This is a genomic window from Paracidovorax cattleyae, assembly GCF_900104515.1.
In the GTDB taxonomy this organism is placed as follows: Bacteria; Pseudomonadota; Gammaproteobacteria; order Burkholderiales; family Burkholderiaceae_C; genus Paracidovorax; species Paracidovorax cattleyae.
In genome coordinates this window covers 57,672-113,233 of the sequence record NZ_FNJL01000018.1, presented here as the reverse complement: position 1 = coordinate 113,233, position 55,562 = coordinate 57,672, and the positions used below count along the sequence as shown (strand labels likewise).

General features: G+C 70.3%; 38 protein-coding genes (1 of these 38 only partly in view). 6 read left to right on the top strand and 32 right to left on the bottom strand.

Annotated elements, in window-relative coordinates; all coding sequences use genetic code 11:
- A partial coding sequence (locus BLR05_RS15700; RefSeq protein WP_167361276.1) for an Ig-like domain repeat protein occupies positions 1–21,317 on the bottom strand: 21,317 nt, incomplete at its 3' end.
- Between the two features lie 274 nt (positions 21,318–21,591).
- On the opposite strand from BLR05_RS15700, the gene BLR05_RS15695 reads away from it, so the two are divergent.
- A complete protein-coding gene (locus tag BLR05_RS15695; RefSeq protein ID WP_167361275.1) occupies positions 21,592–22,182 on the top strand; it encodes a tetratricopeptide repeat protein in 591 nt (196 codons plus the stop codon).
- On the top strand, positions 22,179–22,565 hold the full coding sequence (locus BLR05_RS15690; protein WP_092835835.1) for a hypothetical protein: 387 nt from the start codon (positions 22,179–22,181) through the stop codon (positions 22,563–22,565). Before BLR05_RS15695 ends, BLR05_RS15690 begins: the two co-directional genes overlap by 4 nt.
- Positions 22,566–22,572: 7 nt before the next feature.
- On the opposite strand, the gene BLR05_RS15685 is transcribed toward BLR05_RS15690, so the two are convergent.
- The 26 genes from BLR05_RS15685 to BLR05_RS15560 all read right to left on the bottom strand — a co-directional run bounded on the left by BLR05_RS15685 (position 22,573) and on the right by BLR05_RS15560 (position 45,081).
- Positions 22,573–23,769 (bottom strand): tetratricopeptide repeat protein, encoded by a 1,197-nt coding sequence (locus BLR05_RS15685; protein WP_092835833.1) that lies wholly within the window; start codon positions 23,767–23,769, stop codon positions 22,573–22,575.
- Positions 23,770–23,832: 63 nt separating this feature from the next.
- Entirely contained in the window at positions 23,833–24,666 is an 834-nt protein-coding gene (locus BLR05_RS15680; RefSeq protein WP_092835831.1) for a sigma-70 family RNA polymerase sigma factor, read from the bottom strand.
- Between the two features lie 13 nt (positions 24,667–24,679).
- On the bottom strand, positions 24,680–25,411 hold the full coding sequence (gene fliP, locus BLR05_RS15675; RefSeq protein ID WP_092835829.1) for a flagellar type III secretion system pore protein FliP: 732 nt from the start codon (positions 25,409–25,411) through the stop codon (positions 24,680–24,682).
- A gap of 41 nt (positions 25,412–25,452) precedes the next feature.
- A complete protein-coding gene (locus tag BLR05_RS15670) occupies positions 25,453–25,860 on the bottom strand; it encodes a flagellar biosynthetic protein FliO (RefSeq protein WP_092835827.1) in 408 nt (135 codons plus the stop codon).
- A 4-nt stretch (positions 25,861–25,864) separates the two neighbouring features.
- Entirely contained in the window at positions 25,865–26,254 is a 390-nt protein-coding gene (locus tag BLR05_RS15665) for a FliM/FliN family flagellar motor switch protein (protein WP_092835825.1), read from the bottom strand.
- A gap of 28 nt (positions 26,255–26,282) precedes the next feature.
- Positions 26,283–27,107 carry a FliM/FliN family flagellar motor switch protein gene (locus BLR05_RS15660; protein ID WP_092835823.1) on the bottom strand — a complete coding sequence of 275 codons (825 nt, stop codon included), beginning with the start codon at positions 27,105–27,107 and terminating at the stop codon, positions 26,283–26,285.
- A gap of 3 nt (positions 27,108–27,110) precedes the next feature.
- Positions 27,111–28,286, bottom strand: coding sequence for a flagellar hook protein FlgE (locus tag BLR05_RS15655; protein WP_092835821.1), 1,176 nt, complete (start codon positions 28,284–28,286; stop codon positions 27,111–27,113).
- 35 nt (positions 28,287–28,321) lie between these two features.
- Positions 28,322–28,720: a flagellar hook assembly protein FlgD gene (locus tag BLR05_RS15650; protein WP_092835819.1), complete on the bottom strand. Its 399-nt coding sequence runs from the start codon at positions 28,718–28,720 to the stop codon at positions 28,322–28,324.
- Positions 28,717–29,856 (bottom strand): hypothetical protein, encoded by a 1,140-nt coding sequence (locus BLR05_RS15645; RefSeq protein WP_092835817.1) that lies wholly within the window; start codon positions 29,854–29,856, stop codon positions 28,717–28,719. Before BLR05_RS15645 ends, BLR05_RS15650 begins: the two co-directional genes overlap by 4 nt.
- Positions 29,853–30,368, bottom strand: a complete 516-nt coding sequence (locus tag BLR05_RS15640) for a hypothetical protein (protein WP_092835815.1) — start codon at positions 30,366–30,368, stop codon at positions 29,853–29,855. The genes BLR05_RS15645 and BLR05_RS15640 overlap by 4 nt, the downstream gene beginning before the upstream one ends.
- Positions 30,365–31,852, bottom strand: coding sequence for a FliI/YscN family ATPase (locus tag BLR05_RS15635; protein WP_244160113.1), 1,488 nt, complete (start codon positions 31,850–31,852; stop codon positions 30,365–30,367). The genes BLR05_RS15640 and BLR05_RS15635 overlap by 4 nt, the downstream gene beginning before the upstream one ends.
- Entirely contained in the window at positions 31,849–32,835 is a 987-nt protein-coding gene (locus BLR05_RS15630) for a FliH/SctL family protein (protein ID WP_092835813.1), read from the bottom strand. The genes BLR05_RS15635 and BLR05_RS15630 overlap by 4 nt, the downstream gene beginning before the upstream one ends.
- Positions 32,832–33,494: a hypothetical protein gene (locus BLR05_RS15625; RefSeq protein ID WP_092835811.1), complete on the bottom strand. Its 663-nt coding sequence runs from the start codon at positions 33,492–33,494 to the stop codon at positions 32,832–32,834. The genes BLR05_RS15630 and BLR05_RS15625 overlap by 4 nt, the downstream gene beginning before the upstream one ends.
- On the bottom strand, positions 33,491–35,020 hold the full coding sequence (fliF, locus tag BLR05_RS15620) for a flagellar basal-body MS-ring/collar protein FliF (RefSeq protein WP_092835809.1): 1,530 nt from the start codon (positions 35,018–35,020) through the stop codon (positions 33,491–33,493). Before fliF ends, BLR05_RS15625 begins: the two co-directional genes overlap by 4 nt.
- A 52-nt stretch (positions 35,021–35,072) precedes the next feature.
- Positions 35,073–35,411 (bottom strand): flagellar hook-basal body complex protein FliE, encoded by a 339-nt coding sequence (gene fliE / locus BLR05_RS15615; protein WP_092835807.1) that lies wholly within the window; start codon positions 35,409–35,411, stop codon positions 35,073–35,075.
- Positions 35,408–35,824 carry a flagellar basal body rod protein FlgC gene (flgC, locus tag BLR05_RS15610; protein ID WP_092835805.1) on the bottom strand — a complete coding sequence of 139 codons (417 nt, stop codon included), beginning with the start codon at positions 35,822–35,824 and terminating at the stop codon, positions 35,408–35,410. Before flgC ends, fliE begins: the two co-directional genes overlap by 4 nt.
- 35 nt (positions 35,825–35,859) lie before the next feature.
- Complete coding sequence (gene flgB / locus BLR05_RS15605) at positions 35,860–36,252, bottom strand: flagellar basal body rod protein FlgB (protein ID WP_092835803.1); 393 nt, start codon at positions 36,250–36,252, stop codon at positions 35,860–35,862.
- Between the two features lie 19 nt (positions 36,253–36,271).
- Positions 36,272–37,411 carry a flagellar basal body P-ring protein FlgI gene (locus BLR05_RS15600; RefSeq protein WP_092835801.1) on the bottom strand — a complete coding sequence of 380 codons (1,140 nt, stop codon included), beginning with the start codon at positions 37,409–37,411 and terminating at the stop codon, positions 36,272–36,274.
- Between the two features lies 1 nt (position 37,412).
- Positions 37,413–38,027 carry a flagellar basal body L-ring protein FlgH gene (locus BLR05_RS15595; RefSeq protein ID WP_092835799.1) on the bottom strand — a complete coding sequence of 205 codons (615 nt, stop codon included), beginning with the start codon at positions 38,025–38,027 and terminating at the stop codon, positions 37,413–37,415.
- Positions 38,024–39,088, bottom strand: coding sequence for a flagellar basal body P-ring formation chaperone FlgA (flgA, locus tag BLR05_RS27510; RefSeq protein WP_092835797.1), 1,065 nt, complete (start codon positions 39,086–39,088; stop codon positions 38,024–38,026). The genes BLR05_RS15595 and flgA overlap by 4 nt, the downstream gene beginning before the upstream one ends.
- Positions 39,085–39,879, bottom strand: a complete 795-nt coding sequence (flgG, locus tag BLR05_RS15585) for a flagellar basal-body rod protein FlgG (RefSeq protein WP_092835795.1) — start codon at positions 39,877–39,879, stop codon at positions 39,085–39,087. The genes flgA and flgG overlap by 4 nt, the downstream gene beginning before the upstream one ends.
- A 69-nt stretch (positions 39,880–39,948) precedes the next feature.
- Positions 39,949–40,725 carry a flagellar hook-basal body protein gene (locus BLR05_RS15580; protein WP_092835793.1) on the bottom strand — a complete coding sequence of 259 codons (777 nt, stop codon included), beginning with the start codon at positions 40,723–40,725 and terminating at the stop codon, positions 39,949–39,951.
- Between the two features lie 42 nt (positions 40,726–40,767).
- Entirely contained in the window at positions 40,768–42,873 is a 2,106-nt protein-coding gene (gene flhA / locus BLR05_RS15575; RefSeq protein WP_092835791.1) for a flagellar biosynthesis protein FlhA, read from the bottom strand.
- On the bottom strand, positions 42,870–43,961 hold the full coding sequence (locus BLR05_RS15570; protein ID WP_092835789.1) for an EscU/YscU/HrcU family type III secretion system export apparatus switch protein: 1,092 nt from the start codon (positions 43,959–43,961) through the stop codon (positions 42,870–42,872). Before BLR05_RS15570 ends, flhA begins: the two co-directional genes overlap by 4 nt.
- Positions 43,962–43,970: 9 nt before the next feature.
- Positions 43,971–44,807, bottom strand: coding sequence for a flagellar biosynthetic protein FliR (gene fliR, locus BLR05_RS15565; protein ID WP_092835787.1), 837 nt, complete (start codon positions 44,805–44,807; stop codon positions 43,971–43,973).
- A gap of 7 nt (positions 44,808–44,814) precedes the next feature.
- Positions 44,815–45,081, bottom strand: coding sequence for a flagellar biosynthetic protein FliQ (locus BLR05_RS15560; RefSeq protein ID WP_092835785.1), 267 nt, complete (start codon positions 45,079–45,081; stop codon positions 44,815–44,817).
- Between the two features lie 257 nt (positions 45,082–45,338).
- Here BLR05_RS15560 and BLR05_RS15555 point away from each other — a divergent pair, with 257 nt between their 5' ends.
- From BLR05_RS15555 to ligD, 3 genes are all read left to right on the top strand, one after another.
- Complete coding sequence (locus tag BLR05_RS15555) at positions 45,339–45,902, top strand: hypothetical protein (RefSeq protein ID WP_092835783.1); 564 nt, start codon at positions 45,339–45,341, stop codon at positions 45,900–45,902.
- Positions 45,903–46,078: 176 nt separating this feature from the next.
- Positions 46,079–47,188: a non-homologous end joining protein Ku gene (gene ku / locus BLR05_RS15550; RefSeq protein WP_092835781.1), complete on the top strand. Its 1,110-nt coding sequence runs from the start codon at positions 46,079–46,081 to the stop codon at positions 47,186–47,188.
- Positions 47,189–47,199: 11 nt separating this feature from the next.
- Positions 47,200–49,983: a DNA ligase D gene (gene ligD / locus BLR05_RS15545; protein ID WP_092835779.1), complete on the top strand. Its 2,784-nt coding sequence runs from the start codon at positions 47,200–47,202 to the stop codon at positions 49,981–49,983.
- Between the two features lie 15 nt (positions 49,984–49,998).
- Here the strand turns inward: ligD and bioB are convergent, their stop codons facing one another.
- The 4 genes from bioB to BLR05_RS15525 all read right to left on the bottom strand — a co-directional run bounded on the left by bioB (position 49,999) and on the right by BLR05_RS15525 (position 54,275).
- Positions 49,999–51,063: a biotin synthase BioB gene (gene bioB / locus BLR05_RS15540; RefSeq protein WP_092835777.1), complete on the bottom strand. Its 1,065-nt coding sequence runs from the start codon at positions 51,061–51,063 to the stop codon at positions 49,999–50,001.
- A gap of 297 nt (positions 51,064–51,360) precedes the next feature.
- Entirely contained in the window at positions 51,361–52,005 is a 645-nt protein-coding gene (locus BLR05_RS15535; RefSeq protein WP_092835775.1) for an aspartate/glutamate racemase family protein, read from the bottom strand.
- 8 nt (positions 52,006–52,013) lie between these two features.
- On the bottom strand, positions 52,014–52,910 hold the full coding sequence (locus BLR05_RS15530) for an amino acid ABC transporter substrate-binding protein (protein WP_092835773.1): 897 nt from the start codon (positions 52,908–52,910) through the stop codon (positions 52,014–52,016).
- 39 nt (positions 52,911–52,949) lie between these two features.
- Positions 52,950–54,275, bottom strand: a complete 1,326-nt coding sequence (locus tag BLR05_RS15525; RefSeq protein WP_092835771.1) for an aspartate aminotransferase family protein — start codon at positions 54,273–54,275, stop codon at positions 52,950–52,952.
- A 144-nt stretch (positions 54,276–54,419) separates the two neighbouring features.
- Here BLR05_RS15525 and BLR05_RS15520 point away from each other — a divergent pair, with 144 nt between their 5' ends.
- Complete coding sequence (locus tag BLR05_RS15520) at positions 54,420–55,298, top strand: MurR/RpiR family transcriptional regulator (protein ID WP_092835769.1); 879 nt, start codon at positions 54,420–54,422, stop codon at positions 55,296–55,298.
- A 79-nt stretch (positions 55,299–55,377) separates the two neighbouring features.
- On the opposite strand, the gene BLR05_RS15515 is transcribed toward BLR05_RS15520, so the two are convergent.
- A protein-coding gene (locus tag BLR05_RS15515) for a VOC family protein (RefSeq protein WP_092835767.1) crosses the window boundary here: on the bottom strand, positions 55,378–55,562 show its 3' end. The gene runs 286 nt beyond the window's last position; only the last 185 of its 471 coding nucleotides appear in the window; its start codon lies beyond the right edge, outside the window; it ends in the stop codon at positions 55,378–55,380.

Sequence of the window (55,562 nt, the reverse complement as noted above, 5' to 3'; positions counted from 1 at the left end):
GCGTCGCCGTAGCGCGCCAGCACTTCGCCGTTGGCGACCAGCTGGCGCTGCACGTGCCCCGGCGTCAGCGGGCTCCCCGTCACCCCGCCCTGGTAGCCCGAGGCCGGGTTGGCGATGCTGCTCTGGACCTCGGTCTTCTCGTTGAAGCCGCCCTGGCTCACGAACACCGCCGTGCCGTTGGCGTCGTTCACGAACGTGCGGTCGTAGCGTGCGTCGTTGCTCGTGGCCTGCGTCGCCTGGTTCGTCAGCGCCGCCGCCAGGCTCCCGTCCGGGGCCTGCGCCGCGCTGCCCGTCGCCTTCGGCTGGCGGATGCCCACCACGAAGCCGCTGGCGTCGCGCTGCGTGATCGTGCCGACCACGTCACCGCCGCGGCGCGTGAGGGCCGCGCTCTGCTGCCAGCTGCCGTTCAGGTACGTGTACTGGTAGGTCGTGGTCGTGGCGTCTCCGTCCCCGTACTGGCGCACACCCTTCAAGTTGCCCGCCGCGTCGTATCCCAGGCCCGTCACGCCGTCGGCGTCGTGGTACGCCACGTTCGTTGTCTGCGCGACCTTCTGGTTGTCTCCCGTCCTCGAGCTGCGCATCACCGTGTGCACGTCCTGCAGCTTGCCCGTGGCGTCGTACTGGCTGTAGCGGTATTCATAGCTGCCGCCTTCCGGGCCGACCAGCGTGCGCGCCGCTACCTGCCGGCCCGCACCGTCGTACCTGATGTGGTCCATCATGTCGGCCGCACCCGCACCGGTGTAACTCTCGATGCGATGCAGGTCGTCGTAGATGTAGTCGTAGGTCTTGCGGATCGTGCCATTGGCGTCGTTGGGTATCGCGGGCCCGTCGAACACCTGCTCCCTGACGCGGTTGCCCGCCAGGTCATAGCCGTACTTGTGGGTCTCGATGGCGCCATTGACGGAGGACGTCTGCCGGCTCCAGGTCTGCCGGTTCATCGCGTCGTACTGGAAGTCCGTGGTGTCGGTGTGCACCACCTGCCGCTCCTGCAGCCCGCCCTGTTCCGTGGTCGTGCGGATCGTGTTGATCACGTGCGTCTTCACCTGCCAACGATTGCCCGCCAGGTCATAGGTGATGCGCACGTCCGATCGCCCGTCGAACACCGCCCGCAGCCGGTGCTGCGCGTCATACACCAAGTGGTTGTCCTGGTACACCACGTCGTCCAGCAGCCCGGAGGTGAGCAGCGTCTTCTGCGACATTTTCTCGGCCACCCGGTTGCCGCCGAGGTCGTATTCGTAGCGGGTGGTCTGGCCGAGGTAGTTGTCTCGGATTTCGATGAGCTGGCCCGCGCCGTCGTAGCGGTAGTCGGTGTTCTTTTTCTTGCTGGTGGCCGCCGCCCCGCCGACGCCCGGCTCCACGCGGGTGTTGTCCTCGTGCACGAGCTGGCCCGCGAGGTTGTAGGTGTAGTTGAAGTCCACCGGCGTGCCGCCGCCCGACTGCGCGTCCGTGCGGCCGATCAGGTGGCCGAAGAGGTCGTAGTTCCACGCCTGGGTCATGCCCATGGCGTCCGTCTGGCCCACCTTGCGGCCCTGCGCGTCGTAGCGGTAGCGCATGGTGTAGGCCAGCGGAGCGGTGGCTCCGCCTGCGCCCTTGACCGTCTCCTGGCCGCTCAGCACCACGTTGCCCATGCGGTCGTAGCGGTAGCGCGTGGACTCGTCGTTGCCGTTGGTCACCCGCATCTTGCGGCCGGCTTCGTCGTACTCCACCGTCTCCAGCACCGTCATGTTGGCGCTCTTGACGCCGGACTCGTTACCGGACACGACACCATTGCCCTTGTCGTCATCGGCGGCGTACAGGTTCCCCGCCACCGCGCCGTTCATGCTGCCATCGACCCAATAGCGGGAGATGGCCTGTTCGAGCGAGGTCTGCTTGAGCCGCGACATTTGGTCGTAGGCGTAGTTCGTCTTCACGATGCGCCCGGCGCTCATCGTCTCGGCCGAGCTCGCCTTGTCGCCGAAGGCGTTGTAGGTGTAGTCCATGCGCCCGCCGTCGGCGCGCCGCTCCTGCACCACGTTGCCCGCCAGGTCACGCACCTGCGCATTCAGGTTGCCCAGCGCATCGCGCACGCCCACCTGCCGGCCCACCGCGTCGTAATAGACCTTCGTCGTGGCCCACGATTGCGCGAAGTTCACGTCCTCGTGCAGGCGCGACTGCTCGATCACCTGGTTGTTCGCGTCGTAGCGCATCGTGGCCGTGCGCACCAGCGTGCCCGCGCCCAGGCCCTGGGTTTCATCGATGGTGGAGACGTTGTTCCAGCGGTCGTAGCCGCGGACGATGACGGGACGGCTGCTGAGGCCGCCCTGCTGGGTATTTTGCGCGCGCAGTTCGGGCACGTACAGCGTGGGTTTGGACTGGACCGTGACGCCCCCGCGCACGCCCGTGGAGGGCACGGTGATCGTCACGGTGCCCTGCTCGATGTAGGGGTCTCGGTACATCCCCGCGGGATGTTCGACGACGATCTTCACCTGGTAGGTGGTGCCCGGCACGAGTCCGTCGAGCACGAAGCCCTGCAGCGCCGCGCCACCCGCGAACTGCGAGCGGCCGTCACCCTGCCGGAACAGGTAGGGCGCCGGGTTGCCCCCCGGGATGCCGGGATTGGCGCTCACCGTGACCCGAGCGCCCGTCTCGGGCTGAGGCCATTGCAGCACGGCATAGTTGGTGCCGTCGATGACGGCGTTGCCCATGCCCAGGGATTGCATCTTCGCCGTGGCGGCCATCGGCGCGCTCAGCATGAAGCTGGAGATCGCCTCGTATTCCAGGTCCGTCGTGAGGAAGTCGCCCAGGCTGTGGCTGCCGGTGGCGTTGCCGTTGTACACGGCATAGAGCGGTTTGGTGCCCTCCACCGGCGCCATCATGATGTAGCCGTCGTTCTGGTAGGCGTTCTGGTACCAACGGGTCTGGTTCCAGGAGAATCCGGATTGCTGGTTCGGATCGCTGCCCAGCACGGTGAAGTCTCCGCGCGAGACCGTGGAGGGGTTCGAGGCGAGCTGGAATACGGTGTCCCCACCATAGATGTATTGCATCAGGCGCTTGCTGTTGCCCGATGGGCTTGCGTCCACGTAGCCGAGCACGCCGTCGAACGATACCGCACCTTTGGCGACCAGATCGTTCATCTTCAGGATCTCACCCTCATCCGCCGTCGTGATGTGGTGGTCGTTGTTCTGGTAGGTGAAGTAGTAGCGCTGCAGCGGCTTGCGCCCCGGGCCCGGGTCCTTCCACACATAGCCCAGGATGCCCATGTTGGACACGTTGCGGTTGGCGGACACCGGCTCCGGCGTGGTCACGGCCAGGCTCGCGCCCTGGGTCGTGGTCAGCGTGCCCCCGGCACGTTGTGCCACGCCGCCGAAGCGGTTGTACACCACCACCTCGTACTCGTAGGTACCAGGCGCCATGTTCAGCGCAATGCCCTGGTAGCCCGTGCCGAAGCCGGTCGTGCGCCCGTCGCCCTGGGCGAACACGCCGTTGCCCACGGTGCGCGTGCCGGTCCAGTCGCGGTCGCCCGAGAGCTTCCAGTGGAAGGCCACGGTCTGGTCCGGCGCCGGCTGGGGCCAGCGCAGCACCTGGTAGGCAGTGCTGTCGATGGTGGCCTGCACCACGCCGACGCCTTCCAGCGCCGGCGCGCTGTTGGTGGCGTCCACGCCGATGGCGAACGTGCCGGTACCTACTTCGCGCACATCACTGCCCTGGACGTTGCTGATGCGGTATTCGAAGCCGCCCGATCCCATGCCGCTGCCATCGTCCCAGACCAGCTTGTCCAGTTCGATGCGGTGCGCGGACCCGAAGGTGTGCAAGGCATCGGCGAGCCGCACGGTGCGCCAGTTGCCGCCAATGGTGCGCACTTCCATGCGCAACTGGGTCACCAGGTTCTGCGGCAGGCTGACTTCCAGGCTCTGGCCCAGCAACCGGCCATAGAGCGTGGTCATGTGGCCGATGTTGCCGGCCGCGCTGTCTTTTGGGGTGCTTGGGGCCGTTCCGCCCCAGGCCGCCTGCTGCCCGCCGGAGGCGCTCTGGGACTGCGCGGTTTGCGACGATGACTGCAGCCCCGCCATCAAGGCATTGCGCTCGCTCAGCGAGGTGGTGTAGAGCCCGTCGCGCCACTCCGCGTCCCCGTTGGACGAGCTGTGGTGCTGCAGGGCGTAGAGCTTGGTCATGCCCGCGGGTGCCGCTCCAGGGTTTGGAACACCCACGTAGCCATCGATGCCCCGGTCTTGCCAGCCGCTGGCCAGCAGGCTCGCGCGCTGGCTGTCGCTGGTGGTGTAGATGGAGGTGTCCGTATTGGCCTTGCCCAGCCGGTAGAGCGCCGTCAGGCCCGCAGCGGGCTGCTCGGCCACGTAGCCGGAGATACCCTCGTCCAGCCAGCCATTGTTTCCGGTCAGCAGCGAGTCGCGGGTGGCGGCGCTGGTGCTGAACAGGTGGGTGTCGCTGTTGCGGTTGTACAGGCGGTAGATGGGCGTGCGGCCTGCGGCCGGCTCGTTCCAGATCAGGCCGGGGCTGGGTGCCTCGGTCCAGTTGAACGGGGCATTGTTGCCCGTGGTCGGTGCGTCGTAAATCGTGGTCCAGTTGCCGAAGATGTCGAGCTTCTCGACCTGGATGCTCTGGATGCTCTGGATGCCCACGGACGTGCTCTGGCTCGCCGACTTCCACTTGAACGAGTACCCGCTCAACGCCTCTTCCGCTCCCACCACGATGCTGCGGGACGTGGCCTCGCTGCTGGTGTTCACATAGTTCAGCGTGATGCGCACATCGCCGCTGCCCAGGTCCTGCAACGAACGCCACACCAGGTCCACCTGGTTCTGGCCATCTATGGTGGAATTGCCGGAGTCGTTGGGGATGTTTTTCTCGGTGGCCGTGATTACCCCATACACCAGGTTCTGGCGCGTGGAGAGCCCCATGGCCTTCTCGCTGGCGCGCTCCGGTGCGATCGTCTTCACCAGCCGGCCCAGCAGGTCGTACTGCATGTCCGTGCGGCTGAACTCGCCGGTTTCCTCCATCTGCACTGCCAGTGCCTGCTGGGTATTGGCATAGCTGTCCAGCTTGAACCGCCCTGCGCCCACCAACTGCACCGTCTGGCGTCCCTGCAGGTCGTAGGCCCAGATCTTCATCACCCCGTCACCCGCATTGCTGCGCCACACGCGGCCGGCGTTGTCGTAGTCGTAGACCTCGTCGCCGACCACGCGGTTGCCGTCGGACGCCATCATGCCCAGCTTGCTGCTGCCGTCGGCCTGCCGCACGATCTTGCGCGTCACCTCGCCGAAGCCGTTGTACTGCAGCTCCGTGTCGCCCAGCCACAGGCTCGACGGGTCCGGGCTGTCCTGCAGCGGCGTGTAGGTGTGCGTCTGCCGTCCCAGCGCGTCGTAGCGGTAGGCCCTCCACAGGCTGTGCACCTGCTTCGCGCCCGCGTCGTCCACGTAGCTGACGTTCTGCCACTCCTTGGCCAGGCGCCCCTGCGCGTCGTAGGCGTAGTAGTGGCTGTTGCCCATCGCGTCGATGGTCTCCAGCGTGTGGCCCTGCGCATCGAAGCGGATGTAGCTGGTGCGGTCCGCCAGGCCGCCCGGCGCGGCGTTGGCGGCGTAGCTCCGCCCATCGCCCGACACCGAGGCTCCCCCCGCATATTGGACGGTGGAAACCGCATTGCCGTGCGCGTCCCTTCGGAACTCGGTGAGCGGGCTCACCGGGGCCGCGCCCTGCTGGTTGGCTGCCACGCCAATGTTCACGGCCGGCGTCACGATCGCGCTCACGCGGCCCAGCACGTCGTAGAACTGGTAGGTGGTCGCGCCCAGCGCGTCCGTGGTGCGCAGCAGGTTGCCCAGCGCGTCGTAGGCGTAGAGGGTGACCAGGTCGTCGCGGGCGTCCGTGAGCACGCCGCCGATGTCCGCGGCGCCGGCGTTCACGCGCGCATACCCTACGCCGCGGCGCGTCTCCACCACCTTGCGGCCGAGCACGTCGTAGTCGGTGTCGATGACGCGGTCGCCCGCGGCCGGGTCGGTGTCCGTGCCGATCGCCACGCCCTGCTTGTAGTACTCCGCGTGCCGCACGACGTTGCCCGCCGTGTCGTACCTGTCGGTGGTGAGGTAGCCCAGCGCATCGATGGTCGAGGTGCGCCGGCCCAGCACGTCGTAGTAGTAGCGCGTGGTCGCCCACTGGCTGGCGCCCACGTTGCTCGCCACGCTCGTCAGGTTGCCCAGCGCGTCGTACGTGTTGCGCGTGGTCTTGCGCCCGCTGGTCTGCTCGCCCGTGGCGCTGTCCACGAAGAAGACGTAGGGCTCCTGCACTTCGTTCACCTGGCCCAGGCGGTCGTAGCCGGTGAGGATGTCGCGGTCGGTGCTGCCTGCTTTCGCGGTGATGGCCCCGAGCACTTCGTCTTCGCGCATCGGCACGCCGTCGGCCCGAGTCGTGATGTTCTTGTCATAGCGCACGAGCCGCTCGGTCTCGCCGAAGGCGTTGCGCGTGTAACCCGTCACGTAGCCCAGCGCGTCCACGTCCCACGCGAGCTGGCCCGCGCGGTCGTAGGCCTTGTAGCTCCACGTGGTGCTGCCGGCAGCCCGCCCGGCCACGGCGCGGCCCAGCGTGTCGTAGCGCGTCTCGCTGCTGGTCTCCACGGTCTGCTCGGTGCGCGTGCCCGCCCCGCTCCTGCCGTTGGCCAGCAGGTTGGCGCCTTCATCCTGGTAAACACTCACCGGCGGGAAGAGGGTCTTGACCTGGCGGCCCAGCGCGTCGTATTCATAGCGCGTGGTGCGCTGCTCGGTGCGGCCCGCGGCCTCGGTGCGCGCCGTGAGGTGGCCCAGGGCGTCGTATTCCATGCGGGTGACGACGCTCGCCAGGGTGGCATTCTGGCCATCGGCCAGCATCACCTGCGGCGAGGTCTCCTGCACCAGATGGCCCGCCGCGTTGTAGGCGTATGTCCAGGTGCTCCGGGCCTTGTTGGTGAAGGCGGTCTTGCGGCCCGCGCCGTCGTAGGCGGTGGCTTCCGTGTTGCCCGCCGCGTCGGTGCTGCCGATCAGATTGCCCGCCGCGTCGTAGGCCATGCTCTCGCGGCGGTCCAGCCCTTGCGTGAACCCGGGGTTGGGCAGGAGTGCGTAGTCCACTTCGGAGCGGCTCAGGCTGTGGAAGTGCCGGCCCGTGCCGTCCACGTTGAGCTGGTAGAGCGCAGTGTTGCCACTCGAGGACGCGATGTCGATGTAGCCGACGATGCCTTCGTCCACCCACCCGAACTGGTTCTTGGCGAAGGCGCGCTGCTCTTCGCTGGCAGTGTAGTAGTGGTTGGTGCTGCTGCCGCCCGGAGGGCGCAGGCGGTAGAGTGGCGCCGTGCCGCTGGCCGGCTGGCTGCCCACATAGCCGACGTTGCCCTGGTCCTTCCAGCCGTTTTGCAGGAGTTGCGTACGCTCTTGCTCGTCCGTGGTGTAGAAGTGGTCGCTCACGCCGTCCGGTCCGCCCAGGCGATAGAGGGGCTTCAGGCCATCGCCGCCGCCCGTTCGGGTGAAGCCGGTGATGCCCTCTTCGACCCAGTAGTCCGGGCTCTGCTCGCCCATGTAGAGGGTGCGGCTGGTCGTGCGGTCCACGCCGTCGTAGGTGTAGCCCTGCAGGTGGCCCAGCGCGTCGCGCGTGAAGGCCAGGCGGCCGGCCGCGTCGTAGTAGTTGCGCGTGTTGCGGTCGTTGGCGCTGCCTGGTGCCTGCTGGTTGATGGCGCTGCGGCTGAGTTCACCCGTTTGCGCGCGCAGGCTCTCCAGCTGGGCGATCTGTGTGTCGGTGAGCGGCGTGGCCACCTGGCGCACGCGCAGCAGTTGTCCGGTGCCGTCATAGAAGCGCTCGGTCGCGCCGCCTTCGGCGTCGATGGTGAGCGTCTCGCGCCCCGCGCGGTCCAGGAAGTGGCGCGTGGTGCGGTCGCCGCTGCTGGCCACCGGCGTGGGTTCGGCCAGCAGCATGGCGCCCGCCTGCGCGTTGCGATAGGCCGAGGCAGGAACCGCCAGGCGCGTCTCACGCACCAGACGGCCGGCCGCGTCGTAGTCGTAGGTGCTCACGGCACCGCTGGCGTCCACTTCCTTCGTGAGCCGCCCGGCCTTGTCATAGACCTTGCGCACGAAGGCGTCCGAGGTGCCCGCCTGCGGCACGGGGATGAGGGCGCCGTCCACCTCCGCGCGGCTGGTGGTGTAGCGGTTGGTGTTGTGGCCCTGCAGGTTCAGGCGGTAGAGCGCCGTGGTGCCCTGCGTGGGGGCCGTGCGGATGTAGCCGACGACGCCCTCCACGCTCCAGCCCGCCAGGGTCCTGACGAGCTCCAGGTTCTTCGTGTCGGTGGTGTAGAAGTAGCTGCCGTCGGTGTTGCGCGCCAGATAGAGGGCCGCGTTGCCCGCAGCCTGCGCATCGTCCACGTAGCCCAGGGTGTCTGCGGGCTGGCCGTCGGCGCCGAAGGCGCGCAGGGCGTGCTGGCCGGCCGCGGGCTGCGTGCCCACGAAACCGGTGGTGCCCTCGTCGCGCCATGCGAAGCTGCCCGTGGGGGTGGCGTAGCGCGTGCTCTGCAGCAGGTGGCCGGCCTTGTCGTAGAGGTACTGGGAGACGCCGCCCGTGCCGTCGGCGCTCAGCGTGAGCCGCCCGGCCGCGTCGTAGCGCATGCGCGTGTGTTCGTCGCGCTGCGCATCGAAGATGGTCACGAGCCGCAGCTCCATCTCCGATTCGTCCGGGTTGGCCGAGAGGGGCTGGCTGGCGAGGTCCAGGCGCTTCGCATAGCGGATGCGCTGGGTGACGTTGCCGTTGCCGTCGTAGCGCTGCGAGACCACCGCGCCCGTGCCGTCGATGCTGTAGCGCACCCGGCCGGCCGCGTCGTACACGGTGCGCGTGACCATGTCCGGGGAGTTGGCCGCGTCCGTGCCCGGCTGCGGGTCGGTGCCGACGGCCCATTGGGCCATGGCGAGGCGCCGGGCGTAGGACGTGCGCAGGGTCACACGGCCCGCGCCGTCGTAGGCGAAGCGCACCACGTCGCCCGCGCCGTTGACCGTGGCGGTGACGCGGTTGTCCGCGTCGTAGATGCGGTGTTCGGTCTGGTCCTGCGCCGCGTTGGGACGCCTGAGGCCGTCGAGCTGCACTTCGGTGGTGCTCAAGGGCAGGCCGTCCGGCGCCGGGATGGCCGCGGCATAGCGCGTCTGGCGCACCGCGCGGCCGGCCGCGTCGTAGGCGGTCTCGGCGAGGTTGCCGGCCGCGTCCAGCACGAAGCGTTGGCGGCCTTCGGCGTCGTAGGCGTAGCGCGTGGTGTGCCCTTGCGCATCGGTGGCGCTGGTGACGTGGCCCAGCGCATCGTAGGTGTAGCGTTTGGCGAGGTCCAGGCCCGCGTGCGTGGCGGTGGACGGGTCCACCACCTCCAGCACCCGGCGGCCCAGCGCGTCGTATTCGTAGCGGGTCACCGTGCCGTTGGGGTCGGTGACGCTCACCTGGCGGCCGGCGCTGTCGTAGGCGAAGGTGGTGACGAGGTTCAGGCCCGTGGGGTCCACCGCCTGGCGGATGAGCTGGCCCCTGGCGTCGTAGCCGAACTGGGTGACCACGCCCTGCGGATCCGTCACGCTCAGCTGATTGCCCAGCGCGTCGTAGGTGTAGCGGGTGACCAGGTTCAGGCCCAGCGGGTCCACGATGCGGGTGAGCACCCGGCCGGCCGCGTCGTAGGCCAGCGAGGTCATCGCGCCGTTGGCGTCCGTCGCCTGGATCAGCCGCCCGGCCGCGTCGTAGAGGCCCGTCGTGCGCGCGAGCGGCGTCTGCACCGCCGTCTGGTGGCCGTCGGCGTCGTATTCGTAGCGGGTGGTCGCGCCGCTGCCATCCGTGACCGCGACGGTCTGGCCCAGGCGGTCGTGCACGGTGGTGACGCGGATGCCCTCGGGCGTGATGACGGTGAGGCTGCGTTCGTCCGGGTTGTAGGCGTAGGTGGTGGTGTGGCCCAGCGCATCGGTCTGGGTGACGGTGCGGCCGAAGGCGTCGTAGCTGCTCGTGCTGCGGCTGTCCATCGCGTCCGTGAGGGCGATGGTGCGGCCCAGGCGGTCGTAGGCCTGCCTGCGCGTGGCGCCCAGCGCATCGGTGCTGGCCGTCACGCGGCCGAAGGCGTCGTAGGTGACGGAGGTCGCTGCCTTCAGGCCATCGGGGTCCTGCACGGTCTGCACGGCCAGGCCCCGGTGGTCGTAGGCGGTGTCGATGGTCTGGCCGCCGCCCGTGCGCCGCACTTCCTCGCCGAAGGTGTTGTAGACGTAGTTGCGCGCGAAGCCCAGCGCATCGGTCACCTGCGCCAGCGTGCCCGTGGTGTTGTAGCGGTAGCCGGTGGTGCGATCGGCCGCGTCGTTGCGCGCCGTGTCGAGCGCGGCCAGCACGCCGGCGTTGGTGACACCCCCCGGGGTGCCGGAGGCATTGGCCAGCGCGAAGAGATCGAGGCGGCTGGCGTGGCGGATGGTCGCCTGTATCTGGCCGAAGGCGTCGTAGCGGGTTTCCGAGACCTCGCCCAGGGCGTTGACGGTGTGCGTGAGGCGGCTGGCGGCATCGTAGAAGAACTGCGTCTTCAGGCCGTTCTGGTCGGTGGTGCTGGTGCGCCGGCCCGCCGCATCGTAGGTGTGGATGAGGCCATACTGCTGCCAGATCGATTCGAGCTGGGCATCGCCCTGCCCGGCGGCCCGGGCACTCGCCAGTTGCGCCGCGCCCTGCGCGGAGAGCTCGCCCACGAGGCGGCCCTGGGCGTCGTAGCGCACGTCGGTGGTGCGCGCTTGCGGAGTGGCCGCGGCCTGCACGGTCTCCACCAGGCGGCCCATGGCGTCGTAGCGGTAGCTCGTGGCGGTGCCTTCGGCGTTTACCGACAGCACCACGCGGTTGAGCGCATCGTAGGTGCGCGTGCTGACCTGGTCCTGCGCGGAGATGCCGGGCAGGAGGTCCTCCAGGCGCGTGGCGGCCGTGACCTGCGCGGCCGTGATGGCGCCCGACGCAATCGCATAGCGCCGCACGGTGGCGAGGTTGCCGTTCGCGTCGTAGCTGCTTTGTGTGAGGTAGCCCTCGGCATCGAGTTCGCCCACGCGCCGGCCCTGCGCGTCGTAGAAAGTGGCCGTATGCGCATCGCCCGCGCTGGACGCCGGGCGCAGGCCCGAGAGGGAGCCTGCGCGCGCCGCAGCCAGGCCGGCGGCCGCGCCGCCCGCCACGGGCAGGGCGTAGCGCACGCTGCCGATCACCCGGCCGGCTGCGTCGTAGCGGTATTCGCTCAGGTAGCCTTCACCATCCACCGTGCCCAGCAGCAGGCCGTCCCGGCTGTAGATCTGGCTGGCCGTGCGGTCCTGCGTGCTGCGAACCAGCGGAGACACCGTCTCGCCGGAGATGGTCTGGCCGCCCAGCGTGGCGGACGTGCTGCCGGCATGGGTCCCGTCGCCGAGGTACACGGCGCGGAAGCGATCCAGCACGGAAGGCGGGTTGCCGATATCCAGCACCGCCAGGCCATAGGCCAGATCGACAGTGCCGAGCAACTGGTCGCCGTTGTAGAAAGCCACCCGGTCGCCGGGCTGATCGCCGGAGACCTGCGCGCTGAGCAGTGCGCCCAGGCCCTGGGGCGTGCGGGTCGGCGTGGCGCTGAGCGCCACGGTAGTGGAGCCTTGCGACGGCGTGAGGGTGAGCGTGAAGCCGATTTGCGCGGACGCGAAGCCGCTATCTGCCGCATAGAGGGCCGTCAGCGTGTGCCCCCCGGCTGCCAGGCCGCGGGTGGACAGGATCGCGACGCCGTTCACCACGCGGGCGGTGGCGATAACAGTGTGGCCATCGACCAGCGTGACGGAGCCGATCGTGCCACCGCCCACCGTGATGGAAATGTCCTGCCCCTGCGCCAGGGTGGCATCGGGCGCGAGGCCCAGCACGACCGTCCCGGCCGGGGTGACGGCCTGCGCCAGTGCCGCGGAGGCGCTCGCGGCATTGCGGGCATCGCCTTCATAGCGGGCACGCAGTTCATGCGTACCCGGCGGAAGCCCTCCGGCCACGAGGCGGGCCACGCCATCGACGACCTGGGCGGTTCCCAGCACCGTGTCGCCCCGCAGGAAGGTGACGGTGCCGCCAGGCTGCCGGCCGTCGATGCGCGCGCTCAGCGTGACGGACGCGTCTGCGCCCACGCTCGCCGCCGAACTGGACAGCGCGACGGTGGTGGCGGCGGCCAGCACAGTGGAAGCGGCGGCCTGCGAAGTGCTGCTGGCGAAGCCCTGGAATCCGTCGTACATCGCGGTCAAGGCACCGGACGGGACATCCGCGAGCGTGAGCCTGGCCACGCCGTTGGATACCTGCGCGGTGCCCACCAGGGTGCTGCCGGCATAGAAACGCACGGTGCCCACGATGCCGGTGGTCCGGCCGCCGGACGTGATGGTGGCATCCAGTACCAGCGGAGTGCCCGCGGCCAGGGTGCTGCGGGACGCCGTCAGCACCGTCTGCGTCGCCATGCCGGTGATGGTCAGCGGCGCGGAGGCGCTCTGGCTGGCGGGCTCGCGCTCTGTGTTGCCGGAGTAGGCGGCGGTGATGGTGCGGGAGCCCACGGGAATGGCCGATGACACCAGCGTGGCCACGCCGTTGGCCTGCACGGCGGCCACGCCGACCAGCAGCTCATCCGCGTAGAAGGTGATGGTGCCGGAGCTGGAGTTGCTGTAGGGGGCTGTGGCGCTCAGGGTGACGGGGCTGCCATACGACGCATTGGCAGGCGATGGTGCAGCCACGGTGACCGTGCCGGCCGCACGCAGGCCGAGGGCCAGCGCATCGGACGTGGCCGCGCCATTGGAGGCGTCGCCGGAGTAGCGGGCTGTGATGCGGGTGGACCCGGATGGCAGCGTGACCGACAGGGTAGCGACGCCGTCCACCACGGTGGCCGTTCCGCCGCCGATGGGTGCGTCGTTGTTGTAGAAGGTGACGGTGCCGCCGGGCCGCAGGCCCGCCACGCGCGCGGCGAGCGTGACCGTCGCCTCGCTGCCGGAACGCCCGGTGACCGTCGCCGCCAGGCTGACACCGGCGCCCATGGCAACGATGGTTCCGCCGACCGCGGATGAATTGCTGGGTGCGGACTGCGCATCGCCCGTATAGACCGCGCGCCAGGCGTAGGCCCCGACGGGCAGGTCTCTGGACTTCCAGACGGCCACGCCGTTGGCCAGCGCGGCCACTCCGAGCGCCTGGTCGCCGCTGAAGAAGGTAATGAAGCCGGATGCGTTCCCGGAGACCGTCGCGGTGAGCGCCACTTCCTGGCCGCGCGCGGTGGCCGCCGTGGACGTGGTCAGCGAGGTGGTCGTGGATGGACGGCTGTCCTGCGCGGACTGGACGGCCAGCGCAAGAACCGATGAGAAACCCGCCGCGTTGTATGCGTCGCCTTCGTAGGTGGCCGTCACGTTGGCCACGCCGGCCGCGGTGAGCCCTTGCGTGGTCAGGCTGGCCACGCCGTCCACCAGCGTGGACGAGCCCAGCACCGCGCCGCCGCTGTGGAACGTCACCCGTCCCGTCGCCACCGGCTTGGCGCTCAGCGCCACCAGCGTGCCCGCCGCATCGCGAAATTCCAGCCCCGACACCGACGAGCCCGGTGCGTAGAACGACGAGTCCAGGTACAGCGGTTGGCTGATCTGCACGGCATCGCGCCGCCATACCACGCCGTTCTTCGAGTACGACAGCACCCCGTTCTCGTAGCCCAGCGCCAGCACGTCGCCGGCCACGATGCTGCCCAGGGTGGCCACCCGCGAGCCATCGTGGTACAGCTCCACCGTGCTGCCCGTCACGTGGATCGCCCAGTCGATCGAGGACGCCTCGTCGTCCGTCGCCGGGTCCGTGTTCAACCCGACCATATACCGCTGGTCCGACTGCCCCGACACCGTGAAGCGCACGCTGGCGCCGCCCGCGTAGCCCACCGTGCTGCGCACGGAGGCATCCCACTGGCTCGCGGTGCCGGTCTTTTTGACCGCACCCGATTCGAATGACACGCCCGATGCCATGGCGCTCGGTCGCTGGTTCATGCGCGCAGCCAACGTCACCGCATCGCCCGCGGTCACGCTGGTGCTGGATGCGCTCAGGCCGATGGAGTCCGTCACCGCCATCGCCGTGGCCGCGGATGTCGCTGCCGCGTTGCTGGCATCGCCGCTGTAGACCGCCGTGATCTGCGCCGTACCCGACGCGAGCGCCCCGGTCGTGAGCCGTGCCACGCCATTGACCACGCTCGCGGTGCCCAGCACCTGCCGGCCGTTGAAGAACGTCACCGTGCCCGTGGGCGCGGCCGCCGCGTTCAACGGCACCTCCTGGCCCGTGGCATTCTTGAATTTGAGCCCCGCGATCGCGCCGCCCGTGCCGTAGAACGAGGTGTCCAGATAGAGCGGCTGCGTGATGTTCGCCGACTCCTGGCGCAGCACCGCGCCGTTCTTGCGGTAGCTCACCGTTCCATTCGAATACTCCACGCCCAGCACGTCGCCTGTCGTGTAGGTGCCCAGCGAGGCGACGTAATCCCCATTGTGGTACGCATGCATCGCGCCGTCATAGGTGATGTAGATCGCCCAGTCGATGCTCAGGTAGTGGCTGTTCGTGCCGGGAGCCGTGCTCAGGCCGACCATGATGGCCTTGTTGGTCTGGCCCGCGCTGAAGCTTACGCTGGCCCCGCCGCTCACGCCCACGGTGCTGCGAATGGAAGACTCCCAGTCGGCGGTGCTGCTGGTCTTGGTGACCGTGCCGTCGATGATCGCCACGCCGTTGACGATCGCCCCGGCCGGCACCACCACACCGTTGACCAGCGCGCTGGTGGCGCTGTTGACGCTGGCCGTGAGCGCCAGCGGCGTACCCGCCGCCACCGAGTTGCCGGAGACGGCCAGCTCCACGGCGTCGGCCACCTGGATGCCCACGGCCGCCGAAGCGGCCCCCGCCCGGTTCGCGTCGCCCGCATAGACCGCCGTGATCGCATGGCTGCCCGCCTGCGTCAGCGCCTTCGTGGTCAGGCTCGCCACACCGTTGACCGCGCTCGCGCTGCCCAGGTACACCGAGCCGTCGAAGAAGCTCACCTGTCCCGTGCCACTGCCCACGTTCGCCGACAGCACCACCGGGTTGCCCGACACGATCTTCGGCGACGAGACCGACAGCGCCGGTGCATTGGCAGCCGTGGCTGATTGCGAACCACCACCCGACACCACGATGGTCAGCGGCTGCGACTGTGCCTTGGCGCCGTCGGTATCGCTTTCGTACATGGCGGTGATGCTGGCCACGCCGGCCGCGGTAAGCCCTTGCGTGGTCAGGCTGGCCACGCCGTCCACCAGTGTGGCCGTGCCCAGCACCGCGCCGCCACTGTGGAATGTCACGCGCCCCGTGGCCGCCGGCTTGGCGCTCAGCGCCACCGCCGTGCCCGTGGCATCGCGGAATTCCAGCCCCGACACCGACGAACCCGGCGTATAGAACGACGAGTCCAGGTACAGCGGCTGGCTGATCTGCACCACATCCCGCCGAAACACCACGCCGTTCTTCGAGAACGACAGCACCCCGTTTTCATAGCCCAGTGCCAGCACGTCGCCGGCCACGACGGTGCCTACGTTGGCCACCAGTATGCCGTCGTGGTACAGCTCCACCGTCTCGCCCGATACGTGGATCGCCCAGTCCAGCGACGCCACTCCGTTGTCCGAGGCAGGGTCCGTGTTCAGGCCGATCACATAGTTCTGATCGGACTGCCCGGCCACCGTGAAGCGCACGCTCGCGCCGCCCGCGTAGCCCACCGTGCTGCGCACGGAGGCATCCCACTGGCTGGCCGTGCCGGTCTTCCGGATCGCACCCGACTCGAACGACACGCCCGAGGTCACCACACTGGGCTGCGCGTTCATGCGCGCCGTCAGCCTCACCGCATCGCCTGCGGCGATGGTGGTAGCCGATGCGCTCACCCCGACCGCATCGTTCACCGCCACTGCGTTCGCCGCCGAGCTCGCTGCCGCATTGTTGGCATCGCCGCTGTAGACCGCCGTGATCTGCGCCGTACCTGCCGCGAGCGCCCCGGTCGTGAGCCTCGCCACGCCATTGACCACGCTCGCGGTGCCCAGCACCTGCCGGCCGTTGAAGAACGTCACCGTGCCTGTGGGCGCGGCCGCCGCGTTCAACGGCACCTCCTGGCCCGACCCGTTCCTGAACTTCAGTCCTGCGATGGATCCCCCCGTTCCGTAGAACGAGGAATCCAGGTACAGCGGCTGCGTGATGTTGGCCGACTCCTGGCGCAGCACCGCGCCATTCTTGCGGTAGCTCACCGTTCCGTTCGCATACTCCACGCTCAGCACGTCGCCCGTGGTGTACGTGCCCAGCGAGGCCACGCTCGTGCCGTTCTGGTAGGCGTACATCGCGCCGTCGTAAGTGACGTAGATCGCCCAGTCGATGGTCAGGTAGTTGTCGTTCGTGCCAGGGTCCGTGTTCAGGCCCACCATGATCGCCTTGTTGGTCTGCCCCGCCCTGAAGCTCACGCTGGCACCACCGCTCACCCCCACCGTGCTGCGGATCGAGGATTCCCAGTCGGCCGTGCCGCTGGTCTTCGTGACCGTGCCGTCCATGAGCGTCACGCCGTTGGCGATCGCACCGGCCGGCACCGCCACGCCGTTGACCAGCGCGCTGGTGGCGCTGTTCACGCTGGCCGTGAGCACCAGCGGCGTGCCCGCCACCACCGAGTTGCCGGAGATGGCCAGCTCCACCGCGTCGGCCACCTGGATGGCCACGGCCGCCGAAGCGGCCCCCGCCCGGTTCGCGTCGCCCGCATAGACCGCCGTGATCGCATGGCTGCCCGCCTGCGTCAGCGCCTTCGTGGTCAGGCTCGCCACACCGTTGACCGCACTCGCGCTGCCCAGGTACACCGAGCCGTCGAAGAAGCTCACCTGTCCCGTGCCACTGCCCACGTTCGCCGACAGCACCACCGGATTGCCCGACACGATTCGCGGAGAGGATGCCGATACATCCACGCCCGAAGAGATCGAAACGGCCAGCGACGGCGAGACGGCGCCGGCGGCATCGCCCGTGTAGACCGCCGTGATGTTCGCGGCTCCCGCGTTGCGCAGCGCGCTGGTCGTCAGGGCCGCCACCCCGTTGGCGAGCATGGCCGATCCCAGGAACGACGTGCCGTTGAAGAAGTCCACGCGCCCCGAGGGCGCCGCGCCACCCGCTGCAGGCGCGACGGTGGCGGTGAAGGTCAGGGCCGTTCCGGCCACTGTCTGCACGGCGGAAGCTCCGAGCGCCACGGTGGCGGGCGCGGGCACGATCCGCAGGCTCTGCGCCGCGGATATGGCTGCGGCGTTGCGTGCGTCGCCCGCATATTGCACGGTGATGGCATTCGCGCCGACGTCCAGAGTACCCACACCCAGCGACGCCTGTCCCTGGGACAGCATGGCCGTGCCCAGCGCCAAGCCGTTGGCATAAAAGGTCACGCTGCCCGTAGGGGGCATGGTGCCGTCGCTGCCGGAGAGCGTCGCCGTCAGCACCACGGCCGCGCCGCGCACGGCCTGCGTGGAGGACAGGGACAGGGCCATGCCCGGTGCCGTGGGTGCGACCGTGAGGCGCACGGGCTGGGCGCTGGCGACGGCCGGGTTGGCAGCGTCGCCAGAGTACAGCGCCTGTACATCGAGAAGGCCCGCTTCCAGCGGCGTGAACGACAGAACCGCCTTGCCGTCGGCCAGGGAGGCCGAGCCGAGGATCTTGCCGCCGCTGACGAAGACGACCGATCCCGTGGGACGGTCGCCGGCGACGGTGGCGGCCAAGGTGACTGCGCCACCCCTGGCCACATTGGATGCGGAAGCGGACAGGGCGAGCGTTCTGGCGGCGCCGCTGGGCGTCGCGATGTCCGGCCCGTTGGCCACTGCCAGCACAGCGGCCGTGGCGGACGTGCTGCCGGCATCGGCGGTATCGCCGCTGTAGACGGCGCGATAGCCATGGCTGCCCATGCCCAAGCCCGTCACACTGAAGCTGGCCTGGCCATTGGCGAGGGCGACGCTGCCCAGGCGGGAATCGCCATCGAAGAACGTGACCGTTCCTCCCGGGGCTGCCGCGGGGTCCGCGACCGCTGCGATGCGCGCCGTCAGGGTCAGCCCGCCTCCTGCGGCGACCTGGACGTGCGATGTCGCCAGCACCGCCGTGGTGGCGGCAGGGGGCAGGACGGTTTGCGCGAAGGTGGCTGAACTGCTGCCGGCCACGGAGTCATCTCCCTGGTAGACGGCCGTGATGGCATGCAACCCGACAGGCAGTGCGGAAGTATTCAGGACAGCAAGGCCCTGGCCATCCAGCGTGGCAGTGCCCAGCAGTTCGCTGCCGCGGTAGAACGCCACCGATCCGGTCGGCTGGGCCTGCCCGCCCGGAACGGACACGCGCGCGCGGACGGTAAGGGCTGTGCCTGCCGTGGAGGGTGTGGCGCTGCTGTCCAGCGCGACCTCGCTGCCACGGCCCACCTTGACCGTTGCCGTGGACGCCGTCGCTGCCTGGGCGTTAGCCGCGTCGCCCGAGTACACGGCGGAAATCGCATGGTTCCCCAGGTCCTGCGTGCTCCAGGCTAGGACCGCGGTGGAAACACCCCCGGTGGTCTGGATGGCGGCGCTGCCGATCACGGTGGCGCCATCGAAGAATGTCACGGTTGCGCCGGGAGACGTGCCGGCGATGGTCGCTTTCAGGACCCATGCCCGGCCAGCGGCCAGCGTGGCGGGCAACGGGTCGAGAGTCACTTTGGACGCCTGGAGCACCGTGGCAGAAGCCGCCGCCGAGGTCGCGGCCGCGTGGGTGGCGTCGCCTTCGTAACGGGCGGTGAACGCATAGGTGCCTGTGGCGAGGGTGCCCAGCGTCAGCCGTGCAACGCCGTTGCTGATCTGTGCCGTTCCCAGCGCGGTGTTTCCACTGTAGAAGGTGACGGTACCTGCGGGCTGGCTTCCGGAGACGGCAGCCTCCAGCGTCAACGCCGATCCCGCGGGAATGCTGGCCGCCGAAGTCCGCATGGCGATGGCCGTGGCGGCCAGACCGGCGCTGTCCATGCGCACCAGCCCCGCGCCCCCCACCAGGAAGGCCGAGCCATCGCCCAGCATCGCCGTATCGATGGGCGTGGCCAGCCGGGTGACCGCCACCACGCGCGAGGCCGCGTCGTACTCCGTCTGCGTTACCGCCCCGCCCGCATCCACCTGCCACGCCAGCCGCTGCGCGCTGTCGTACAGCCGCCAGCTGCTGCGGTCGCCCGGCGCCGCCAGCGCGTGGATCGCCTCCAGCTTCGGCGCGTCGGCCAGCCCCGCCAGCCTGTTCGTGTACTCGATCGTCTGCGTGAGCTGGTCGTTGGCGTTGTAGCGGTATTCCCTGGCCGCGCCCGTGCCGTCCACGTCCGCCACCTTGCGGCCCGCCGCGTCGTACACCACCCACTGGCGCACGCCCGTCGCGTCCTGCGTCATCACCAGCCGCCCTGCCGTGTCGTAGGCGTAGCGCGTGATGCCCAGGGTCGTGCCGGCGCTGCTCTGCAGCACGCTCGTGAGCCGGCCCGCCGCGTCATAGTTCGAGATGGTGCTCAGCCCATTGGCCAGCGTCACCGTGGTGGTGGTGTCGCCGTAGCTCGTGATCGTGGTGTTCGCGCTCGTTCCGTCGGACGACGGGGCGCTCGCCACGATCACCCGGCCCAGGCCGTCGTAGACGTACTGCGTGATGCTGTCCGTGCGCGGCTGCACGGTCTTGAGCAACTCGCCCGCCTGGCTGTAGATGTACTGCGTCACCGCCGGGTCGCTGCCCGCGCCGGCCGCATCCAGCGTGCCGTAGGCGATGCTCTGGGCCAGTTGCCCGCGGAAGTCGTAGCGCAGGTCGGTGCGCTGGCCGCCGCGCAGGTCCTGCCCGGCCGCCCAGGCGGCCATCTGCGCTTCCGTCGGCACAGCGGTGGAGTTCAGTGAGGCAACGTCGTAGGCCGCCGCCGCGTAGGCGAGCGTGGTCTCGCGCTGGCCCAGGCCGTTGTAGCGGTATTCGGTGACCCGGCCCTCGGGGCTGACCACGAAGCGCAACTGGCCGCGTTCCTGGGCGCTGTAGATGTAGCGCGTGGTGCTGTCGGGCGCGCTGCCGGGCGAAGTGCTGCCGCCGAAGACGGGGGTGGTGGCTGCGTTGTTGTTCCCATCGCCCGCGCGCAGGGTTTCGGTGAGCAGCTGGTTGCGGTCGTCGTAGGTGCGCACCACGCTGTTGCCCAGCGGGTCCACCTTGAGCGTCTGGTTGCCGTGCGCGTCGTACTGCATCGCGATGCTGCGGCCCAGCGCATCGGTCATCGCCGTGACGTTGCCCTGGTCGTCGTAGCGGTAGTAGAGCTGCGAGAGCCCGGCCGGCTTCGATTCGGTAATGCCCGCCTGCACGCGCAGCAACTGGCCCTTGTCGTCGTAGGCGTAGCGGCTCGCCACGTTCAGCGGGTCGGTCACCGTGGTGGTGCGCGCGGCGGTGTCGTAGGCGTAGCGGGTGGTCAGGCCCAGCGCATCCTTCACGCTCGCCACGCGGTAGTCGCCATCGACCAGCACATAGCCGATCTCCAGGCGCGTGCCGTCCGATTGCGCCACGCTGGCCACGCGGCGGCTGTCGCCGTCGTAGGTGTAGGTGGTCTGGTACACCTTGCCGTCGGTGATGTCGTTGTCGCCCGGGGTCAGGTCCACCGTGACGGAGGCGAGCCGGTTGAGCGCGTCGTATGCGTAGTGCACGCGCGTGCTGGTGGTGGTGCCGTCATTCGCCACCACGCGGATCTGCGACAGGTTGCGGCCGGCGTAGTCGTACCAGGTGGTCTGCCCGGAAGCATCGACCACGCTCGACAGCAGGCCGTCGGCGCCGTACCGGTAGCGGGTGGTGTTGCCGTGCGCGTCCGAGCGCGAGAGCAGCCGGTTGTCGCCGCTGCCCTCGTAGCGCTCCTGCGCGCCGCTGTCGCCGTCGGTCCACACATACTGCCCCGCCGCGTCGTCCCAGCGCAGGGTGTCGTAGGCGCCCGCACCGTCCGTGCCCACGTACAGTCCCTGGGCCACATCGAAGGCGTAGTCCGACCGTGCGCCGTCGGCCGCCGTGCGCGTGAGCACGCTGCCCGCCGCATTGCGCGTGCCCGACAGGCGCAGCGGCTGGTTGTGGATGCCCAGGGACCAGTTGTCCGCGTTGTCGTCGTCCAGCAGGCCCCGGCTGTTGTACGTGCGCAGCACGTCCATGCCCAGGCCCTGGCTGGCCACGAAGTCGTCGCGCCGCTGCAGCACCAGGTTGCCGTTGGCCAGGTTCACGTACGCCTGCTCGCCCCCCCGGCCCTGCGCCGCGTTGCCGAACACCCCCCGCTGCCCCAGTGTGGCGAGCGAGCCCGTGCTGAGACCCAATCCGTTTGCGCTGACGCTGGCGACCATATCTGCCCTGTATCCGTGTATTGGCTGTGGTTGTCCGCCACCGGCGCTGCACCTGTCCCTCCCCGGGCCGGGCTGCCGATGGCGAATGCTTTCAGGCAATACATCCGGCGATTTCCGGATTTGTTGAGCGGGGAAGGCCGATAACCTACTCAGATAAAGGGGCAATACCTCCTCCCATTCAACAATTCGCCCACCGTGTGGATATATGGGTGGCACGGCTATGCTGTGCGACCGATTTTTTTCCTGTCCCATGCTTCCCCCGGAAGCCGCCACCATGTCCACTTCTTCCGCCCCGATGCCCCCCGCGCTGGAGCGCGCCCTGGCCGCCAGCGCCGCCGGCCATGTGGAGGAGGCCGTCGCGCTCTTCCGGCAGGCGGCCCGCGAGCAGCCGGACTCCGCCGTGCCGCATTTCCTGATGGGGGCCGAATACGCGACCGAGGGCCGGGTGGACGAGGCAGAGCAGTGCTTCAGCCAGGCGGTGCTGCTCGCGCCCCAATGGCCGATCCCGCGCTACCAGCTGGGACTGCTGCAGTTCAGCGCCGGGCGCGCCTCCACCGCCCTGCTCACCTGGCAGCCGCTGCTGGCGCTGGGTGACGACAGCCCGCTGCCCCACTGGATACGCGGGTTCGCGGCCCTGGCAGGGGATGATTTCACCCACGCGCGGTCTGCCTTCGAGGCCGGCCTGGAGCGCAATACCGAGCACCCGCCCATGTCCGCCGACATCCGCCTGGTGCTGGCGCGCATGGATGCGCTGGGGCAAGGCTCCGCTGCGCCTGCGCCGGACTCCGGCGACGCTGCCGGGGCCGACGAGGAAGCCACGCACGTGCTGCTGTCCAACTACCAGCAACAGGGGCCCGTGCATTGACCCGCATCGATCCGACGGTCCAGTGGGGCGCCCTGCTCCACGCCCGGCTGGAGCAGATGGGCCGGCCGAGGCCGGACAACGCTCCAGGCCCCACCAAGGCCGCGGAGCCGGACCGCGGAGCGCGGGAGCCGGGGGCCGGCACCGCGTCCACCACCCTGCGGCTGCGGGCGATCCGGCACGACGATCCGGAACGGCGGCGCAAGGCGTTCCGCATCTTCATGGAAGCCACGCTGCGGGATGAGTTTGGCCGCCTGCTGCAGGATCCGGCCGATTTCGACGGACTGGTGGACCAGGTGACCGCGCAGATGTATGCGGATCCGGACCTGCGCAGCGCCTGCGATGCGGCCGCCGATGCCCTGCTGGAGGCATCGGCCCGGGCCTAGGCGCGGCTCAGCGCCTGGTGCGCAGCGCGCGCATCACCACATCCAGCATGCCGCCACCGCCGGGCGCGGTCTGGCTGCCGAGCAGGCGCTCCGCGAGGCGCGCGAAGTGGTCCGGTGAGGCTTCTCCGCGCAGGATGGCCTCGGCGAAGCGGCCGGACAGGTTGCTGCCGCCCAGCCGGGCGGCCCTTTCGATGTGCTCCCGGGCCGCGGCTTCCTCCTGCCGGAGCGCCAGCACCACCGCGAGGCCCCCATGGCTTTCCCCGAAGTTGCGGTCCAGCGCCAGGGCCTGCTCGAAACTCGCCAGGGCGCCGTCGAGGTCGTGCTGCACCAGTTGCGCCCAGCCCAGGCCGTGCCAGGTGCCGATATGGCCCGGCATGGAGGACAGGGCCGCGTGGAACTGCTGCACTGCGCCGGCCGAGTCGCCGGCCAGCATCTGGGCGAAGGCCAGTGCGGAGCGCGCACGGCCATCGCCGGGCTGCCGCTCCAGGGCGGCCTGCGCATAGGCGCCTGCCGTGGCGGCGTCCGCTTCGCCCAGCGCCAGGGATGCACGGGTGACCAGCGCCTCGGTCGTGACCGCTTCGGCCCCGGCGGCCAGGGCCTGACCCGCCCAGCGCGCGGCATCGGCCACCTGCGCGGCATCGAGCGCCGCCAGCGCCGCGATGCCGGCCGCGGCCGGCGCCAGGGCACCCCCCTGTTCGCGCGAGGCCGCCCAGCGCACCGCGCGCTCGATGTCGCCCGCGCGGTGCAACGCCCTCAGCCAGAGTGCGTCCATGGCGGGGGGCGTCCCTGCGCCCCGCCCCTGCAGCAGCGCATCCATGCGGGGCGCCAGGCGTTCCACACATTCGGCGTACCGGCCTTCCTGGAAATCGACGAAGGCGAGGTTGTGCAGCACGGCGTCGGCGAAGGCCGGCGGAGTACCGGGCAGTGCCTGCATGCCGGCCAGGCTGCGGCGCGCGCCGTCCATGTCGCCCCGGGCCAGCGCTGCCTCCGACTCCCGCAGCAGCCAGGCCAGGGAATCCGGCCAGAGGGCGAGCGCATGGCGCAGGTGGAATTCCGCGCGGTCCCAGGCACTGCACTGCAAGGCGGCGGAAAACGCCTCCGCCAGCAGGGATTCATTGGCGGGGTCGTCGCGCAGGTAGGTTTCCAGACGATCCAGCCGCGCGGGCTGGGGGGATGCGTCGGGTGAAAGGGAAGGAGAGGTCATGGAAGCAATGGTCGGAAACGATCCGCAAAAAAAGAGAGGGCTCGCCTGGCCGGGAAGATTCGGCTACCAGGCCACATCGCAGGGCGTCGCCTGGGCCAGCGCCTCGCGCAGGCGTGCCAGGCCCCGGCGGTGCAGCTGCGATATGCGGCTGCGCGAGACGTCCAGCAGGCACGCCACCTCGTCGAAGGGCATGCCGTACAGATAGTGGCAGCGGATCACGCGCCGCTCCTGCTCGGGCAGGCGCTGGACGAGATCGCGCAGCAGGGCCTGCCAGTGCTGCTGCTCGCGCTTGCGGAAGTAGATTACCTCGGGCGACTGGTCCTGCGGTGCCTCCTCGTGCGCGCCGCTGCCGATCATGCCCGTGCCATCGAGCAGCACGCCCAGCGCCAGGCCGATGCCGATCTCGGCCAGGCGGGCCAGCAGGTCCTGCGCGGAGCGCCCTGCCCCGGCAGGGCTGGCGGGCTCCTGGACGCCTTCCTGCGCCATGCCCGCCGATGCCGCGGCGGCTTCCAGCCGGTCGCGCTCCAGGCGCTTGCGCAGGGCCGCCTGCTGGCCGGTTTCCGTGAATCGCTCGAGCCCGCTCAGGATCGCGCCGCGGATGCGGTGCGTGGCGTAGGTGCGGAACTGGGCGCCCTGGCCAGGGTCGTAGCGGTCCACGGCCTCCATGAGCCCGATGCAGGCCAGTTGCTGGTAGTCGGCGAATTCCACGCCATCGTGGTAGCGCGACTTGAAGCTGACGGCCGCGAGCATGCGCGCGTACGACAGGTAGTGTTCGATCAGCGCGGCCCTGGCAGCCGCGTCGCCCTGCTCCCGCCAGCGCGACCACAGCGCCGCCTCGCCCCCGGACGATGGCGGAGCCGCGGCAGTGGCGGACAGGGAGCCGGCGCAGGACTGCATGGCCGCGGCTGCTTCAGTGGAAACTGCCGACCAGGGCCTTGAGCAGCAGGCTCCAGCCGTCGATCAGGATGAACATGAGGATCTTGACCGGCAGCGCGATCGTCGTCGGCGGCATCATCATCATGCCCAGCGCCATGAGCACGCTGGAGACGATCAGGTCGATGAGCAGGAAGGGCAGGAAGACCACGAAGCCGATCTGGAATGCGGCGCGCAGTTCGGAGAGCATGAACGCAGGAATCAGCTGCACATTGCTGATGTCGTCCATGGACTGCGGCGGCGGCGCCTTGGACAGCTCCACCATCAGCGCGAGGTCCTGCTCGCGGGTCTGCCGCACCATGAATTCGCGCAGCGGCGCGATGCCCTTGTTCAGGCCCTGCTCCATGCCCAGCTTGCCGGACATGAACGGCTGCAGCGCTTCGCGGTTCACCTGCTCCAGCACGGGCGACATGGTGAACAGCGTCATGAACAGCGCCAGGCCGATCAGCACGGTGTTGGGCGGTGTCTCGTTCATGCCGATCGCATGCCGGAGCATGGACAGCACCACGATGATGCGCAGGAAGCTGGTGATGCACACGAGCAGCGCCGGCAGCACGGCCAGCACGGTGAGCCCGATCACGATGCGCACGGCCTGGGACGTGTCCGCCCCGCCCAGCCATGCCGCCGACGGGGCCTGCTGCGCCGCGGCGGCCCCGCAGGCCCCGAGCAGCAGGGCCACGGTGCCCCCGGCGCACAGCGCGCGGCGCATGCGGCTCCGGATGCCGGCAAAGGAAGAAGCTTGCAGGCGGCTCAAGATCGCACCTCCGCCGCCAGCGGATCCGGGTGGCCGGGCTCGGCCGCCCCGGGCGCGGGCGACTCCGACAGCACGGAGATCGATTGCGGCGCGCAGCCGACCAGCAGACGGCGTCCCTGCCACTGCACCTCGTGCAGGCTGTGCTGGGGCGTGAGGCGCGTGCTGGAGACCAGTTCCACGGCCCGTCCGGAGCGCTGCTGCACGCGGGCCATCCAGCGGCCCAGCGATCCGCGGGCCGCGGGCGCCGGTGGCGTTCCGCTCCGGGCCCGGTGCTTGCGCCAGGCAACCACGCTCAGCGCGATCAATAAGACGAACACCCCCATCCAGGCCAGTTCCGCCGCGGGGACCGGCGCGCCCGCGCCTTCGGGCTCCCGGCGCAGCGGGATCGATTCCGGCAATGCCATGGCGTCAAGCGGCCGAAGGCTGCAGGCTGAGGGGCGCAGGGAGTTCGGTGAGCTTCACGGCGAACCGGTCGCCCACGGCCACCAGCAGCCCCCGCGCCACCACCTGCCCTTCCAGCACGAGATCCACGGGCTGGTCCACGCCGCGGTCCAGCACCAGCACCTGCTGCGCCTGGGCCGCGAGCAGATCGCCGACCGCCACGGTGGCGGAACCGACGCAGACCTGCAGCGTGGTCCGGACCTGGTGCAGGGGCTGGAAGCTGGGGAGCAGCGGCTCCGTGGCAGCGGTGGCTGCGGGTTCGGCGAGCGGTGGAAGCGCGATGGGCTGCACCTGCGGCGCGGTGCCGGACGGGGCCGGGGTGGGCACGGTGCCCGGGGTCGAGGAGGATTGCGGCATACGGAAGAGCAAAAAAACGGAAAACGGTTCAGGAAGCGTCGGGATGGAGTTCGACTGCCAGGCGGCCGCCGGACTGCCCGAGCCAGGCCTCGCACAGCGGCTGGGGGGTGGCGGAGCCGGAGGCCGCGAGCCGGGCGGCGGCAGGCGCCGCCAGCGGGTGGTCGAGCGCGATCACGTCGCCCACGGCCAGCGACTGCAACTGTCCCAGGCTCAGGGTGAGCGGCTGCAGATGGATGTGCATCGCCACGCGGTGGCCGCGCAGGGCCTGGTCGAGCGGCACCAGCGCGCAGCGCGGCGTGGCAGGTTCCTTCCCGGTGCGTGCCGCGCCGCCGGAGGAGGGAGGTTCATGCCGGCCCAGCAATGCCGCCACGCGGTCGCCGTCCAGGCGCCAGGCCCAGGGTTTGCCGCCCCATGGAAACAGCACGGCCAATGCGCCGGACCAGGCGGCAGGTGCCTCGGCGGCTTGCCGGGATTCGCGTGCCTCGGGGGCCAGTTCCTCCAGCACGGACTGCAGGGCCGACCAGGCCTGTGCAGCGATGTCGGCGGCCATGTCCGGCCCCTCGGCCGCGCTGGACGCCGCGGCGTCGCCGAACAGCCAACCGCGCAGCGCCTGCGCAGCGGCGGCGAGGCCCGGCGCATCCGGGGCCATGCCGGCTTCCACGACCTGCACCTGCACCGGCGCCTGCGCCAGTCCCCAGTCGCGGCACCATGCGCCATAGGCGGCCTGGCAGGCATCGCGCACCACCGCCTGCCGGGCGGCGCTCCAGGCGCGCAGCGGCCTGGCCTGCGTGCGCGAGGCTTCCGGCGACAGCCACTCCCCGGCCTGCGGCGGCCGATCCGTCCTGGCATCCATGGCTTAGCGGCTCTTCATGGAAAAGAGCTCCTGCAGCATCTCGTTGGCGGTCGAGATGACCTGGGAGCTGGCCTGGTAGCCGCGCTGCATGATGACGAGGTCGCTGAATTCCTGCGACAGATCGACGTTCGAGATTTCGATATAGCCGGAGCGCACCGATCCGAAGGCACCGCCGGCCACGCCCGTGTGCCAGGCGCTGCCGTCGAGCGCCTCGAATTCGTTGTCCCCGGCGGAGCCCACGGCCTCGTTGGTGTCGAAGCGGCCCAGGGACAGGCGCGCCCCCTTGGCGGTCTGCCCATTCGCGTAGGTCAGGACCAGGGTCCCGGTGGCATCGAAGGATGCGGAGCTCAGTTCGGCCGGGGCGAAGCCGTCCTGCGACGCGAATGCGAGGGTGGACAGCGTGCCCGACGCGAAGGAGGTGACGTCCGCGCTGAAGTCGAGCGTCAGCGGCACGGCGGCCTGCCCCGCCGGCGTGTACGTGAACGACAGCTTGGACGTGGCCGCGGTGGGCTTGCCGTCCTGAAAGATCAGCTGGCTGGTACCGACCAGCGTGCTGCCGTCCATCAGCTCGACCTTCCAGCTGCCCGGAGTCGTGCTGTTGGTGTTGGTCAGCTTGACGCTCAGCAGGTGCTCGCCGCCCGCGGCGTCGTACACACGCACGCCGCTCACGGTCTGGTCGGTGCCGGCGCTCGACAGGTTGCCGGTGAATTTGGCCACCGCCGTCGCCTTGCCCGCGGAGGTCTTCAGGTTGGCGATGCTGATTTCCGAAGGGGCGCCATCCGCGCCGACGCCCATCACCCGGGCACCGGTGCCCTGGGTGACGAGCGTGCCATCGCGGTTGAACTGGAACTGCCCCGCGCGGGTATAGCGGATGCTGCCGTCGGCGCCCTTGAGCATGAACATGCCCTGGCCGTCGATGGCGAGGTCCAGGCCGTTGCCCGTCTGCCGCAGTTCTCCGGACTTGAAGGACATCGACGTGCCCATGGTGCTCACGCCGTAGCCCATCTGGCCGAACTGCCGGCCGGCGTAGCCGCCGCCGGCATAGAAGGCGTCCGAGAAGCGCAGCGAGGAGCTCTTGAACCCGGGGGTGTTGAGGTTGGTGGTGTTGTTGGCGATCACCCGCAGCCCTCGCGAGAAGCTGGAGAGGCCCGTCATGCCGACGTAGATGGACTCGATCATGGAAACTCCTTGGATTCCTGGGAGGAAGCGGGTGCTCAGCGCACGGCCAGGATCTGGCTCAGGCTGATGTCCTGCAGGGTGGATCCGGCGCTGGTGCGCAGCGTGATCAGCGGCGACTCGCCCGACAGCGACAACGACACCACCGTGCCCGTCAGCGTGCCGCTGGTGGAGCTCACATCCACGGTGCGCCCGATCAGCCCGACCGACTGCAGCGCCGCCTGGTTGCCGATCAGCGTGGCGATCTTGCTGTTGAGCTGCTGCGTCTGCTCCAGGCTCGTGAACTGGGCCATCTGGGCCATGAACTGCTGGTTGTCCATCGGCTTCATGGGGTCCTGGTAGGTGAGCTGGGTCAGCAGGATCTTCATGAAGTCCTCCTGGCCCAGCGCGTTGGCGCGCAGGCTGGGTGTCGCGCTGCTGATGCCGTTGATGCTCATGGGTTGCCCTCCTGGAAAATGGAAGAAGAAAAAACGTTGCGCGCACGCGGCGCGATGCGCTGCGCGGCGGTGGAAAACACATCGGTGAAGCGGGACGGCCCGGTGGTTTGCCGCGAGGCCGGCGCGAAGGCGTCGAACACCACGCGGCCATTGCAGACCACGCGCACCAGCCGCTGCCCCTGCTCGCGCAGGGCGCGCTCCAGCGAAGGAACGACGGCGGCGGCCTGGAAGCCGACCTGGTCCGCGGTGCCGTCCATCCCGAGCCAGAGCTGTGCGCCCGCATCGGACCACTGGGCATGGACCCGCATGCCGGCGTGGCGCTGCGCTTCGGCAGGCAGGGCGCGTGCGGCGCCCGGTGCAGTGCCCGGCGCGGTACGGCCGCTGTGCTCCGCGGGACCGTCGCCGGGCTCCGGGGGCGCGGACGTGGAGGCAGCCGCCAGTGCCGCCGGTAGCGGCGTCGCCAGAGGACGCACGCCATCCGGCCGCCAGGCAGGCACTACTGCGGGCTCCACGATGGCTGCCGCCCTGTCCACGGCGCCGCTGCCGATGGCCGCCGTGGCCTGGTCAGCGGCAGCGATCCCTGCGGATGCCGCAGCGCCGCGGCCCGCGAACGCACCGGCCAGGGGCATCGGCGCGGATGCGCCGGCCGCGGCCGGATGCGGCCATGGGTCACCGCCGGCACCCGGGGCAGGCGCCGCACGCATGCCGTCGCTCCCGTCCCGGTCCGGCACGCCCGCGGCACCGTCACCGGCATGCGCCGGTCCGGCAACGCCATTGGCGGCCACGGAATGGCTGGCGGATGCGGTGCCTGGCGCATCCGCTCCGGAGCGCGACGCAGCCGCCCCGGAGGGCGAGGCCGGCGCGCCACCCCGGTCTGCCGGGGGCTCGGGCATCGTCCGGTACGCGGTGGGCAGCCCCTGGGCCGGCCGCACCGCCGCGCCGGAGGGCTGCGGTGCGGCCGCCGGGTTGAAAGGCTGAAACCACCCGGCCAGTTGGGCGCGCTCCATCTCGCGCAGCCACGCCTGCCGCAGGGACGGCGAAAGCCCCGGCGGTTCGCGACCTTCGGCCGCATCCCGTGCACCGCGGGCGCCCGGGCCTGCGAGCAGGCCCGCCATGGCCGTGTCGATGCCGCTCACTCCATCACCTCCGGCGCGCGGGTGGGCGATGAAGCGCGCAGCGCCATCCGGCCGATCCAGTCGCGGTCCGCTTCTGCGGCCGCCAGGCGGACCGCTTCCTGCGCATAGTCGCGCACGGCATCCGCGCGGTGTTCCTGCAGCCCGTCGATCATGCGCTGCTGGGCGATGCACTCGGCCTTCAGCGCCACCCGCTGTGCGTGCAGCGCTTCGAGTTCGCGGGCGTGGTCCGCGATGCCGCGGCGTGCATCCGCCAGATAGACGAGCCCGCGCTGGTGCAGGCGGGGGTCCAGCCGCGCCTGCGTCCACTGCTGCATCTGCTGCGCCTGGGCGTCGAACTGCGCCTGCAGCGCGCGGCCCTGCTCCACCGCCGTGGCAATGTCCTGCAGCAACCGGGCCAGCCGGGCTTCCAGGCGCTCGAGCTGCCACTCCTGCTTGCGCAGGTAGGGCTCCAGCGGATAGGTGAAGCCGCGCAGGTCCACGGAGGCCGGCGCGGGGGCCGCGGTCCGCGTCATCGCTGGCCTCCCTTGGCCGCGGCGCCCAGCGAATAGCTGAACTTGTGCGGCAGGTTCTGCGCGGCCGCTGCGGCCGGTTTCGCGGGGGGCGAAGGCGCGGGAACGGCGGCGGGATTGGCAGCCGGTGGCCGGTCGGGCCACAGCAGCGCGCGCAGGGCACGCAGGCCTTCCGCGCGCGGCACGCCGCCTTCCTGCTGGCACAGCCATGCCTGCAGTGCGGGAGCGAGCGCCAGGGCCTGGTCCAGCTCGGGGTTCGCGCCCTTTTCGTAGGCGCCGATGTCCACCAGCTGGCGGTTGCGGTGCAACAGCGCGAGGTGGCGCACCGCGTCGGAGACCAGTTCCCGCTCCTCGGCAGTGGTCAGGTCCGGCAGCAGCCGGCTCGCGCTGCGCAGCACATCGATGGCGGGGTAGCGCCCTTCGTGCGCAATGTCGCGCGACAGCACGATGTGGCCATCCAGGATGGAACGCAGGCTGTCGGCGATGGGCTCGTTCATGTCGTCGCCCTCGACGAGGACGGTGAGCAGCGCCGTGATGGCCCCGCCCGAAGGGGCCGTCCCGCAGCGTTCGCACAGCTGGGGCAGCTCCGCGAACACGGATGGCGTGTAGCCGCGGGCGGTGGGTGGCTCGCCGGCCGCCAGGCCCACCTCGCGCCGCGCCATGGCCAGGCGGGTGACCGAATCCATGGTGAGCAGCACCTGCTGCCCTGCGTCGCGGAAATACTCCGCAATGGTCACGGCGGCATGCGCCGCGCGGATCCGCGCCATCGCAGGCTGGTCGGAGGTCGCCACGACGACGACCGAGCGCTTCAGGCCTTCGCCCAGCTGCTTGTCGATGAACTCCTTCACCTCCCGGCCGCGCTCGCCGATGAGCGCGATCACGTTGACGTCGGCACTGACATGTCGGGCGATCATGCCCAGCAGCGTGCTCTTGCCCACGCCGCTTCCCGCGAAGATGCCCACGCGCTGCCCCTGGCCCAGCGTCAGCAGCCCATCGAGTGAACGCACGCCCGTCTGCAGCACCCGGTGGATGCGGGGGCGCTGCAGGGGATTGAGCGGCCGTGCATGCAAGGGGCGCATGACAGGCGCGACCGGATCGGGCAGGCCATCGAGCGCGTGCCCGAAGCCGTCGATCACCCGGCCCAGCAGGCCCGGGCCCACGCCGAAATCCGAACGGCGGCCGAGCGCGACCACTTCCGCCCCCGCGGCCACGCCCTGCAGGCTGCCGTAGGGCATCAGCGTGAGGCGGTCGCCGCTCAGGCCGACCACCTCGGCGAGCACGCCACCACCGGCATGCCGATCTTCAGCAGAGTCGGAGCGTGGCTGGATGCGGCACAACTCGCCCACGGTCGCATCCGGTCCCTGGGACTCGATGGCCAGCCCCTGCATATGGCGCACCCAGCCGATGCGCCGCGTCAACTCGGCGTCGCGCACGGCGTCCCGATAGGACGCCAATCCGGCCAGCGGGATGGGCAACCGGGCGTTCATGCCGCGTCCCTGCCCGCGGAGACATCGGCGCCGATGGCCTGCTGCCGGCGCTCGGCGCGCGTCTTGGCCAACCGTGCCGCCACGGCCTGCAGTTGCCGTTCCAGCCGGGCGTCCAGCGCGCCTTCCGCGGAACGCAGCAGGCAGCCGCCCATGCGGACCTCCGGGTCGGCCACCCAGCGCACGCTCTCGCGCCCGGCATCGAATCCCCGCGACGCCAGCGCTTCCAGCGTGGGGGCATCCTCCCTGAGCATCGCCGCGTCGTCCGGGTGCAGGTGCACGCTCAGCGGATGCCGCCCGTGCCACGCCTGCAGCGACCGGGCCAGCAGTTCCCGTGCGCCGTCGCGGGTGACGGCACGGTCTCCGGCGATGCGGCAGACGGCCTCGAAAACGATGTCCAGCATGTCGTCTTCCGCGCCCTGCAGGAACCGTGTCCATTCCTGCGCGAGCTGTCCGGCCAGCTGTTCCAGGCGTTCGGTGCGCCGGGCCACCTCCTGCGCGGCGGACTGCCGCTCCTGCGCCTCGCTGTGTTTCTGTGCCTGCTCCGAGGCGCGCACCTGTTCCATGGCCTCGCGCACCTGCCCGGCCACCACATCGCGGGCCAGCACCTCTGCCCGCGCCTGGATGTCTTCGTCCACCATGCGGCGGCCCTCGGCCAGGCCTTGCGCGTGCCCTGCGCGCCGCCCCTCTTCCTTCCATTGGGCCTGCAGGCGGGCGAGGTCCTGGGCCGGGACTTCGGCGGCAGGAGCGCCGCCCGGTGCGGCCGCGGAAGGCATGGCTGCCCGGTCCGGACCTGCGGCCAGTCCATGGGATGCGGTACGGCGCGGAGCGGATACAGCGGCTTCGGCCAGGGCCGCCGGCGGCAGCGTGGCCGCGGGCACGGCCACGGCCGCGGCATGCCCGGCTCCCGCGCCACGGGGCCTGCCCACGGCAACGGCCTGCCCGTGCCATGCGGCGGAGCGCAGGATCTTCATGTCGTCGCTCATGCCCCGCCCTCCTTGCGCCGCCAGGGCCAGCGCCAGCCGCCGAACCGGCCATGGGCCCGGTGTCCGGCAGGCCGGCCATCGCCCTGCACTGCACCGGCCGCCGCCACCGCAGGCGCATCGCAGCAGTGCCGCATGCCGTCCAGCATGGCGGAGGCCAGGGCGGGGGCGGTGGAGGGTCCGCTGGAAACAGTGCCCAGCAGGTCCGTCACGCGCCGGCGCTGGAGGGCCGGCAACTGCTCCAGCAGCGCGGCGCGCCAGGGCCAGGGACGCAGGCACAGGGCCTGCGCCACCATCAGGGGAGGCTGGGCGCGCCAGGCGCGCGCAAGTGCCGCGACGCCCGGAGCGCCCAGCGCCATCAGCAGGTCGGCCTCCGGCGGGGAGGATGCCGCATTGCCAGTTGGCAGCGGCGCGGCGGCGACCGAGTCGGGCGCAGCGGTCGCCAGTGCGTCCAGGCCGGCCGGATCGGGCGGGATGCCGAGCGCTTGCAGTTCAGAGAGCAATGCCTGCAGCGCATCGCGCTGCGAGGGCGCCATGCGTTCCAGCACCCAGGCACGGTCCGCGGGCGCCATGCCATGCAGCACCAGCGCGGCGCGGCGTGCCTGCGCGGCCGGGGACGAGGGCGCGGACGGCTCCGCCAGCCCCGGGAAATGCAGGTTCATGCGCCGTGCCCTCCTGCAGCCCCGGGCGTCGGTGCGGTCTCGCCCGCACGCATCCAGGCCTGCACCTTGCGCAGGGCCGCCTCGCGCTCGGCCGCGCTCAGGCGACGGCCTGGCGCGCCGGAAGCCGGAGCGCGGCGGCGCATGGCGGCCAGACAAGCGCCCGCCAGCAGCAACAGCAGCCCGATGCCGGCAGCGGCCCACCACAACTCCAGGCCAGGGCGGGAAACGGCAGCGCCCTGCCCCGCTCCGTCGGCCTGCCCGGCAGGCTCCGTCGCGATGTCCCGCAGCGCACCGGGCGCCTGGCCGGAAGCATCAGGAGCGCCGGCACCCGCAGCGGCTCCACCCGCGGCGGCCGCGGACGGCACCAGCGCCTGCAGGGACTGCACCACGACCAGGTCTCCCCGGTCCGGGTTCGCGCCCACCGCGGCCGCCAGCAACCGGCGCAGCTTGTCCTCCTGTGCGGCATCCAGCGCCTGGCGGACCACCGCCACCACCTGGATGCGGCGCACGGCTCCCGCCTGGCTCACCACCTGCTCCACCCGGCGGCCGACCTGGTAGTCCACCTCCCGCTGGGTGCTCGCACCCGCGCCGCCTCCGGCGCGCGCGGCATCGAGCGGGGCCTGGCCGCCGTCGCGCACGGATTCGCGCTCCTTCACGATCACTCCCCGGCTGTCGGCCGTGCGCGAGGGAGCGGGAATCACGTCTTCCGTGGTGATGCGCACCTGGTCCATGTTCAACGTGACATCCACGCTGGCCATGGCCTGGCCCGGGCCGAACGCGCGGTCCAGCACCGCCGCGGCCTTGCGGGCCAACTGCGCCTCGGTGTCCTTCTTCAGTTCCAGGCGGCCGGATCCACCCGCCATGCCGGCGGCGGCATCGGCCGCCTCGTCGGCCGGGCGGCTGAGCGCCACGCCCTGCCGGTCCACCACCGTCACGTCCTGCGCGGTCATGCCCGGCGTCGCCGCAGCCACGAGGCGCTGGATGCCGCTGACCTGTTCGGGGCGCAGCACCCGGCCCTCGCGCAGCGTCACCGTGATCGCGGCCTTCGGACGGGCGTGGGCCTGCTTGAACAGTCCCTGCTCCGGCAGGGCCAGGTGCACGCGCACGTCGCGGATCTCGGACAGCGACAGGATGGTGCGCGTGAGCTCGCCCTGCAGCGCGCGCTGGTAGTTGATCTTCTGGGCGAACTCGGTCATCCCGAAGTCGGTGTTGTTGAACAGCTCGAACCCCACGGCGCCATGCAGCGGCATGTCCTGGCCCATCAGCTTGATGCGCGTGGAATGCACCTGCGGCCGGTCCACCAGGATCGATCCGTTCGCCTCGTCGAAGCGGTAGGGGATCTTGAGCTTGTCCAGCTCGGCGCTCATGGCCGCCGCGTCCTGTGGCTTCAGGTCCGAGAAAAGGACCTGGTAGTCCGGCCGCATCAGCCACCATGCCAGGGCAGCGGTCAGCAGGGCGATGGCGATGGCACCGGCCATCAGACCGGCGCGCGCGGAGCGGCCCAGGCCCTCCCAGAAAGCGTTCATGGTGCAGTGTTCCCGATGCGTTGCTCGATGTGGCGGGTGGCGTCTCGCAGGTTCACAGCTGCATCCTCATCACGTCCTGGTAGGCTTCCAGGAGCCTTCCACGCACCTGCATCATGAGCTGGAAGGACAGCCGGCTCTCCTCCAGCCGGATCATCACCTGGTGCAGGTTCTGCGCGTCGCCCGCGGCCAGGCGCTGCAGGTCCGTCTGGCTCGTCAGCAACTGCCCGTTGACGCGGCCCAGCCCCTGGGCGACCATGTCCGAGAAACCGGCGCCCGGCACCGCAGCCGCCCCTGAGGAAGCGGCGGACCCGGCGGCGGCGAAGGCCGGTTGCGGCTCGGCGATGGCCGGCAGCGCGGACGCCGCGATGGCGGCGATGGCATCGGCGCTCATGCGTTGCCCCCGATCTCCAGGGCTTTCAGGGCCATGTTGCGCGACGTGTTCATCGCCGCCACGTTGGCTTCGTAGGAACGCATGGCCCCCATGAGCGTCACCATTTCGGTGGCGGGGTCCACCCCGGCATAGGCCACGAACCCGCGGCCGTCCGCCATCGGATGGCCGGGTTCGTACACCATGCGCGGGGGCTGGAGCGTGGGCTCCACCGAGGCCGCCGGCACGGCGGCCAGGCCCTGGGCGACCGTGTCGCCGAAAGAAGCGCGGGACACCACCCGCAGCGGCTGGTAGGTCCTGCCCTCCGGGCCGGCCACGGTGTTGGCGTTGGCGAGGTTGAGCGACGCGACCTCGACGCGCGTGCGCTCCAGCGTCATGCCGCTGGCGCTGATGGCAAAGGCTTGTGAATAGTCCATGGGCGGATGCGGGGAGAAATCGAATCGGAAAAAGATCAGCGCTTGCCGTCGGAGACGGCGGACGACAGGATGGCCATGTGGCGCGACAGCCCCTTGAGCAGGGCCTGGTAATGGACGGCGTTCTGCGCCATGCGTGCGACTTCCGTGTCCAGCTGCACGCGCGCGGGCAGGCCGTCCGGCCCCACCATGGGGCGCATGCGCACGCCTTCTTCCGCCACCGAGGCCAGGTGGGCCGCATCCAGGCGGCGCCCCTGTGCGAGTTGCCCGCGTGCGGCCTCCATCTGCGCGGCGAAATCCACATCCACCGGAACATACCCCTCGGTGGACGCGTTCGCGATGTTGCGTGCGATGGCCTGCTGCCGCAGGGATGCGGCGTCCAGTGCCAGGGAGAGGCTGGCCTGCGTGATCGCTTCGATGCCTTCGGTCATGGTTTGCTCTTTTTCAGGGTCACTGGATGAGGAGTTCGGCGTGCAGCGCGCCCGCGGCCTTCACGGCGCGCAGGATGGAAATGATGTCGCGCGTCGGCGTTTTCAGCCGCGCCAGCGTCTGCACCAGATCCGCGACGGTCGTGCTGCCGGTGACAAAGCCGGCGCCGTTGCGCTCGTCCACGTCCACGCGGGTGTTCGTCACCAGGGCGGTGCGCACGCCGTCACCCGCATCGCCGATGAAGTAAGGCTGCGACGCCGTGGTCTCGTTGCGCACGGACAGCTTCAGATCGCCGTGCGATATCGCCACCTTCGAAATCCGCACGTCGCCGCCGGACACCACGGTGCCCGTGCGCTCGTTGACGACCACCTTGGCCCGGCGGTCCGGCTCCACCGTGACTGACTCCAGCCCGGCGACGAACGCCACGAGCTGCCGCTGCTGCGCCTCCGGCACCAGCAGGTCGATGCCGGACGCATCGCGCGCCAGTGCCATGCCGGCGCCATAGCGGCGGTTGAAGGCTTCCGCCACGCGGTTGGCCGTGGTGTAGTCGGGCTCGTTCAGCACGAAGGTCATCCGGTGGTCCTGGGACACCATCTGCGAGGTCACCCCGACCTCCACCGTCGCGCCGCCCGGGATCGAGCCGACGGTCGGGTGGTTCTTCTGCACCACGTTGCCGTTGGCGTCGTAGCGGTAGCCCCCCACGGACAGCGGCCCCTGGGCCAGCGCATAGACGCGGCCGTTGGCGGCCTTGAGGGCCGTGAGCACGAGGCTGCCGCCGACCAGGCTGCGCGCGTCGCCGACGGAGTTCACCGTCACGTCCAGCGTGTCGCCCTCGCGCGAGAACGGCGACAGCGCCGCGCTGACCATCACCACCGCCACGTTGCGGCTCTGGATCTGTTCGGGTGCGATGTTGAGGTTGAACTGCGACATCGCGTTCGACAGCGCCTGCCGCGTGCCGCGGTTGGATGGCGAATCGCCCGTGCCGGCCAGGCCGGTCACGATGCCGGTGCCGACCAGCGCGTTCTCGCGCCACCCCTGCAGCTTGCCCAGGTCCTTCACGCGCACGGGCTCCGCATGGGCCGCGCCCGCGCCGCACAGCGCCAGCGCCGCCAGCCAGCCGGCGAACACCCTGCCCGCCCACGCCTGTATCCGTTGCCCCATCTCAGAACCCCATCATGTCGAGCAGGTTGCGCCACCAGGGACGCCGGTTGCGCTCGGCGATGTCCCCCTCGCCCACGTAGCTGATGCGGGCATCGGCCAGGCGGGTGGACAGCACCACGTTGCCGTCGGAAATGTCGAACGGCCGCACCCGCCCTTCGAGCGTGACCTTCTGCGGCTCCTGGTTGACGGTGAGCAGTTGCTCGCCCGCCACCCGCAGGTCGCCGTTGGGCAGGATCTCCTGCACGGAGACCGTCAGCGTCGCCAGCACGCGGTTGGTACGCTGCGTCCGGCCGCCACCGTCGAAAGTGCCGTTGACCCCGATGCCCGTCTGCCCCACCGTGCCGCTGCGGTGCGACAGTTCGGCCGACAGGCCATTGCTGCGCCGCGTACCGGTATCGGCGCTGGTGGTGGCGCTGGAGTTCTCGAAGACCTGCACCGTCAGCGCATCGCCGACCCGGAACGCCCGGTTGTCTGCCGTCAGCGGGCGGTAGGTCTGCTCCTGGTAGAGGCTCTCGGCGCGCGCCGCGCCTGCAGCCACGAGGGCCGCGCAGCACAACGCCGCAGCGATGCGCGCTCCCGTGCGGCCGTGCGGCCACCGTGCGATCGGCGCCGTCATGGCTGCAGCTCCAGCTGGCCGGGGCCGACCACGCGGGCCAGCAGCGCTTCGCCGGCATGCGGCGGACGCACCTTCACGACCTGGCCGACCTGGCCGTCCTGCAGCGACTCCGCGCGGCTCTCCAGCGCCAGATCGCCCGTGCGCGCCGTCAGCCGCACCCACTGGCCCCGGGCCACGGCGGGCGCCGGGCCGACCCGGTCCTCGGTAACCACGTCACCACCCGACAGGCGCCTGCGGGCCTGCACCGCCCCCTGCCCACTCCCTTGCACGGGCCATGCGGCGGGCGCAGCAGACGACGGAAGGCGGGCCATGTCCACTTCGCGCACGACGACGCCGTCCTCGGGGATGTCGCTGCCAGCGGCCAGCGCCTGCCGCGCGACGGGCGCCATCGCGAACAGGGCCACCTCGAAGCGCACGGGAATGGCACGCACGTGCCGCTCGCCCGCGAAGACATCCACCCACACCATCATCCGCGCCGCCAGCGGCACCTGCTCCAGGGGCCGCACCCGCAGGACGGCATCGGCCGCGGGCACTTCCAGCGCGGCGGGCAGCGAGACCGGCTGCAGTTCCACGCGGGGCTGCACCAGCCCCTTCTGCCGGGCGATGCCCTCCAGGTGCGCGGCCAGGGCCGCCCGGGCCTGCGCGGCCACGGCATCGCCCGCCACCTCGCGCACGGCCATCCGCACGGACGTGGCCTCGGCGCCTTCCCACTCGATCTGCTCGTCCCGCAGCCCGGTGCGGCTGCGCAGCCACATCCGCAGCCGGCCGCCATCCAGCGCCACCGGCTCACCCGGGCGGGGCGCCTGCCCCAGCGGCACGGCCATTGCCCGCCGCAGCGTTTCCAGGTCGGGGCTGCTGAGCAGCGCGACATCGCCCAGCCGCACGTCAGGCCGCTGCACCTGCACCTGCGGGCGCAGCGCCACGCGCAACAGCGGCGCCCCCGCATCGCCCCCGGGCACCGCCTGCGCGGCGCCGCACCAGGCCACGGCGGCGGTCGCGACGGCACAACCCGCGGCCAGGCCCCGGGCCGCCAGGAGCCTGCGTGCACGGCGCGCGCTCATCGGCGCAACCCGTTCACCAGCCCCAGGATCTCGTCGGCGGCCTGCACGATCTTGGCATTGGCCTCGTAGGTGCGCTGCGCCACCATGAGGTTGACCATCTCGTCGACCATCTTCACGTTGGATCCCTCCAGGTAGCCCTGGGCGATCCGGCCGGCACCTTCGTCGCCCGACCGCACTGGTATCGCTTCGCCCGACGCACTGCTGCTGCGGTAGATGCCATCGCCTTGCGCCAGCATCCCCTGCGGGCTGGTGAAGCGCACGAGCTCGATGCGGCCCAGGTCCAGCGCGTTGGGCTGGTTGGCCACGCGCGCCTGCACACGGCCGTCGGGCTGCACGACCAGGGCCTGGACATCGTCCGGGATCTGGATCGCCTGCTTCAGCGGCAGCCCGCCCAGCGTGGCAAGCTGGCCATCCTTGTTGACCTTCCAGGTGCCCCCGCGGGTATAGGCCGAGGTGCCGTCCGGCATCAGCACCTCGAAGAATCCATCCCCCTGCACCGTGATGTCGAAGGGTGCGTCGGTCTTCTTGGCATCACCCGTGTCGAACAGGCGGGACACGCTGGCGATGCCCACGCCCGTGCCCAGGCGCAGCGCGGGCTGCAGCAGGCCGGCGTCCGCGGCATCGCCCAGCGCGGCCGTGCGCGCGGGGTCGCGGGCCACCAGGTCGGAGAAGCTCACGCGCGCCCGCTTGTAGCCGGTCGTGTTCACGTTCGCCAGGTTGTTGGCGATCGTCTCGACATTGAGCTGCTGCGCCTGCATTCCGGTGGCGCCGATATACAAGGCATCGAACATGGGGAAAGAATCCGGGAAGTGATGGAGCGGCCCTGCCCGGGCCGGCGATGGAGGTGGCGCGGCCGCGCGTCAGGACAGCTCCCCGAGCTTGCGGATGGCCTGACCGGTCATCTCGTCGTAGCCGAGCGCGACCTTCTGCATGGATTCGAAGTGCCGCATGGTCTGCACCAGCTGCACCATCTCCTGCATGGAGCTGACGTTGGAGTTCTCGAGATAACCCTGCCGCACCTGGACGTCCGCCTCCGGCACCAGCGCGACCGCCCCTTCGGCACGCATCAATCCGTTGCCGGTATGCGCCATGCGGGCGGAGCCTTCGGGCTGCATGATCTTCAGCTGGGCCAGCGGCAGCGCGGCGCCCGCCCCGGAGCCCTCCGGCGCCAGCAGGTTGCCCGCGGCGTCGATGCGCGGCGTTGCGCTGCCGGGATAGATCTCGCCGCCCCGGCCCATGACGGGATGGCCCATCGCGGTGACCAGCCGGCCCTGGCCGTCCAGGCGGAAATCGCCCTGGCGGGTATAGGCCGGGCCCTCCGGCGTGCTGACTTCGAAGAACCCCGGCCCTGCCAGCGCCACGTCCAGGCCCTGGCCCGTGGACCGGAGGCTGCCGGGGCGCGAATCCGTGCGGATCATTAGGCCGGGCGCCGGAGCGATCGACGGCGCTCCCGTTCCCGCCGCCGTCGCCGTGCGCTCCATGGCCCCCACCACCGAGGCGAAGGCCAGCGGGCGCGCCGCGGCCACTTCGCGCTGGTAGCCCGGCGTCAGCGCGTTGGCGAGGTTCGTGCCGATCCGGTCGAGCCGCTGCATGTCCGACTGCATGGACTGCAGAGCGAGGGCGAGTACTTCCTGCATGGTGTCAAAAATATCCGGAGCAAAAAACGGTGAAGTGGCGCGCTACAGCGCCACTACGGCGTAGGACTTGAGTTCGATGGCATGGGGCACCTCCGCCATCGACAGCACCCGCAGGTGCGGCATCATGCGTTCGGACAGCGCCCGCACGTGCCGGCGCAGTTCCGGTGCGCAGAGCAGCACGGGCAGCAGGTTGCTTTTCATCATGCGTTCGGCCTGCTGCATCAGCTTGACCATGATCTGCTCGGCCAGCCGCGGCTCCAGCACGAAGCCGGTCGCGGGGGCGGCAGCACCCTCTTGCGCACGCACGCCGGCCTGGGCCGCCTGGATGTTCTGCAACAGCTGGCTCTCGATGGCCGGATCGAGCGTGATCACGTGCAGCGCGTTCGCTTCGCCCACCAGGCCCTGGCAGATGGCATGGCCCAGCCGCAGGCGGACCATCTCCGTGAGGTAGGCGGCGTCCTTGGACTGCCGGCCGGCATCGGCCAGGGTCTCCAGGATGGCGTCGATGTGCCGGATCGAAACCTTCTCGCGCAGCAGGTTCTGCAGCACCTTCTGTACGTCGCTCACCGACAGCACCGTGGGAATGAGTTCCTCCACCAGGCTGGGCTGCTGCTGGCGCACCCGCTGCAGCAGGCGGTCGGCCTCGGCGCGCGTGAGCAGCGTGGCGGACTCGCGCCGCAGCACTTCCGTCAGGTGCGTCATGAACACCGTGGGCGCATCCACCAGCGTGTACTTGCCCGCCACGGCGGCGGCGCGCTGCTGCTCGTCGATCCACAGCGCCGGTAGGCCGTAGGTCGGGTCGCGCGTGGGCTCACCGGGCACGCCGTCCATCTTGCCCGCGGGGTGGATGGCCAGCACCTTGTCGGTACGGACCTCGCCGCGCCCGCACACCACGCCGTCCAGGTGGATCTCGTAGCGGTCCGCCCCCAGCCGCACGGCATCCTTGAAACGCACGCGCGGCAGCACGAGGCCCAGGTCCTGCGCATGCTGCTTGCGGAACGACACGATGCGGTCCATGAGCACGCTGCCCGGCTGGTTCACCATGGCCGCCCACTGGCTGCCCACATGGACCTCGATGGGCTCCACCTGCAGCGAGGCATACGGGTCCTCGTCGGCCCTGGCCGTGTCCGCCGGGCCATCCGCATCCTGTGCATCGCCCGCCGCGGCGGCCGCGCCGTCCGCCGTCTGGCGCGCGGCCCCGCGATAGACCACCCAGGCCACGGCGGCCACGCCCGCGATGAGGACCAGCGTCGGCAGCGCCGGGATGCCCGGCAGGAACAGCAGGCCCGTGAGCGCCGCGCCCACGAGCAGCAGCGTTTTCGGGAAGGAGGTGATCTGCCGCAGCACTTCCTGGCTCAGGTTGCCGTCGGACGCGGAGCGGGTCACGATGATGCCCGTGCCCACGGCGATGATCAGCGCCGGCACCTGCGTGACGATGCCGTCGCCGATGGTCAGCAGCGAGTAGGTGCGCAGCGCCTGGTCCCAGGGCAGCTTGTGTTGCATCATGCCGATCACCAGCCCGCCCACGATGTTGATCAGCAGGATCACGATGCCCGCGATCGCATCGCCCTTCACGAACTTGCTGGCGCCGTCCATCGCGCCGTAGAACGCGGCTTCCTTCTCGATGTTCTTGCGCCGGCGCTGCGCCTCGGCCTGGTCGATGAAGCCCATGTTCAGGTCGGCATCGATGCTCATCTGCTGGCCGGGCATGCTGTCCAGCGTGAAGCGAGCCGCCACCTCGGAAATGCGCTGGGCGCCATTCGTGACCACGACGTACTGCACGACGATCAGGATCAGGAAGACGATCAGCCCGATCACGTAGTTGCCGCCGACCACGTAGGAGCCGACCGCGCCGATCACCCGCCCGGCGTCGCCGTCGGAGAGGATGAGCCGCGTCGCGGCCACGTTGAGCGAAAGCCGGAACAGCGTGGCGATGAGCAGCAGCGACGGGAAGGTGGAAAACTCCACCGGCCGGCCCATGTAGAACGTCAGCAGCAGGATCAGGAACGCGAAGCTGAAGTTCGTCAGGATGAGAAAGTCCAGCAGCGGGCTCGGGATGGGCGCGAACAGCACCACCAGCACGCCCAGCACCAGCAGCACCATGGCGATGTCGCTGTGCCGGCCGAAAAAGCGTTCCAGTGCCTTCATGCCGCGCCTCCCGCGGCCGTGCCCGCGCGGCGCTCCCGCATGGCGAACACCCAGACGATGATGCGGGCCACGTCGGCGAACCACTGCGGCGGCACGTAGTGCTCCACGTCCAGCTCCTTGAACAGGCGCCGGGCCAGGGCCGGGCTGCGCACCACCGGGATGCCATGGCGGGCCGCGATCTCGCGCATGGCGGCCGCGAGGTGCCCGGCTCCCTTGGCGACCACCTGCGGGGAGTCCATCTCGCCATGCACGTACCGCAGCGCGATGGCCAGGTGCGTGGGATTGGTGAGCACGACATCCGCATTGCGCGTCTGGCGCAGCGACTGGCTGCGCTTGCGCGCCTCGCGGCGCAAATCGCGCATGCGGGCCCGCACCCGCGGGTCGCCTTCGCGCTGCTTGTGCTCGTCCTTGATTTCGCGCTGGCTCATGCGCATCTTCCTGGCGAATTCGCGCCGGGTGAACATCCAGTCCAGCGCCGCGATGATGGCCAGCAGCAGTGCCATCCGGAAGCCCAGCGAACCCAGGTCCGCGACGAGCAGGTGCAGGTAGCTGGTCGGCGACTGGTTCGCCAGGCTGTAGAACTGCGTAGAAAGATCCTCGAGCGCGTAATAGGCCATGCCCGACAGCAGCAGCAGCTTCGCGCAGGCCCGCCCGGCATCGAAGAGCGAACGCATCGACAGGATGCGCTTGAACCCGTTGGCAGGGTTCAGCCGGCTGAAATCCGCCGTGACCGGGTCGAAGGAAAAGATGGGGCCGGTCTGCAGGACGTTGCCCAGCACCGCGGGGAGCACCACCGCGGCCAGGAAGGGCGCCAGCCACAGCAGCGTGTCGCGCAGCAGGCGCGAGACCAATGGCCACAGGCCCGCACCGCCCGGGTCGGCGAACGTGCCATGCAGCAGCACCATGCAGTCGAGCCGGAACTGCGCCAGCGCCATGTCTGCGCCCTGCGAGCTGAGGTAGGCCACGGCCACCACCAGCACCAGGGCCGACACCACATCCGCACTCTTCGAAGCCTGCCCCTTCTCCCGGGCTTTCTGCAGCTTGTAGGGCGTGGCCGCTTCGTTGCGGTCGAGATCCTGCTCTGCCATGCCCGACTCCTACCGGCTTCCGGGCAGCGGCGCCTGCGCGGCCGCCTGCAGGAACATCGCCTCCCACATGGCGTAGATGCCCGCGTACACGCGCTGCATCGCGCCCCCCATCCCGGCGAACCACAGGGACAGCACCGCCAGGCCCACCACGATCTTTACGGGAATGCCGAGCACGAGCATGTTGATCTGCGGCAGGTTGCGCGAGATCAGGCCCAGCGCGAACTCCACCAGCAGGATGCAGAACACCACCGGCGCGGCCAGCGCGAACCCCAGCAGGAACAGCCCGCTGGCCTGCCGGAACACCGGAGCCGCCATGTCCGCGGGCTGCCAGGCCGCGCCGGGCGGAAACACGTCGAAGCTATAGGCCAGCGCGCGCAGCAGCAGATGGTGGCCGTCCGCCGCCATGAAACCGATCACGGCCACGTAGTTGAATGCCGACACCAGCAGCGGCGCCGCGCGGTTGCCCACGGGATCGAATACCTGGGCGATGCCGAACCCGATCTGCACATCCAGCAGGTTGCCCGCCAGCGAGAACGCGGCGAACGCCAGCAGCACGCCGAGCGCCATCGTGGCGCCCAGTGCCAGTTCGGCCATGGCCATCTGCAGCAGTTCCCCCACGCCGGACGGCGGCGGCGGTGCGGACGGCGCCAGTGCCTGGGCCAGCACCCAGGACAGCGCCATCACCACCAGCAGGCGTACCCGGTTGGGCACCGGCATCGCATAGAGCACGGGCGTCATGGCCAGCACCACCGCGACACGCAGCGACGGCAGGAAAAACGGCCCCCAGAGGCCGAAGGCACCGGCGCCGCCCAGGGCATGGCCAGGTGAGGAAAGCAGGGAACTCATGCCGGCGTCAGAACATCGCGGGAATGTTCGTCCAGAGCTGGGTCGCGAACTGGCCCAGCTTGCGGAGCATCCAGGGGCCGAAGAGCACCATGGCGCCCCCGGCGACCAGCAGCTTGGGCACGAACGTCAGCGACATTTCCTGCACCTGCGTCACCACCTGCAGGATGCTGATGAGCAGGCCCACGAGCAGCGTGAGCCCGAGGACGGGAAGGCAGACGAGCAGGCCGGTCCAGAACAGGTCGGCCATCATCCGGAGTGCAAGATCGCCCGTCATGGTCCGGCGGGCCGCTCAACGCCATATCTCGACACTCGGAATTCCCCCTCAAGAAGTTACAAATTATTTGTAAATTATACAAAAGAGCGTAATTCCTACACTTCGACGTGCGTCACGTAGCGTAAATCACACGCGCACTTGATGGGCAGGGGAGTAGTCCTTTTCCTACAAGCCCACACGATGTTGCTACCACATGCCGGGCTGCCGTGCATGGGGACGATGGACGGGGCGCGTCCCGCCGCAAAGGATCCCTTCCCATGACCACCAACTTCCAGGAACTGCAGGCGAAGGCCATCGCCTGGTGCAAGGATTTCGAGCAGTACAAGGACGAGTGCGTCGTCCTGGCCCAGCGCCTTCGCGTGGAGTTCATCGCCCACCTGGGCGCACGCTCCGGTGACGTGGAGTTCCACGCGCTGGACGAGCGGCTGGAGCGCATCGCCGACGAGCGCACGTCCCTCTGGCCGCGCCTGCAGGTGGGCGACGACGGCTTCTTCTATTTCGGCCTGACGCTGTTCTTCCGCGCGGACGCGCACTGCCTGGACGAGCACATCCGCGTGGGCATCCAGAAATCGCGGACCCACTGGCGCGTGCGCTGGAACCAGAAGGAATCGGTGTATTCCACGACCGGCTCCAACAGCGCGTTCTTCGACAAGATCACGGCCATCACGCTGGAGAAGTTCTCCACGCCCTTCCGGCGCATGAAGGGCCAGCTGGGCTTTGTGCCCATGCTGCAGAGCGATCACCATGTGGTGGCCTCCGCGCCGCCCAGCCCCGCGACCGGCACGGGGGCCAGCGCGCCATCGGACAGCGGCGAGAGCTGATCCCGGGCGCGCCCGCGTGCCGGGCCAGCGGCGGTATTGCACATGGCGTGCGATCGCCTGCCGCCACCGGCGCCGCGGCCGGTGCGCGTCCTACAGCCTGCGTGCCGCGGCAGGGCTAACGTCCTCCGCACCGCGTGCGCCGGCACGTCGCCGCCGCGTCCCCCAGGAGAGCCCGCATGGCCGAGAAGAAAACCCGAACCACCCGTTCCCGCGCTGCCTCCGCTCCCGCCACGCCTGCGCAGGCCCCCACCTCCACCCGCGCGCTCTGGAAGGGCGCGATCAGCTTCGGCCTGGTCCATGTGCCGGTGGGCCTGTATTCGGCCACGCGGGACAGCGGCATCGATTTCGACTGGCTCGACAAGCGCAGCATGGACCCGGTCGGCTACAAGCGCATCAACAAGAAGACCGGCAAGGAGATCACGGCAGAGAACATCGTCAAGGGCGTGGAATACGAAGACGGCCGCTATGTGGTGCTCACGCCCGAAGAGATCGCGCAAGCCTACCCGAAGACCACCCAGACCATCGAGATCGAGGCCTTCCTGGATGCCGACGAGATCCCGTTCGTCTATCTGGAGCGGCCCTACTACACGGCGCCGCTGCCCCGCGGTGAGAAGGTCTATGCCCTGCTGCGCGAGGCGCTCAAGGCGAGCCACCGCGTGGGCATGGGCAAGGTGGTGATCCAGACCAAGCAGCACCTGGCGGTGCTCATTCCCTGCGGGCGCGCGCTGGTGCTCAACCTGCTGCGCTGGGGCGACGAGATCCGCTCCTTCCAGGAACTGAACCTGCCTCCAGCCGGTGGCAAGGCCGTCGGGCTCAAGGATGCCGAGATGCGCATGGCGCGGCAGCTCATCGACGACATGACACAGGGCTGGGATGCGGACCAGTTCCGCAACTCGTTCTCCGAAGAGATCATGAAACTGGTGGAAGCACGCGCCCAGGCCGGCGACATCGCCGAGGTCGAGCCGCTGGAGGCACCGTCGGATGCGGGCGGTGCGGACGTGGTGGATCTCACCGCCCTGCTGCGCCGCAGCCTCGAAGGCGGGAGGCGCAAGGCCGCCGCCGATGCGGATGGCAAGAAAGAAGAGGAAGGGGAGGACGAGACGCAAGATGGCGCGAAGGGACGTAAAACCTCGAGCGTGCGGCACCTGCCCGACGCGTCGGCCAAGACTGCCAGGACACGCGCCACGTCGGCCGGCGGCGCGAAGGGCAAGGCCAAGGCCACCACGAAGCGCGCGACCGCCAGATCCTCCGCGAAAAGCGCCCCGGCGGGCCGCAAGGCCGCCTGAGCCCGTACGCCATGGCACGACGCCCCAAAGCCCCGGGTACCGCGCAGGCCGCACCGCAGAAAACGCCGCCAAAGGCGCCACCGGAGGCCCTCGCGGACTACGCCCGCAAGCGGGATTTCCGCAGCACACCCGAGCCCGGAGCGGAGCCGGGCGACGCCCTGCCGCGCGGCGCGCTGCGCTTCGTGGTGCAGAAGCACTGGGCCAGCCGCCTGCACTACGATTTCCGGCTGGAAATCGACGGCACGATGAAGAGCTGGGCGGTGCCCAAGGGCCCGAGCTTCGACCCGAAAGACAAGCGCATGGCCGTGCAGGTCGAGGACCACCCGGTCGCCTACAACCGCTTCGAAGGGCAGATACCCGCGCGGCAGTACGGCGCGGGCCGCGTCATCATCTGGGACAAGGGCTACTGGGCGCCGCTGGAGGACCCCGCCCGGGCCTGGCGCGCGGGCAAGCTCAAGTTCGAACTGCACGGCCACAAGCTCCAGGGCCGGTGGACGCTGGTGCGCATGCACGGCCGGGGCAACGAGCGCCAGCCGCCGTGGCTGCTCATCAAGGAGCGCGACGGGCTGGAACGCGACGCCGTCGAGTACAGCGTGGTGGACGCGCTGCCGGACAGCGTGAAGTCGCTGCCCGACCTGCCTGAACCCGCCCCAGCCCAGTCCCCCGCCCTCCGCAAGGCCACCCGCGGCAAGGCTGCGGCCTCCTCACCGGCCCCGGGGCCGGGCTCAGGCCGGACGGTTCGGGCCGGTACGTCCCGGCACCCGAAGAAGGCGGCCCTGCCCACGGCGCTGGTACCACAACTGGCCACGCTGGTGGACGGCCCGCCCACCGACCTGGCCGAATGGATGTTCGAGCTCAAGTTCGACGGCTACCGCATCCTCGCGCGGATCGAGGGCGGCGAAGTGCGCCTCATCACCCGCAACGGCAACGACTGGACGCACCGCATGCCCGGGCTGGCGCGCGCCGTGCGCGCCCTGCCGCTGGAGTCCGGCTGGATCGACGGCGAAATCGTGGTGCCCGACCGGCACGGCATTCCCGACTTCCAGGTGCTGCAGAACGCCTTCGAGAGCGGACGCCGGCCCGGACGCAGCGCGGCGAGCCCCGCGGACGACGGCACGGTGGACCGCAGCGGCCTGGTCTTCTACGTATTCGACCTGCCCTTCCTCAACGGCCACGACCTGCGGGGCCTGCCGCTGGCAGAACGCAGGGAGGCACTGCGCACGCTCGTGGCCGAAGCCGGCAGCGACACGGTGCGCTTCAGCGACGCATTCGAGGCATCGCCCGGCGAGCTGATCGCCTCCGCCTGCCGGCTCGGCTTCGAGGGCGTGATCGGCAAGCGCGTGTCGTCGGCCTACCTATCCGGCCGGTCGGCCGACTGGATCAAGCTCAAGTGCGGGCAGCGGCAGGAGTTCGTGATCGGCGGCTATACGGACCCGCAGGGCACGCGCACCGGGCTCGGCTCACTGCTGCTGGGCGTGCATGGCGACGACGGGCAACTGCACTATGCGGGCAATGTGGGCTCCGGCTTCAGCGAGCGCACCCTGGCGACGCTGCACGCGCGGCTGCGCTTGCTGGCCGCCGAGCGCAGCCCCTTTGCCGCAGGCACGCAGGTGGGCCGCAAGGCGCACTGGGTGCAACCGCAACTGCTCGCGGAGGTGGCCTTCTCGGGCTGGACGCAGACGCGCCATGTCCGCCAGGCGGTCTTCCGCGGCCTGCGCGAGGACAAGCCACCGCGCGAGATCGTGCGCGAGACACCCGCACCGGCCGCCGCGGTGGCGGCCCCGGCCTGCGCCCCGCCTGCCGCCAGACGCCGTGCACCAACCGACGCCACGCCCCCCAGGGCCCGCACCACCATGACCGCCCGCCGAACCGCATCCGCTCCTTCCTCTGCCGCCCCGCCCTCCTCGCTGCGCGTGACCCATGGCGACCGCGTGATCGATGCCGCGAGCGGTACCACCAAGCTGGACCTGGTGCGCTACTACGCATTGGTCGCGCCGCTGATGATGGAACACCTGAGGCAGCGCCCCGTCTCGGTCGTGCGCGCGCCGGAAGGCGTGGGCGGGGAGCTCTTCTTCCAGAAACATCCGGAGCACGGCTCGGTGGACGGCGTGCGGACGCTGGATCCGGCGCTGGACCCCGGCCATCCGCCCCTGGCGGAGATCGCGGGCCCGGAAGGCCTGCCGGCCTGGGCGCAGATGAACACCATCGAGTTCCACAGCTGGAACGCCCGCAGCGACCGCATCGACCGGCCCGACCGGATGGCCTTCGACCTCGATCCCGGCGAAGGCGTGCCCTGGGACAAAGTGCAGGAGGCCGCCACGCTGCTGCGCGTGATGCTGACGGAGCTGGGCCTGCCGTGCTTTCTCAAGACCAGCGGCGGCAAGGGGCTGCACGTGGTCGTGCCCATCAAGCGCCTGCATGGCTGGGATGCGGTGAAGGGCTTCTCCCAGGCGGTGGTGCAGCACATGGCGCGCACGATCCCGCAGCTGTTCGTGGCCAAGAGCGGGCCGCGCAACCGCGTGGGGAAAATCTTCGTGGATTACCTGCGCAACGGCTTCGGCGCCACCACGGTGAGCGCGTGGTCCGCGCGGGCCCGGCCCGGCCTGGGCATTTCCGTGCCGCTGCGCTGGGATGAGCTGGGTGCGCTTTCCAGCAGCACCGAATGGACCGTGGCCACCGTGGAAGACCGGCTGCGCGAAGGCAATGCGCCCTGGGAGGGCTACGCCGCGGCGGCGGTCTCCATCACGCAGGCCATGAAGATGCTCGGCTACGAACCGCCGCGCGGCGGCCGCTGACCACCCTGCCCGCCCTCAGGCGGCGTGGTGGTGCAGGTCGTGGGGCTCGGTGGAAGCCACCTGCCGGCCGCTCATCCCCAGTTTGGCGAGCAGTTGCACGTCGGCTTCGACATCGGGGTTGCCGGTCACCAGCAGCTTGTCGCCGTAGAAGATCGAGTTGGCGCCGGCCAGGAAGCACAGCGCCTGCACCGCATCGCCCATCTGCTGGCGGCCCGCCGAGAGGCGCACGCGCGCACGCGGCATGGTGATGCGCGCCACCGCGATCACCCGCACGAAATCGAGCGGATCGACCGGATCGCTGTCGGCCAGCGGCGTGCCGGGCACGCGCACCAGGCTGTTGATGGGCACGGATTCCGGGTACGGGTCCAGGTTGGCGAGCTGGGCGATCAGGCCCGCGCGGTGCACCGGGGCCTCCCCCATGCCGATGATGCCGCCGCAGCAGACGCTGATGCCGGCCTCTCGCACATGGCGCAGGGTGTCGAGCCGGTCCTGGTAGGCGCGGGTGCTCACCACGTCGGTGTAGTACTCGGGCGCGGTATCCAGGTTGTGGTTGTAGTAGTCCAGCCCCGCTCCCCTGAGCGCCCGGGCCTGGTGCGGCTCCAGCATGCCCAGGGTGGCGCAGGTCTGCATTCCCAGGCCCTTCACGGCGGCGATCAGCTCACCCACCTTCTCGATGTCGCGGTCCTTGGGTGCGCGCCAGGCCGCGCCCATGCAAAAACGCGTGGCCCCGGCGTCGCGGGCGGCGCGCGCTGCGGTGGTCACCTCGTCCACGCTCATGAGCTTCTGCGCCTTCACGCCCGTGTCGAACTCGGCGGACTGCGGGCAATAGCCGCAGTTCTCGGGGCAGCCGCCGGTCTTCACCGACAGCAGCGTGGCCAGTTCCACATCGCCCGCAGGCCAGTGATCGCGGTGCACGGACTGCGCGCGCCAGAGCAGATCCAGGAACGGCAGGTCCAGCAATTCCTGCACCGCCTGGACGCTCCACGTGCCGGCCGCGGGGGCTGGAGTGCGTGCGGGGCGGTGCAATTGCACGGGAACGGCAGGGGCTTCGGGACGGTTATCGGAGAGAGTGGCAGTCATGGCGGTGGTACGGACACAAGGTGCACGCTGGGCGTTTCGGCTGGATTCTGGAAGAGAACGGGGCCGCGTGCCAAGCCTTTTCCGCCAAAAACCCGGCGTCTTCGCAGGCGAAAGAACAGCCGGCATTTCCAACGGCGGTTAGGCACCGGATGCGCGAAGATGCCGGCGTTTTGCGTGAACTTCAGAACCCACATCCGCGTGCAGGCCCCATCGGCTACGATTTCGCCGGCATCTGCCGGCAATCGCCCGGCCACGGCGCCCCGCTGCCGCTGAAAATCGCCGCAGTTCGCGCCGCCTTCAGGCCTGCAGCAGGCTGCCGAGCCTGCGCACGGCGCTGTCCACCGTCGTCAGCACCGGCAGGCCGCTGGCCTGCGCGCAGGCATCGCGCGCGCGGGCCATGCTGAACTGGGCCAGGGCGATGCGGGTGCAACCACGCCCGGCCAGCGCACGGGCCTGGCGGGCGATGAGCGCGTCGTGGGCCGGGCCGTCTCCGGCATTCAGCGCATCGAGTGCACCTTCGGCCAGGGCCGTCTCAAGCACGGTGCCGGGCGGGAATTCCGCCGGCATGGAGCGCAGCGTGGGCGCGAAGGTGGCGATCAGCCCCAACGGCCCATTGCCCTGCACGGCTTCGTCGATCATCGCCTCATTGGGCCGCAGCACGGGCATGGGAGCATGCGTGCGCGCGACCGCGTCGATGCAGGGGCCGAAGGCCGAACAGGTGAACAGGATGCCCTCGGCGCCCGTGTCCACCGCATAGCGCGCCAGCCGTGCGAACCGGTCGTGCATGGCGCCGTCGAGCACCCCGCCCCCGGCCGCGAGGTCGGCCGAGAGGCTGTCGTCCAGCAGGTTCATGCGCACGGCCTGCGGCCAGTCGCGCTCGAAGGCGCCATTGATGGGGGCGACCGAATGGGCCAGGGCGTGGATCAGGGCGATGCGGGGCATGGGGAAACTCAGAGTCCTTTGTCGGAGGGGTGGGCGAAGGCATCCCGGGTCTCGGCATTGAGCGGATAGCCGATGTTCACGCCGCGCGGTGGAATGGGCGACATGAACCACTTCTGGTAGAGCCGCTCCATCTCGCCGGATTGCATCATGCCCGTCACCACGCGGTCCACCAGGGCCTTGAAGGCCGGATCGTCCTTGCGGAACATGAGCGACTGGTTCTCGGTGCGCAGCGGCTCGCCGGTGATGAGGAAATCCTTGGGATTGCGCGCCGTGGCGACCAGGCCGGCCAGCAGGATGTCGTCCAGCACGAAGGCCTGGGCGCGCCCGGTCTCGATCAACAGGAAGGAGTCGGCATGGTCCTTGCCGGCCATCTGCTGGATGTCGAGGTTGCGCCCCTTGTCGGCCTCGCGCAGCAACCGCAGCGAGGTGGTGCCGCTGGTGGCCACCACGGTCTTGCCCTGCAGGTCGGCGATGCTGCGGATGCCTGACTCTGCGCGCACCAGCATGCGCACGTTGTAGCGGAAGATGTCCGGCGAGAACGCCACGAGCTTCTGGCGTTCCACCAGGTTGGTGGTGGAGCCGCACTCGATATCGACGGTGCCGCCCGTCACCAGCGGAATGCGGTTCTGCGAGGTGACGAGCTGGTAGCGGATCTCCACTTTCGGCAGCTGGAGCTCGGCTTTGATCGCATCCACGATCTTCATGCAGATGTCGATGCTGTAGCCCACGGGCGTGCCCGTTCCGGCGTTGTACGAAAAACCGAAGGAGGACTCGCGGTGGCCCAGCGTGATGGTGCCGGTGTCCCTGATCTTGCGGAGGGTGGAGGTGGCCTCCTGTGCATGGGCCTGGGTGGCGAACGCGCATGCGGCGGCGAGCGCCAGGACGGCGCGGCGGGAGCAGGACATGGGAGAACTCCTTGCGGGAACGATGGAAACGGTGGGAAATCAGGTGGCGGTGGCGGCGTCCACCGCGTCGGCCAGGCGGCCCGCGATGTCCTGCAGTTCCGCGCGCGAGGCGATGAAGGGCGGCGCCAGGAGCACGTGGTCGCCCACGCGCCCGTCCACCGTGCCGCCCATGGGGTAGCACAGCAGCCCGCGGGCCATCGCCTCCTTCTTGGTGCGGGCGTGCACCTTGCGCGCCGGATCGAACGGCGTCTTGCCGTCCCGGTCCTGCACCAGCTCGACGCCCCAGAAGAAGCCGCGCCCGCGGATGTCGCCCACGTGGGCATGGCCGCCGAGCGCCTGCCGCAGCGCCTCCCCGAAGAACACGCCGTCGTCCCGCACCTTGGCGAGCAGGCCGTCGCGCTGGATCACGCGCTGCACGGCCAGCGCCGCCGCGCAGGCCACTGGATGGCCCAGGTACGTATGGCCGTGCTGGAAGTAACCGCTCCCGGCCGACATCGCCTCGACGATGCGCTTCTGCGCCAGCACCGCACCCACCGGCTGGTAGCCGCCGCCCAGGCCCTTGGCCACGGTGACGAGGTCGGGCACCACGCCCTCCTGCTCGCAGGCGTAGAGCGTGCCGGTGCGTCCCATGCCGCACATGACCTCGTCGAGGATCAGCAGCACGCCGTGGCGGTCGCAGACCGCACGCACCGCGCGCAGGTAGCCGGGCACGGGCGTGAGCACGCCGGCCGTTGCGCCGCCGACGGTCTCGGCCACGAAGGCGATCACGCGGTCCGCACCCTGCGCGAGGATGGCTGCCTCCAGCTCGTCCGCCAGGCGCTGGCCGTACTGCTCCGGCGTTTCCTGCGCGCCCTTTTCGCGGTAGGGGTAGCAGGCCGACACATGGGTGGCAGGTGCCAGCAGGGGCGCGAAAGGCTCCCGCCGCCAGGCATTGCCGCCCACGGCCAGCGCGCCCAGCGTGTTGCCGTGGTAGCTCTGGCGCCGCGCGATGAAATGCGTGCGCTGCGGCTGGCCGATCTCCACGAAATACTGGCGCGCCATCTTGAGCGCCGCCTCCACGGCCTCCGACCCGCCGCTGACCAGGTACACGTGCTCCATGCCGGCGGGCGCCCCGGCCACCATCACGTCCGCCAGCTCCTCGGCCACGGCCGTGGTGAAGAAGCTGGTATGGGCATAGGCGAGCCGGTCGATCTGCGCGTGCATGGCGGCGATCACGTCCGGATGCCCGTGGCCCAGCGAGGACACTGCCGCACCGCCCGAGGCGTCGAGGTAGCGGCGGCCTTCGGCGTCCACGATGGTCATGCCCTGGGCGGCAACGGCGACGGGTGGCGTGTGGTGGAGGTGCCGGTGGAATACGTGTGTCATCTTCAATTTTTATGGATCAAATGTTCCATGTATTGTGATTTGGAACATTCGTTTCGTCAAACATGATTTTCAGAACATCTGGAGTTGCTACCGTTTCGGTACAGTCGCCGCATCCGCACCGCCCGCGCCCCACTCCCCTCGTCCATGCCTCCCTCCATCCAGGAACACATCCGCCAGCGCTACCCCGAACTGAGCCCCGCGCTGCAGGACATCGCGCGCTATCTGCTCGACCATCCGGCCGAGGTGGTGACCTCGTCCATGCGCCATATCGGCGTACAGTCCGGCGCCACGCCGCCCACGCTGGTGCGCTTCGCGCAGCAGGTGGGATTCGACGGCTGGCCGGCCCTCAAGGCCGCCTTCGCGGCCGACCTGGGACTGGGAGGCGATGCCTACGGCGCGCGCGCGCAGCACCTCGTGGCCCGGGCCGGCGAATCCGGCGGGCTGACGGAGGAAATGTTCGGGGTGCAGCGGCGCAACCTGGAGGCCACCCAGGCCCAGAGCGGCGCGCGGCTGGACAAGGCCTGCGCGCTGATCGAGAAGGCGAAGGCCGTGCACGTGGCCGGCTTCCGGGCGAGCTACCCCATCGCCTTCGGCCTGGTGTACCAATACCGCCTGTTCCGCCCGGACGTGCACCTGCTCGACGGCCAGGGCGGCACGCTGGAAATGCAGCTGCGCGCCGTAGGCAGGGGCGACGTGCTGGTGGTGACGAGCTTCTCGCCCTATTCCCACGAGGCGCTGCAGGTGGCGGAGGCCGCGCGCGATGCGGGTGCGCGCATCGTGGCACTGACCGACAGCCTGGCCTCGCCCCTCTCGCTGCTGGCGCAGCAGACGCTGCTCTTCAGCATCCACAGCCCCTCGTTCTTCCCCTCGGTGGCCGCGGGCCTGGCGCTGGCCGAGGCGCTGGTGGAACTGCTGGCCAGCCGGGCCGGCGGCGCGGCGGCGCGGGCCATCGGCCACGCGGAGCAGCACCTGCACTCCAGCGGCGCCTACGTGCGGCCTCCACGCGGCCGGCCCGGCACCTGAACGGCCTCCGCATCCGCGGCGCACGTCCGCCGCACCTGCCGCCCGGCGCAGCGGCGCAGCGGCGCAGGCCGGGGCCGCGTCAGCCCAGCGCGGCGATCACGTCCGGAGGTGCCTGCACCAGTTCGACCAGCACGCCTTCGCCGGCGATGGGAAACTCCTCGTTGCCCCGGGGGTGCAGGAACGTGATGTCGTGGCCCGCGGCCCCCTTGCGGATGCCGCCCGGCGCGAAGCGCACGCCCCGCGCCGTGAGCCATTCCACGGCAC

Bases quoted from the DNA above. Each gene is read 5' to 3' on its own strand.
- BLR05_RS15695 (WP_167361275.1), top strand. From the start codon at position 21,592: ATGTCCACTTCTTCCGCCCCGATGCCCCCCGCGCTGGAGCGCGCCCTG.
- BLR05_RS15685 (WP_092835833.1), bottom strand. From the start codon at position 23,769: ATGACCTCTCCTTCCCTTTCACCCGACGCATCCCCCCAGCCCGCGCGG.
- BLR05_RS15680 (WP_092835831.1), bottom strand. From the start codon at position 24,666: ATGCAGTCCTGCGCCGGCTCCCTGTCCGCCACTGCCGCGGCTCCGCCA.
- fliP (WP_092835829.1), bottom strand. From the start codon at position 25,411: ATGCGCCGCGCGCTGTGCGCCGGGGGCACCGTGGCCCTGCTGCTCGGG.
- BLR05_RS15670 (WP_092835827.1), bottom strand. From the start codon at position 25,860: ATGGCATTGCCGGAATCGATCCCGCTGCGCCGGGAGCCCGAAGGCGCG.
- BLR05_RS15665 (WP_092835825.1), bottom strand. From the start codon at position 26,254: ATGCCGCAATCCTCCTCGACCCCGGGCACCGTGCCCACCCCGGCCCCG.
- BLR05_RS15660 (WP_092835823.1), bottom strand. From the start codon at position 27,107: ATGGATGCCAGGACGGATCGGCCGCCGCAGGCCGGGGAGTGGCTGTCG.
- BLR05_RS15655 (WP_092835821.1), bottom strand. From the start codon at position 28,286: ATGATCGAGTCCATCTACGTCGGCATGACGGGCCTCTCCAGCTTCTCG.
- BLR05_RS15650 (WP_092835819.1), bottom strand. From the start codon at position 28,720: ATGAGCATCAACGGCATCAGCAGCGCGACACCCAGCCTGCGCGCCAAC.
- BLR05_RS15640 (WP_092835815.1), bottom strand. From the start codon at position 30,368: ATGACGCGGACCGCGGCCCCCGCGCCGGCCTCCGTGGACCTGCGCGGC.
- BLR05_RS15635 (WP_244160113.1), bottom strand. From the start codon at position 31,852: ATGAACGCCCGGTTGCCCATCCCGCTGGCCGGATTGGCGTCCTATCGG.
- BLR05_RS15630 (WP_092835813.1), bottom strand. From the start codon at position 32,835: ATGAGCGACGACATGAAGATCCTGCGCTCCGCCGCATGGCACGGGCAG.
- BLR05_RS15625 (WP_092835811.1), bottom strand. From the start codon at position 33,494: ATGAACCTGCATTTCCCGGGGCTGGCGGAGCCGTCCGCGCCCTCGTCC.
- fliF (WP_092835809.1), bottom strand. From the start codon at position 35,020: ATGAACGCTTTCTGGGAGGGCCTGGGCCGCTCCGCGCGCGCCGGTCTG.
- fliE (WP_092835807.1), bottom strand. From the start codon at position 35,411: ATGAGCGCCGATGCCATCGCCGCCATCGCGGCGTCCGCGCTGCCGGCC.
- flgC (WP_092835805.1), bottom strand. From the start codon at position 35,824: ATGGACTATTCACAAGCCTTTGCCATCAGCGCCAGCGGCATGACGCTG.
- flgB (WP_092835803.1), bottom strand. From the start codon at position 36,252: ATGACCGAAGGCATCGAAGCGATCACGCAGGCCAGCCTCTCCCTGGCA.
- BLR05_RS15600 (WP_092835801.1), bottom strand. From the start codon at position 37,411: ATGGGGCAACGGATACAGGCGTGGGCGGGCAGGGTGTTCGCCGGCTGG.
- BLR05_RS15595 (WP_092835799.1), bottom strand. From the start codon at position 38,027: ATGACGGCGCCGATCGCACGGTGGCCGCACGGCCGCACGGGAGCGCGC.
- flgA (WP_092835797.1), bottom strand. From the start codon at position 39,088: ATGAGCGCGCGCCGTGCACGCAGGCTCCTGGCGGCCCGGGGCCTGGCC.
- flgG (WP_092835795.1), bottom strand. From the start codon at position 39,879: ATGTTCGATGCCTTGTATATCGGCGCCACCGGAATGCAGGCGCAGCAG.
- BLR05_RS15580 (WP_092835793.1), bottom strand. From the start codon at position 40,725: ATGCAGGAAGTACTCGCCCTCGCTCTGCAGTCCATGCAGTCGGACATG.
- flhA (WP_092835791.1), bottom strand. From the start codon at position 42,873: ATGAAGGCACTGGAACGCTTTTTCGGCCGGCACAGCGACATCGCCATG.
- BLR05_RS15570 (WP_092835789.1), bottom strand. From the start codon at position 43,961: ATGGCAGAGCAGGATCTCGACCGCAACGAAGCGGCCACGCCCTACAAG.
- fliR (WP_092835787.1), bottom strand. From the start codon at position 44,807: ATGAGTTCCCTGCTTTCCTCACCTGGCCATGCCCTGGGCGGCGCCGGT.
- BLR05_RS15560 (WP_092835785.1), bottom strand. From the start codon at position 45,081: ATGACGGGCGATCTTGCACTCCGGATGATGGCCGACCTGTTCTGGACC.
- BLR05_RS15555 (WP_092835783.1), top strand. From the start codon at position 45,339: ATGACCACCAACTTCCAGGAACTGCAGGCGAAGGCCATCGCCTGGTGC.
- ku (WP_092835781.1), top strand. From the start codon at position 46,079: ATGGCCGAGAAGAAAACCCGAACCACCCGTTCCCGCGCTGCCTCCGCT.
- ligD (WP_092835779.1), top strand. From the start codon at position 47,200: ATGGCACGACGCCCCAAAGCCCCGGGTACCGCGCAGGCCGCACCGCAG.
- bioB (WP_092835777.1), bottom strand. From the start codon at position 51,063: ATGACTGCCACTCTCTCCGATAACCGTCCCGAAGCCCCTGCCGTTCCC.
- BLR05_RS15535 (WP_092835775.1), bottom strand. From the start codon at position 52,005: ATGCCCCGCATCGCCCTGATCCACGCCCTGGCCCATTCGGTCGCCCCC.
- BLR05_RS15530 (WP_092835773.1), bottom strand. From the start codon at position 52,910: ATGTCCTGCTCCCGCCGCGCCGTCCTGGCGCTCGCCGCCGCATGCGCG.
- BLR05_RS15525 (WP_092835771.1), bottom strand. From the start codon at position 54,275: ATGACACACGTATTCCACCGGCACCTCCACCACACGCCACCCGTCGCC.
- BLR05_RS15520 (WP_092835769.1), top strand. From the start codon at position 54,420: ATGCCTCCCTCCATCCAGGAACACATCCGCCAGCGCTACCCCGAACTG.